Annotated in this window: 56 protein-coding genes and 7 pseudogenes (1 of these 63 cut by a window edge); 9 read left to right on the plus strand and 54 right to left on the minus strand. The window is 55.2% G+C overall.

The window, feature by feature from the left end; all coding sequences use genetic code 11:
- The 4 genes from IPM58_18705 to IPM58_18720 form a co-directional block, all read right to left on the minus strand.
- On the minus strand, window positions 1-366 hold the 5' portion of the coding sequence (locus IPM58_18705) for a PCP reductase family protein (GenBank protein MBK9309072.1). The gene continues 108 nt to the left of window position 1, outside the view; the window shows 366 of its 474 coding nt (coding positions 1-366); its start codon is at window positions 364-366; its stop codon lies off the left edge, out of view.
- 36 nt (window positions 367-402) lie between these two features.
- A complete protein-coding gene (locus IPM58_18710) occupies window positions 403-1,116 on the minus strand; it encodes a DUF420 domain-containing protein (protein ID MBK9309073.1) in 714 nt (237 codons plus the stop codon).
- A gap of 99 nt (window positions 1,117-1,215) precedes the next feature.
- On the minus strand, window positions 1,216-2,196 hold the full coding sequence (locus IPM58_18715; protein MBK9309074.1) for a methyltransferase domain-containing protein: 981 nt from the start codon (window positions 2,194-2,196) through the stop codon (window positions 1,216-1,218).
- Between the two features lie 159 nt (window positions 2,197-2,355).
- Window positions 2,356-3,150, minus strand: coding sequence for a hypothetical protein (locus tag IPM58_18720; protein ID MBK9309075.1), 795 nt, complete (start codon window positions 3,148-3,150; stop codon window positions 2,356-2,358).
- 328 nt (window positions 3,151-3,478) lie between these two features.
- Here IPM58_18720 and IPM58_18725 point away from each other — a divergent pair, with 328 nt between their 5' ends.
- Window positions 3,479-4,357: a fatty acid desaturase gene (locus IPM58_18725; GenBank protein ID MBK9309076.1), complete on the plus strand. Its 879-nt coding sequence runs from the start codon at window positions 3,479-3,481 to the stop codon at window positions 4,355-4,357.
- Between the two features lie 53 nt (window positions 4,358-4,410).
- On the opposite strand, the gene IPM58_18730 is transcribed toward IPM58_18725, so the two are convergent.
- The 13 genes and pseudogenes from IPM58_18730 to urtA all read right to left on the minus strand — a co-directional run bounded on the left by IPM58_18730 (window position 4,411) and on the right by urtA (window position 16,314).
- Window positions 4,411-5,262 (minus strand): urease accessory protein UreD, encoded by an 852-nt coding sequence (locus IPM58_18730; GenBank protein MBK9309077.1) that lies wholly within the window; start codon window positions 5,260-5,262, stop codon window positions 4,411-4,413.
- A gap of 109 nt (window positions 5,263-5,371) precedes the next feature.
- Entirely contained in the window at window positions 5,372-6,043 is a 672-nt protein-coding gene (gene ureG / locus IPM58_18735) for an urease accessory protein UreG (GenBank protein ID MBK9309078.1), read from the minus strand.
- A 93-nt stretch (window positions 6,044-6,136) separates the two neighbouring features.
- A complete protein-coding gene (locus tag IPM58_18740; GenBank protein ID MBK9309079.1) occupies window positions 6,137-6,823 on the minus strand; it encodes a hypothetical protein in 687 nt (228 codons plus the stop codon).
- Between the two features lie 99 nt (window positions 6,824-6,922).
- Entirely contained in the window at window positions 6,923-8,641 is a 1,719-nt protein-coding gene (gene ureC / locus IPM58_18745; GenBank protein ID MBK9309080.1) for an urease subunit alpha, read from the minus strand.
- Between the two features lie 2 nt (window positions 8,642-8,643).
- On the minus strand, window positions 8,644-9,009 hold the full coding sequence (locus IPM58_18750) for an urease subunit beta (protein ID MBK9309081.1): 366 nt from the start codon (window positions 9,007-9,009) through the stop codon (window positions 8,644-8,646).
- Window positions 9,010-9,177: 168 nt separating this feature from the next.
- Window positions 9,178-9,480: an urease subunit gamma gene (ureA, locus tag IPM58_18755; protein MBK9309082.1), complete on the minus strand. Its 303-nt coding sequence runs from the start codon at window positions 9,478-9,480 to the stop codon at window positions 9,178-9,180.
- Window positions 9,481-9,717: 237 nt separating this feature from the next.
- The gene (locus IPM58_18760; GenBank protein MBK9309083.1) at window positions 9,718-10,425 is read right to left on the minus strand and encodes a sulfite exporter TauE/SafE family protein; all 708 of its coding nucleotides are present in this window, start codon (window positions 10,423-10,425) and stop codon (window positions 9,718-9,720) included.
- Between the two features lie 129 nt (window positions 10,426-10,554).
- The gene (gene urtE, locus IPM58_18765) at window positions 10,555-11,298 is read right to left on the minus strand and encodes an urea ABC transporter ATP-binding subunit UrtE (GenBank protein ID MBK9309084.1); all 744 of its coding nucleotides are present in this window, start codon (window positions 11,296-11,298) and stop codon (window positions 10,555-10,557) included.
- A gap of 24 nt (window positions 11,299-11,322) precedes the next feature.
- On the minus strand, window positions 11,323-12,087 hold the full coding sequence (urtD, locus tag IPM58_18770) for an urea ABC transporter ATP-binding protein UrtD (GenBank protein MBK9309085.1): 765 nt from the start codon (window positions 12,085-12,087) through the stop codon (window positions 11,323-11,325).
- Window positions 12,084-13,216, minus strand: a pseudogene (urtC, locus tag IPM58_18775) (urea ABC transporter permease subunit UrtC). Before urtC ends, urtD begins: the two are co-directional and overlap by 4 nt.
- Window positions 13,209-14,510, minus strand: coding sequence for an urea ABC transporter permease subunit UrtB (gene urtB, locus IPM58_18780; GenBank protein ID MBK9309086.1), 1,302 nt, complete (start codon window positions 14,508-14,510; stop codon window positions 13,209-13,211). The pseudogene urtC and the gene urtB overlap by 8 nt, the downstream one beginning before the upstream one ends.
- Window positions 14,495-14,944, minus strand: a complete 450-nt coding sequence (locus tag IPM58_18785; protein ID MBK9309087.1) for a hypothetical protein — start codon at window positions 14,942-14,944, stop codon at window positions 14,495-14,497. The genes urtB and IPM58_18785 overlap by 16 nt, the downstream gene beginning before the upstream one ends.
- A gap of 9 nt (window positions 14,945-14,953) precedes the next feature.
- Window positions 14,954-16,314: pseudogene (urtA, locus tag IPM58_18790) on the minus strand (urea ABC transporter substrate-binding protein).
- A gap of 804 nt (window positions 16,315-17,118) precedes the next feature.
- Between urtA and IPM58_18795 the strand changes: the two are divergent.
- On the plus strand, window positions 17,119-18,003 hold the full coding sequence (locus tag IPM58_18795) for a hypothetical protein (GenBank protein MBK9309088.1): 885 nt from the start codon (window positions 17,119-17,121) through the stop codon (window positions 18,001-18,003).
- 144 nt (window positions 18,004-18,147) lie between these two features.
- Here the strand turns inward: IPM58_18795 and scpB are convergent, their stop codons facing one another.
- From scpB to IPM58_18815, 4 genes are all read right to left on the minus strand, one after another.
- Window positions 18,148-18,954, minus strand: a complete 807-nt coding sequence (scpB, locus tag IPM58_18800) for an SMC-Scp complex subunit ScpB (GenBank protein ID MBK9309089.1) — start codon at window positions 18,952-18,954, stop codon at window positions 18,148-18,150.
- Window positions 18,951-19,757 (minus strand): segregation/condensation protein A, encoded by an 807-nt coding sequence (locus IPM58_18805; GenBank protein ID MBK9309090.1) that lies wholly within the window; start codon window positions 19,755-19,757, stop codon window positions 18,951-18,953. Before IPM58_18805 ends, scpB begins: the two co-directional genes overlap by 4 nt.
- Window positions 19,758-19,830: 73 nt before the next feature.
- Entirely contained in the window at window positions 19,831-20,832 is a 1,002-nt protein-coding gene (locus IPM58_18810) for a pentapeptide repeat-containing protein (protein MBK9309091.1), read from the minus strand.
- 250 nt (window positions 20,833-21,082) lie between these two features.
- Complete coding sequence (locus tag IPM58_18815; protein MBK9309092.1) at window positions 21,083-21,589, minus strand: hypothetical protein; 507 nt, start codon at window positions 21,587-21,589, stop codon at window positions 21,083-21,085.
- Window positions 21,590-22,351: 762 nt separating this feature from the next.
- Here IPM58_18815 and IPM58_18820 point away from each other — a divergent pair.
- Window positions 22,352-23,839: a class I SAM-dependent methyltransferase gene (locus tag IPM58_18820; protein MBK9309093.1), complete on the plus strand. Its 1,488-nt coding sequence runs from the start codon at window positions 22,352-22,354 to the stop codon at window positions 23,837-23,839.
- Between the two features lie 30 nt (window positions 23,840-23,869).
- Here the strand turns inward: IPM58_18820 and IPM58_18825 are convergent, their stop codons facing one another.
- Both IPM58_18825 and IPM58_18830 read right to left on the minus strand, forming a co-directional pair.
- A complete protein-coding gene (locus IPM58_18825; GenBank protein MBK9309094.1) occupies window positions 23,870-24,154 on the minus strand; it encodes an XRE family transcriptional regulator in 285 nt (94 codons plus the stop codon).
- Entirely contained in the window at window positions 24,151-24,471 is a 321-nt protein-coding gene (locus IPM58_18830) for a type II toxin-antitoxin system RelE/ParE family toxin (GenBank protein ID MBK9309095.1), read from the minus strand. Before IPM58_18830 ends, IPM58_18825 begins: the two co-directional genes overlap by 4 nt.
- 417 nt (window positions 24,472-24,888) lie before the next feature.
- Between IPM58_18830 and IPM58_18835 the strand changes: the two are divergent.
- Window positions 24,889-25,305, plus strand: a pseudogene (locus IPM58_18835) (nucleic acid-binding protein).
- Between the two features lie 252 nt (window positions 25,306-25,557).
- On the opposite strand, the gene IPM58_18840 reads toward IPM58_18835, so the two are convergent.
- The 7 genes from IPM58_18840 to recG form a co-directional block, all read right to left on the minus strand.
- Complete coding sequence (locus IPM58_18840) at window positions 25,558-26,091, minus strand: DUF4238 domain-containing protein (protein MBK9309096.1); 534 nt, start codon at window positions 26,089-26,091, stop codon at window positions 25,558-25,560.
- Window positions 26,084-26,467, minus strand: coding sequence for a DUF4238 domain-containing protein (locus tag IPM58_18845; protein ID MBK9309097.1), 384 nt, complete (start codon window positions 26,465-26,467; stop codon window positions 26,084-26,086). Before IPM58_18845 ends, IPM58_18840 begins: the two co-directional genes overlap by 8 nt.
- A 52-nt stretch (window positions 26,468-26,519) precedes the next feature.
- Entirely contained in the window at window positions 26,520-27,137 is a 618-nt protein-coding gene (locus tag IPM58_18850) for an SUMF1/EgtB/PvdO family nonheme iron enzyme (protein MBK9309098.1), read from the minus strand.
- A 158-nt stretch (window positions 27,138-27,295) separates the two neighbouring features.
- On the minus strand, window positions 27,296-27,622 hold the full coding sequence (locus IPM58_18855; GenBank protein MBK9309099.1) for a hypothetical protein: 327 nt from the start codon (window positions 27,620-27,622) through the stop codon (window positions 27,296-27,298).
- A gap of 101 nt (window positions 27,623-27,723) precedes the next feature.
- Complete coding sequence (locus IPM58_18860; protein MBK9309100.1) at window positions 27,724-28,674, minus strand: Ppx/GppA family phosphatase; 951 nt, start codon at window positions 28,672-28,674, stop codon at window positions 27,724-27,726.
- Window positions 28,671-28,994: a hypothetical protein gene (locus IPM58_18865; protein MBK9309101.1), complete on the minus strand. Its 324-nt coding sequence runs from the start codon at window positions 28,992-28,994 to the stop codon at window positions 28,671-28,673. Before IPM58_18865 ends, IPM58_18860 begins: the two co-directional genes overlap by 4 nt.
- Before the next feature lie 76 nt (window positions 28,995-29,070).
- Window positions 29,071-31,611 (minus strand): ATP-dependent DNA helicase RecG, encoded by a 2,541-nt coding sequence (recG, locus tag IPM58_18870; GenBank protein ID MBK9309102.1) that lies wholly within the window; start codon window positions 31,609-31,611, stop codon window positions 29,071-29,073.
- A 134-nt stretch (window positions 31,612-31,745) separates the two neighbouring features.
- Here recG and IPM58_18875 point away from each other — a divergent pair, with 134 nt between their 5' ends.
- Window positions 31,746-33,161 carry a hypothetical protein gene (locus IPM58_18875; protein MBK9309103.1) on the plus strand — a complete coding sequence of 472 codons (1,416 nt, stop codon included), beginning with the start codon at window positions 31,746-31,748 and terminating at the stop codon, window positions 33,159-33,161.
- A 50-nt stretch (window positions 33,162-33,211) separates the two neighbouring features.
- On the opposite strand, the gene IPM58_18880 is transcribed toward IPM58_18875, so the two are convergent.
- The 24 genes and pseudogenes from IPM58_18880 to IPM58_18995 form a co-directional block, all read right to left on the minus strand.
- Complete coding sequence (locus IPM58_18880; protein ID MBK9309104.1) at window positions 33,212-34,081, minus strand: hypothetical protein; 870 nt, start codon at window positions 34,079-34,081, stop codon at window positions 33,212-33,214.
- Window positions 34,082-34,190: 109 nt separating this feature from the next.
- Window positions 34,191-34,316 carry a DUF393 domain-containing protein gene (locus IPM58_18885; GenBank protein ID MBK9309105.1) on the minus strand — a complete coding sequence of 42 codons (126 nt, stop codon included), beginning with the start codon at window positions 34,314-34,316 and terminating at the stop codon, window positions 34,191-34,193.
- A 126-nt stretch (window positions 34,317-34,442) separates the two neighbouring features.
- Window positions 34,443-34,622 (minus strand): hypothetical protein, encoded by a 180-nt coding sequence (locus tag IPM58_18890; protein MBK9309106.1) that lies wholly within the window; start codon window positions 34,620-34,622, stop codon window positions 34,443-34,445.
- Between the two features lie 333 nt (window positions 34,623-34,955).
- Window positions 34,956-36,011 carry a methyltransferase gene (locus IPM58_18895; protein ID MBK9309107.1) on the minus strand — a complete coding sequence of 352 codons (1,056 nt, stop codon included), beginning with the start codon at window positions 36,009-36,011 and terminating at the stop codon, window positions 34,956-34,958.
- Entirely contained in the window at window positions 36,008-36,445 is a 438-nt protein-coding gene (locus tag IPM58_18900; protein ID MBK9309108.1) for a hypothetical protein, read from the minus strand. The genes IPM58_18895 and IPM58_18900 overlap by 4 nt, the downstream gene beginning before the upstream one ends.
- Window positions 36,442-37,266 (minus strand): tetratricopeptide repeat protein, encoded by an 825-nt coding sequence (locus IPM58_18905; protein ID MBK9309109.1) that lies wholly within the window; start codon window positions 37,264-37,266, stop codon window positions 36,442-36,444. Before IPM58_18905 ends, IPM58_18900 begins: the two co-directional genes overlap by 4 nt.
- Window positions 37,263-37,865 (minus strand): hypothetical protein, encoded by a 603-nt coding sequence (locus tag IPM58_18910; GenBank protein ID MBK9309110.1) that lies wholly within the window; start codon window positions 37,863-37,865, stop codon window positions 37,263-37,265. The genes IPM58_18905 and IPM58_18910 overlap by 4 nt, the downstream gene beginning before the upstream one ends.
- Before the next feature lie 49 nt (window positions 37,866-37,914).
- A complete protein-coding gene (locus tag IPM58_18915) occupies window positions 37,915-38,160 on the minus strand; it encodes a hypothetical protein (protein MBK9309111.1) in 246 nt (81 codons plus the stop codon).
- 34 nt (window positions 38,161-38,194) lie between these two features.
- The gene (locus IPM58_18920; protein MBK9309112.1) at window positions 38,195-38,728 is read right to left on the minus strand and encodes a TlpA family protein disulfide reductase; all 534 of its coding nucleotides are present in this window, start codon (window positions 38,726-38,728) and stop codon (window positions 38,195-38,197) included.
- Window positions 38,729-38,846: 118 nt separating this feature from the next.
- The gene (locus tag IPM58_18925) at window positions 38,847-39,197 is read right to left on the minus strand and encodes a PilZ domain-containing protein (protein ID MBK9309113.1); all 351 of its coding nucleotides are present in this window, start codon (window positions 39,195-39,197) and stop codon (window positions 38,847-38,849) included.
- A gap of 19 nt (window positions 39,198-39,216) precedes the next feature.
- A complete protein-coding gene (locus IPM58_18930) occupies window positions 39,217-40,647 on the minus strand; it encodes an amidophosphoribosyltransferase (protein MBK9309114.1) in 1,431 nt (476 codons plus the stop codon).
- A 26-nt stretch (window positions 40,648-40,673) separates the two neighbouring features.
- The gene (purL, locus tag IPM58_18935) at window positions 40,674-42,911 is read right to left on the minus strand and encodes a phosphoribosylformylglycinamidine synthase subunit PurL (GenBank protein MBK9309115.1); all 2,238 of its coding nucleotides are present in this window, start codon (window positions 42,909-42,911) and stop codon (window positions 40,674-40,676) included.
- A 182-nt stretch (window positions 42,912-43,093) separates the two neighbouring features.
- Window positions 43,094-43,432: a hypothetical protein gene (locus tag IPM58_18940; protein MBK9309116.1), complete on the minus strand. Its 339-nt coding sequence runs from the start codon at window positions 43,430-43,432 to the stop codon at window positions 43,094-43,096.
- Window positions 43,433-43,563: 131 nt separating this feature from the next.
- Complete coding sequence (gene purQ / locus IPM58_18945) at window positions 43,564-44,277, minus strand: phosphoribosylformylglycinamidine synthase subunit PurQ (GenBank protein MBK9309117.1); 714 nt, start codon at window positions 44,275-44,277, stop codon at window positions 43,564-43,566.
- 29 nt (window positions 44,278-44,306) lie between these two features.
- A complete protein-coding gene (purS, locus tag IPM58_18950; GenBank protein ID MBK9309118.1) occupies window positions 44,307-44,549 on the minus strand; it encodes a phosphoribosylformylglycinamidine synthase subunit PurS in 243 nt (80 codons plus the stop codon).
- Complete coding sequence (locus IPM58_18955; GenBank protein MBK9309119.1) at window positions 44,546-44,761, minus strand: hypothetical protein; 216 nt, start codon at window positions 44,759-44,761, stop codon at window positions 44,546-44,548. The genes purS and IPM58_18955 overlap by 4 nt, the downstream gene beginning before the upstream one ends.
- A gap of 13 nt (window positions 44,762-44,774) precedes the next feature.
- On the minus strand, window positions 44,775-45,479 hold the full coding sequence (locus IPM58_18960; GenBank protein MBK9309120.1) for a phosphoribosylaminoimidazolesuccinocarboxamide synthase: 705 nt from the start codon (window positions 45,477-45,479) through the stop codon (window positions 44,775-44,777).
- Window positions 45,480-45,501: 22 nt separating this feature from the next.
- Entirely contained in the window at window positions 45,502-46,299 is a 798-nt protein-coding gene (locus IPM58_18965; protein MBK9309121.1) for a chlorite dismutase family protein, read from the minus strand.
- Window positions 46,296-47,623, minus strand: a pseudogene (locus tag IPM58_18970) (adenylosuccinate lyase). Before IPM58_18970 ends, IPM58_18965 begins: the two are co-directional and overlap by 4 nt.
- Complete coding sequence (gene nusB, locus IPM58_18975; GenBank protein ID MBK9309122.1) at window positions 47,616-48,077, minus strand: transcription antitermination factor NusB; 462 nt, start codon at window positions 48,075-48,077, stop codon at window positions 47,616-47,618. The pseudogene IPM58_18970 and the gene nusB overlap by 8 nt, the downstream one beginning before the upstream one ends.
- 85 nt (window positions 48,078-48,162) lie before the next feature.
- Window positions 48,163-48,587: pseudogene (ribH, locus tag IPM58_18980) on the minus strand (6,7-dimethyl-8-ribityllumazine synthase).
- 141 nt (window positions 48,588-48,728) lie between these two features.
- Window positions 48,729-49,824 (minus strand): annotated as a pseudogene (ribA, locus tag IPM58_18985) (GTP cyclohydrolase II).
- A 186-nt stretch (window positions 49,825-50,010) separates the two neighbouring features.
- On the minus strand, window positions 50,011-50,286 hold the full coding sequence (locus IPM58_18990; protein MBK9309123.1) for a hypothetical protein: 276 nt from the start codon (window positions 50,284-50,286) through the stop codon (window positions 50,011-50,013).
- Window positions 50,287-50,306: 20 nt separating this feature from the next.
- The gene (locus IPM58_18995) at window positions 50,307-51,236 is read right to left on the minus strand and encodes an MFS transporter (protein ID MBK9309124.1); all 930 of its coding nucleotides are present in this window, start codon (window positions 51,234-51,236) and stop codon (window positions 50,307-50,309) included.
- Between the two features lie 232 nt (window positions 51,237-51,468).
- Between IPM58_18995 and IPM58_19000 the strand changes: the two genes are divergently transcribed.
- The 4 genes and pseudogenes from IPM58_19000 (at window position 51,469) to groL (ending at window position 54,510) form a co-directional block, all read left to right on the plus strand.
- Window positions 51,469-52,188 carry a sigma-70 family RNA polymerase sigma factor gene (locus IPM58_19000; protein ID MBK9309125.1) on the plus strand — a complete coding sequence of 240 codons (720 nt, stop codon included), beginning with the start codon at window positions 51,469-51,471 and terminating at the stop codon, window positions 52,186-52,188.
- Entirely contained in the window at window positions 52,161-52,346 is a 186-nt protein-coding gene (locus IPM58_19005; protein MBK9309126.1) for a hypothetical protein, read from the plus strand. Before IPM58_19000 ends, IPM58_19005 begins: the two co-directional genes overlap by 28 nt.
- 256 nt (window positions 52,347-52,602) lie before the next feature.
- Window positions 52,603-52,899 (plus strand): co-chaperone GroES, encoded by a 297-nt coding sequence (locus tag IPM58_19010; GenBank protein MBK9309127.1) that lies wholly within the window; start codon window positions 52,603-52,605, stop codon window positions 52,897-52,899.
- 60 nt (window positions 52,900-52,959) lie between these two features.
- Window positions 52,960-54,510: pseudogene (gene groL, locus IPM58_19015) on the plus strand (chaperonin GroEL).
- The last annotated feature ends 71 nt before the right edge of the window (window positions 54,511-54,581 follow it).

The following is a 54,581-nucleotide window of genomic DNA, read 5'->3' on the forward strand; positions in this document are numbered from 1 at the left end:
CTCGATGCGCGCCATGGCACGAACAGGAGCCGGCACTCGCTCCAACCGCCGCTCCGCCTCTGGATCCCATTCGATACGCTCCCCGGTTCGTGGCCGTAGGAGCGCATCATAGGTCACGACACGGTCACCGTGACGACGAACATCTTGCTCGATCTCCTCCCGAACCAACAGGGCCAGATACGGCGGCATCCGCTCCAGTCGATGTAGGGCCTCATCAGTCCAGAGCAATCGATCAACGAACTGCCGTGGCTCACCTTCCGGCACATCGATACCAACTTTCAACCCACACCCTCGGCATTCCGATCGGATGAACCATTGGGCTGCACCATCGGTATTCATCCGCTCTTCGATCCCTTCTGTGTGCATCCAACGACCGCATCCACATGTCAGCATAGCAATATGCTACCCAATCTTCCCGGGGTAGAGGATATACAGCATCGTGTAGGTAAAGCTTCCGGTGACGAACAATACGCAATAGATCACCATCGTAAACCTGCCAAGTGCACGGTGTCGTTTCGCCCCATCAGGCCAAATCCGTTGAATGGTCATCTCGATCGCAAAAACAAACGCCACCAGAAGGAGAAACACCAGATACACTTCCAGCTTTCTCATCGAAAATCCAGCCATGGCGACACGCGAATAAAAGAGCCCTAATACCACCATAGCAATCGCACCGAAGATCAGACTCACCCTCTTCCACGTCGTGAGCAACCGGGATTCTCGAAGAGACCGAACGCCATGGATGAACTGCTGGGACCGAAAGCCCAACACGATCATATAGACCGCCATGATCAGACCGATGATGACGAGAATAATATGGAGTGTCAGGACGGGAATGAAGACATAATCATAGAGCGACTGGGATCCACCGAATCCTTCCTTCCCCTCAACGGCCAGGACACCAAGCTGTCGAAACAGGTAATACGCGATAAAGAAGCTGAGCATGGAAATCATGCCGCCCAGCATCAGCCAATGGTGCGCATCAGCATGTCGTCTTCGAGCTTGGAACCAGCCCACGATGAAGAGCCCAGTAAACAGCGTCGCCATCAGCTGGCTTAAATCCGCCCCGATTGTTGCATGGGTCCCTAAAAACCCTGATTCCCGTAACCAATCCATTACGACCGTTCACCCATTTTCTCAGCCATCTATCCACGCTTGTTCACCAACCGAGGTGGGAAACACGCGTTCTTTCGAATCTCCAGTGGCGACAAGAGGTCATGGTTTCACGCCTTGCACCACAGCCGTTTTTTCCAGCTCCTCAACAGAGACAAACCCCGCCTCCGTCAGCCATTGAGCAGCATCACTCGCCCGATAACAGCCGCCATGCTGAGTATTCACTAGAATATGCACCGCGAAGGCGGTCGTCCAGGCCGGACCGGCACCAGATTCCTCCAAAAACCGATCTTTGATCACAAGACGCCCACCCGACCCGAGAGAGGCGAAGACTTTGTCAACGACCTGCCGATTCATCTGAAATGTTTGATAGTGTAAAATGTCCGACATGAGGACGAGATTGTAGGGACCACCGAGCGGATCTGAATTGAAGTCTCCTGGCAACAATTGAATCCTAGACTCAAGTCCGGCTTCCTTCACCGTTTTTTCAGTCAACTCGAGCGTGGCTGGAAGATCAAACACGGCGGCAGTCAATTCTGGATACACCCTGCAAAAGGCGATGGCGTTGGTTCCAGCCCCGCCTCCCAGATCCAAGATTCGCTCCTTCCCCATCAGGTTCAAGCGCCGAGCCAAATCCGGCCCACTTTGTTGGCCGATACGGTTGAGGACGGCCAGCACATTGCTCCCCAGCTCCGGGTCGGTCTCAAAAACATGTCGATCGACCATCCGATGCCCCGTACGAATCGTCTCTTCCAATCGTCCCCAGTTGTTCCACTCGGCATCATGCAGGAGCAGGAGGTGCCCCACATATTGTGGCGAATGCCGAACAAGATGTGTCAGCGCCGTCGACGAATTACCGAACAACTCGCCGTCTTTTGTCAGCAGCTTCATCGCCACGAGCGCATTCAAGAGGATACCAAGCATCGAGGCATCCGCGCCAACCCGCTCTGCGATCTCCTGAGCAGATTTCGGCCTCGTATCGATAGCTGAAAACACATCGAGTCTTGCAGCCGTCAATAGAATCTTGGTTTCCCAGTAGTACCCAAGCTGAAACACTTCCGCGAGCGAGAGTTGTCGTGACACACCAATCCCTTTGGCCTGACGCTTCAAAAATTGGCATATTACCCACTGGGGAAACGGAAAGGCAAGACAACGAACTGGTTGGATTTACACAGAAAAGACGAAGGGCAGCGGTTTACTCCGCTGCCCTTCGTTTATGGACCATGGATTGAAAACTGCTGCTTACTTGACCTCAGCCTTGAGGTTAGCAGTTCCCCCGTCCGTCACATCGACATCGAATTCAACCCGGGCACCTTTTGCGGCAAACGGATGCCAGACCACCACCTTGTGCTTCCCGGCAGGAACATCCTTGATTTCGAATGATCCGTCCTCTTTCGCCACCGCATAGTGTGCGTTGGTGACAGGGAGGAAGAAAGATTGCATGAACTCATGCTGGTCGCACTGTAAACGGAAGTACCCGGTCTTTTCCGCACCGCCTCTGAACACAACCGGCTTCTCCAAGGTGTCACCCTTCTTCGCAAGGCCGATGTTGAACACCGTTGCCGAGGTGTTGCCCTTCACCGTAAAGCTATGCGGGTTGTGGAGCACTCCGGCCACTGACTTGGGATCATCCGGATCGGCATCCGTATTTTCAACCTTAAATGGCCGCTTGTTGACGACCACACCGCTGAACGGTTGGAAATCACAAAATTCCGCCTTGACTTCCGTACCGGCATAACCGTCCATAAAGGCCTTATCTTCGATATCCACCACCGCAACAACGGCCCCCTTCAAGCCGCCGTCTTTCCCAACTTCAATCTGCTTCAGAAACCGCTTGTCCCCATCAACCTTGCCCTTGTCAGCGATCTTGATACAGAAATTAGGGTTCGGGAACTTTGAAAAGAGAAACTCTTTCTGTTCCGCCTTACCGGAATAGGTCACCTTCCCGGCGATCGCTCCACCTGCATACGAGGTGAGGGGCGCCGCAACCAACGCGACAGCGGCCACGCCAAATACCATTGATAACGCACTCTTCATTGGTCTGCCTCCTTGTAAAAGACTACCCATCATGGCTCCGACTCACTCCATCCGCTTTCCCCTCTGCGGGGAAGCACCATTCTTATCCTCATGGATTTGGATCGAAATACCCGGTACCACTCGTGTAGACCAAGTATGTATATGAAATAATACCGTCCGCTGTCAACGTTAAACAAGAGGTCGCTGAGTCTTCTCTGCTGTAGCTATTTCCCCCTTCATCCTGGTACTGTTGGGGCAGTTCATTGCTCAGTTCTTGAACCTTGATATATTCGAGAGCCTCAGCCTAAACTTACATGAATCGATATCCCCTCCTTCATTAACACTCATTATGTCAACACCAGCAGAATCCGCGATTTACCTCAAACGGACCTATCCGGTCTATATCACAAAGGTTTTATTTGGTCTGGTGACACTCAGCGCGGTGATCGGGGTACCGGCATACGGCCTACTTGTCGGCTACACCTGGCTAGACTGGACGATGTTCGGACTGCTGTACATGATTACCGGACTAGGTATTACAGTCGGGTACCACCGCCTGATCTCGCACCGAAGTTTCGCGTGCCCGGACTGGGTCAAGGCCGCATTCCTCATCGCCGGTGGATGGGCACTGCAGAATTCCGCCCTCAAGTGGGGAGCGGACCACATTCGGCACCATGCCAACTGTGACCAAGACGCGGATCCGTACAACGCGCAACTCGGTTTCTGGCATAGCCACTGCGGATGGCTTTTCTCCGACCAGCGGTATGTGGACGAGAAATACGCAACTCGCCTCCGGCAGGATCCGGTGATCATGTGGCAGTACCGCAACTACACCACGATCGTGCTGTCAGGGCTCGCGCTGCCGTTCGTCGTGGGTTCCATACATGGCGGTCTGCTGGAAGGCATCGGCTGTTTCATGTTGGCCGGTGTTGGCCGAACGTTTGCTGTTCTGAACTCGACCTTCTGTATCAATTCAGTCTGTCACCTCTGGGGAAATCAACCGCATAGCCAATCAGATTCCAGTCGTGATAGCTGGATCGTGTCGCTCCTGACCTTCGGCGAAGGGTATCATAACTATCACCATACCTATCAGAGCGACTACCGAAATGGGCCACGCTGGTATAACTTCGACCCATCGAAATGGTTGATCTTCTCGCTTTCGCTCATCGGACTTGCCTGGTCGCTCCGCACAGCGTCTGCCGGGCAGGCAAAAGTCTCCAACCTGTAGGTTTTCACTCATAGCTGGAACGCCGGATAGGACGCGCAGCGGAACTGCCCGTCCTAATACTTTCGCAAGGAGACGGGAGGGAGATTCCACAAAGCCTCACGGACCTTTGCCCATAGCAAATCCAGCATGAGGGCAAGGTCGGGAGCGCTCCGGGCAAGCAATTTAATTGCCAGACCTGGGACCGGCGGCATCGAAACTCCACCTAGCACTTGGCCAGGCAGATTCCCCAATATAGAGGCACATTTCGATTCAAGCCCTGCCCAAATCTCAGGTGACACTGCGTCGTTCACAACATAGAAGGAGGCGACATAGTCCCACTCCTCGACAAGCCCGACACATCCGAGGTCTGATGTGGGCTCCAAGACATAGCGCTCGACAAGCACCCCACCAGCGGCCGTTGTAATTTGGATTTCGTTCTCGAGGTCACTGAAGGCCCATCGTTCATCTCGAGCCATCCGTCCCGAGGCAAGAGCATCCCACAGGACAATGGTGGCACCAGGTGCCAGTGTCGCATGAATCGACTGACGAAATCGCGATCCGGCAAAAGGAATGGTGTGTTCCGGCAACCATTCCAAAATGGCATCAGGTCCCACCGTAATGTTGATGATCTGCTCGGACAGCTTCCCTTCTGAACGATAGACACGGTTGGCAGACGGCGCGGAGACTAGGACATGGGAGTCCCGATCCAGATTCATGTCGATGGAGAGACCGTCACCCCCGACAAGACCGCCGGATGGATTGACAAGGAGTGTATACGCCGCTCCGGTATCATCAAGATAAATGGGAGGGAGAAGCTTCCACGGTGTCGTAACGTATGAATCGGCAATGATCGTTTTTCCCTCGACCTTCGCGTAATCCAGCTTGAGCTCACCGACCCGCCCGACCAACTCAGTGGCAAATTGCACCGGTGTAGTCCGTTTCTGAGAAGGTCTGCTTCTCCGAAACGGTTTGGTTTTCACAGAGTCGCGACGACTCCGAGCCACCCGGTTGCGTGCCCCCCCCCGAGCCGGCACGTTATGAGTGCCCCGCTCGCTGGGGAAGGCGCTGTTCCACCCAGGCTACGACGGAGTCCAGTCCTTCCCCGCTGAGAATATTGGTAAAGGCAAACGGAAGGTCGCCCCGCATCCGACGGGTATCCTGATCCATGACGGACAAATCGGCTCGAACGTGCGGCGCCAGATCCATCTTGTTGATGACAAGGAAATCAGATCGGGTAATCCCTGGCCCGCCCTTTCGTGGAATCTTGTCCCCTCCGGATACATCGATCACATAGATGACATGGTCCACCAATTCCGGGCTGAATGTCGCGGCAAGGTTGTCTCCCCCACTTTCCAAAAAGATCAATTCCACATCCGGATGGCGCCGAAGTAGGTCGTCGATCGCTTCTTGGTTATGCGAGGCATCCTCGCGAATCGCTGTGTGCGGACATCCCCCGGTCTCAACACCCACAATCCGGTCGACCGGCAAGGCTGCTCGTTTGGTGAGGATTTCTGCATCGATCTTGGTGAAAATGTCGTTGGTCACTGCAGCTAAACTGTAGCGCTCGCGCAGCCGCTGACACAGCGCTTCGACAAGCGCGGTCTTACCGGATCCAACAGGTCCTCCAATGCCAATGACCGGAATGCCTTTTTTTCTCGCCTGTGTCGGAGTCCAATTGTGATTGTGTTCACGATTTAGGTCGTGCATGTTCGTTTAAAGAATCGGCAGCCTCAAGCCGAGCGCTACGAACCGCCGTCCTTTTCCTTTCCATTGTAGAAATGTTGTGCCTAGACCTCCGAGTTAGGACCGAAAGAGCCTCCACTCGAGGGAACCATGGCGCATCGAATAAATGTCTTGAATGGGCGACCATGAACTCATCCGGGCGCTCGAATCCACTTCCCTACTGATCCGCTCGATCAAAGGAAGCCATTCGCCCAAGATGCGCTGCCCCTCATGTTGGCCGATCGGACTCAATCGCATGGCCGCCGAAACAAAACCGACGGCAGTTTGGTACAGGAAGGCCGCTGCTGTTTCTTCGGGATTCCAGCCGCATACCCCCAGCGTAAGGCCGAACGTCACCGCAAGATGGCCGGGAGCGCGGTCCGCCTCTATCTCATCACGATATTCACTTAAGATCGGCTGAGCTTTGACTTGATCAGCCGCAACTCGAATTACCTGACGCCCCATCTGACGACTGGCCATCCGCGACTCACGACCCAGTTTTGTTGCATCCAACCGTCGATCAATCTCAAGAGCGGCCGAAATCATTCCGTCAGCCCCAGCCGCGTTGGCGATCTTCGTAGCGAGAGCTTCTCGGCGGCTCATGCCGCCTCGCAGTAGATCTTCAATATATCGCGCAAATTGATCAGAATTCTTCACTGCGCCGTCTTGTACGGCCGCTTCCAATCCTGAAGAAAATGCGTAGCCGCCGGAAGGGAAAAACGTATCGACAAATCGGAGTCCTTCAAGTAATGCGGGCGTATTCATGGGAACATGCTGACACGTGATAGGCTGGCCTATGCTGACAGAGCGGAACGACTTTCCTTACCTACCCTGTCAACAATCCCCCTGACCCTTGTCAGCCCTTCAGAACAGGAAGTACCGCTGTGCCATCGGGAGCACCACCGCCGGCTCGCAGGTGAGCCGCACACCGTCTGCCGTCACGACGTACGTTTCGGGATCGACTTCAATTTTCGGAAGATAGTCATTCAGCTTAAGATCGCGCTTGTTGATGCTCCGGCAATTCGTAACTGCGGCTATTCGTTTCTGTAGTCCTAGTTTTTTCGGAATTTCGCGATCCAGACTCACCTGCGATACGAACGTCAAGCTGGTGCTGGTCAACGCTCTTCCGAACGCCCCAAACATCGGACGGCTGATGATCGGCTCCGGGGTCGGGATGGAGGCGTTGGGATCACCCATCTGAGCCTGAGCGATGAACCCGCCTTTCAGCACCATCTCCGGCTTGACGCCGAAAAATGCAGGCTTCCAAATGACCAGATCAGCAAACTTCCCGACCTCCACGGAACCAACCTCGTGTGCGATACCGTGGGTGATTGCTGGATTGATCGTGTACTTGGCCACATAGCGCTTCGCCCGGAAATTATCGTTCTGTATCGAATCCTGCACGCCGGCCGGTGACAAGTGACCTCGCTGAACCTTCATCTTATGCGCATTCTGCCACGTTCGAATGATCACTTCACCGATTCGCCCCATGGCCTGAGAATCGGAGGCCATAATACTAATTGCCCCAAGATCATGAAGAATATCTTCTGCTGCAATGGTTTCACGACGGATACGAGACTCCGCGAACGCCACATCTTCGGGAATCCTCGGGTTCAGATGGTGACACACCATCAACATGTCGAGATGTTCATCCATCGTATTGGCCGTAAACGGCATGGTCGGATTCGTGGACGATGGGAGCACGTTCGGTTCTCCACAGACCTTGATGATGTCCGGTGCATGTCCGCCTCCAGCGCCTTCCGTATGGAAGGTGTGAATCGCCCTTCCCTTGAACGCCCTGATCGTGTCTTCGACGAAACCGGCTTCGTTCAAGGTATCGGTATGGATCGCGACCTGTACGTCATAGCGTTCTGCAACGCTCAAACAGGTGTCGATCGCAGCCGGTGTCGTCCCCCAATCTTCATGCAGTTTGAGACCGATGGCACCTGCCTCCACCTGCTCGTTCAACCCATCGGGATGGGAGGAATTCCCTTTACCAAGAAACCCAAGATTGATAGGAATGCCGTCCGAGGCTTCCAACATCCGGTAGATATGCCATGGCCCTGGTGTGCAGGTCGTGGCATTAGTGCCGGTTGCGGGGCCAGTTCCACCTCCTATCATGGTCGTAATACCGGACGAGAGCGCGTCCCAATACTGTTGCGGGCAGATAAAGTGGATGTGGCTATCAATGCCGCCGGCTGTCACGATATGTCCTTCTCCGGCGATCACTTCCGTTCCCGCACCGATCTCCATCCCCTGCGTGACATTCGGCATGAGATCGGGGTTTCCCGCCTTGCCGATTCCGACAATCCGGCCGTCCTTAATCCCGATATCCGCCTTCACGATCCCGCTGTAATCTAGGATGAGTGCATTCGTGATAACGGTATCGAGCGCGCCGTTTGCACTGGTGGCCCGGGTCGATTGCCCCATGCCGTCACGAATGACTTTGCCGCCACCAAAGACGGCCTCATCGCCGTAGGCCGTAAAATCCTTCTCCACTTCAATGATCAATTCGGTGTCGGCAAGCCGAACACGATCCCCCGTTGTAGGACCGTAGAGGGATGCATATTGTTTTCGTTGAATCTTCACTTGACCCCTCCTTTCACGGAAAATCCACGTTCAGCTGCAAGTGCGAGGGCCTTACCCTTGACTTGAGAGTCATCGAGCGATCCCTCCGTCAACCCATTGATACCGTATGCGATTCGGCTCCCTGCCACGGCCACAATCGTGACGCGCTTTTCCTCTCCTGGCTCAAAGCGTACGGCCGTACCGGCAGGGATACAGAGCCGAAACCCGAACGCCGCTTCGCGATCGAACATGAGCGCATGATTGGCCTCAAAAAAATGGCAGTGGGAGCCGACCTGGATAGGGCGATCAGCCGCATTCTTAACCAGAACTTCTTTCGTTTCACGTCCCTTGAACGCTTCCACATCTCCAGACGCAACGAACATCTCACCCGGTATGACCGGTTTAGCCAACTCGCTCTTGATGGCTGCCGCTAAAGAACCTTTTGTTCGTTGGAGGGATTTCTTTCTCTGCGCCGGAGCTCGCTTGGTCTTCTTCGGCATACGTTTCCTCCTGCAGGGAAATGAGATGAGTGATCAGGCTTACGCCCCTGCCTATCGAATTGGATTATGAACAGTTACCAGCTTGGTCCCATCAGGGAAGGTCCCCTCGACCTGAAATTCGTGAATCATTTCCGGTACGCCTGGCATGACGTCCTTACGTGCCAGGAGCGTGGTACCGTAGGTCATGAGTTCGGCCACAGATTTCCCGTCACGAATTCCTTCGAGCACTGCGGCCGTCAGATACGCCACGGCCTCAGGATGATTCAGCTTTAGACCTCGTTTTTTTCGGTCTGCAGCCAGCTGCCCTGCAACGTAAATCAAGAGTTTTTCCTGCTCTCTCGGGGTCAAATGCATGAGTCCTCCTCCCTAAAGCAGCAACCCTGCCCTACTTCCTAAGAACAATAAAACTCGTGAGGATAACGGATTTGCATATCAGCTAAGGCCTTCTACTGCAGAATGGAGATGCATGTCTACCTGATCGATCAGCAACAGGAGAATCCATCCCAGAAGTCTGAATAGGCCAGGAAACAGGAGCCGACCACAGACCTCGCCTATCCGTTGTGCGGATCCGATATCGAGGAGACTTGCTTTTCAATGTTCTCCGATCGACACCATTAACTTGGCCAACATCCATACACCCACCGAAACGCTAGCGAGGCTGGCCAAGCCCTGCACACCGATAAACAGTCGTTGATTACACGAACGCGAGAAGATAACCGGAACACTGATTGTCAAACCAATCAGCATCATGCCGATGATCGACCCGACGCCGAAGATCAGAATCGACAAGAGGCCTGAACTGACATCGCTCGTCGTTGCCAGAATCATCAGGATCAATGCTGCCGATCCGGCCAATCCATGCGCCATGCCGATACAGAGCGGACGGATCGAGTCCGCCACCCAATGGCGATGATGATGGGTTTCCTGTCGTTGATGGCTATGGAAGTGAACATGGTGTTCACCGTCATGACGATGGCTGTGCACATGCCACCGTTCGCGGTACAACTTTCTCGCGAGCATCCCGCCAAGGACGATGAGTAACAAGGCTACCCCTGATTCAGCAATCATTTCAAATTCCGCAGGAATATGCAGTCCCAAAGCAAGAACAACCGCTCCCACGAGGAACAACGTCAAGGTATGTCCGATCCCCCACCAGAATCCGACGGCTCCCGATGCGAAGAGTGAAGGCCTCTCAGCAAGCACAGTCGAAACCGCCGCGAGATGATCGGCATCCAAGGCATGTCGTAGCCCAAGGAGGAAACCGACTCCGAGCAATGTCAACAATTCGGCTTCATGCATATCGCACTAATGCGGCTCGCATTATGATGATCTTCTTCTCCACCACCGCATGGATCACTACACGAATGGAGCCGTTCAAAAAACAGATCGTGGAGTCGTCGCTTAGAAACCTCTCCCGTGTCACTCCTCTTACACCGTCAGGTGTTGGCGGACCATGTCGGCATTGAGGTCGGAGCTTTTGCCCTGGGCCATGACGGCGCCCTTGGCCATCACCACATACTTTTCCGCGAGGCGGGCGGCGAAGTGGAGCCCCTGCTCGACCAAGAGAATGGCAAAACGGCGCGACTGTTTGAACCCGATGATGACATCCTCGATCTGATCGACGATGGAGGGCTGAATCCCCTCGGTGGGCTCATCGAGCAAGAGCAGCGTGGGGCTCGAGAGAATCGCGCGGCCGATGGCTAACTGCTGCTGCTCGCCGCCGCTGAGCACCCCGCCGGGGCGATGCAGAATCTGCGTGAGTTTGGGGAACAGCTGATAGACCTCCTCAAAGGCCGCCGACTCGGACACATCGCCCGGGATCGCCGGCCGGTTCCAGTAGCCCAGTAACAGGTTTTGATGGACCGTCAAATGGGGGATAATCTCGCGCCCTTGCGGCACATACGCCAGCCCCTGGCGCGCCCGGCGATCCGTCGACTCCCGTGTGATCTCCACGCCATTGAACCGAATGGTCCCCGACCGCGCCGGCAGCAACCCGGTCAAGGTCTTGAGCGTGGTGGTCTTGCCCATCCCGTTGCGCCCCATGAGACAGACCACCTCGCCCGGCTCGATGGTAAACGAGACGTTCCGCAGAATATGGCTCTCGCCGTAATAGGCGTTGATCTGGTCGACGACTAACGTCAGCGGCGGAGCGGGTGCGGTGGTCTGGGGCATCGGTCCTCTCGGGTCGGGGGCGCTTTACTGCGCGACTTTCGCGCGCCCTAAATAAATCTCACGCACATGCTCATCGGCTTGCACCTGCTCGACGGTGCCTTCACAAATGACGGTGCCCTCGGCCAACACCGTGACGATGGTGGCAATCTGCCGCACAAAGTCCATGTCATGCTCGATCACGACGATGGCTTGCTTTTGGGACAGCGTCATCAACAAGTGCCCGGTCTGCTCGGTTTCCTTGTCACTCATGCCCGCCACGGGTTCGTCGACCAAGAGCAAGGCGGGCTCTTGCACGATCACCATGCCGATCTCGAGCCACTGTTTTTGGCCGTGCGAGAGGGCCCCGGCGCGCGCATGGGCCTGCTCGGTCAACCCGATGGTCTCCAACACCTCACTGATCCGGGCCCGTTCCGCCGACGTCGTCTTGCCGACCAAGGTGGGCACCACGCCCTTGCTGGCGCGCTTGACCGAGAGGTCCAGGTTTTGCCACACCGAGAGATTGCCGTAGATCGACGGCGCTTGGAATTTCCGCCCAACGCCGAGCTTGGTGATGTCCTCCGCGTTCTTGCCGACCAGACTGATCCCGTCGCCGAACCGAATGGTCCCGGAGGTCGGCGGGGTCTTGCCGCAAATGACATCGAGCAAGGTCGTCTTGCCCGCGCCGTTCGGCCCGATCACCACGCGCAGCTCGTTGTACTGCACACTGAAATTGCAGTTGTTCAACGCCTTGAAGCCGTCGTAATCGACCACGACGTGTTCGCAGGAGAGAATCCGGTCGCCGGGCGTCACGTCACCGTCCCCCCTTCCGCCTTGACCCGCAGCGCAGGGGGCTCCTTGCGCGCGGTCAGTTTCCGAATCATCCCGATGAGGCCGTCGGGGAACAGCGTCACGACAATCACAAAGAGGCCCCCCAAAATAAATGGCCACGCTTCGGGGAAATAATTGGTCAAGACACTCCGGCCATAGTTGACGGCGACGGCACCGATGATGGCGCCGATCAAGGTGCCGCGCCCCCCGACGGCCACCCAGATGACCACCTCCAAGGACGGCAACACGCCGATCTGCGCCGGGGTGATGATGCCGACCTGAGGCACGTAGAGCATGCCGGCCAATCCGGCCAACCCGGCCGCCACGACAAACACAAAGAGCTTGTACCGCCACGGGGTGTAGCCGGAAAAGGTGACGCGGGATTCGCTGTCGCGGATCGCGATCAGCACGTTGCCCGCCCGCGAGGCGACGATCCACCGGCACAGCAGATAGGCGGCCCCAGGGCCAGGACGGTGAGGACGTAGAGCCCCCGCTGGGTGCTGGGGTCGGAGAGCCGAAAGTCGAGCAGCTGCTTAAAATCGGTCAAGCCGTTGGTGCCGCCTAAGCGCGTCTCGTTCCGATTGAAGACCAGCCAGGCGGCAAAGGCTAAGGCCTGGGTGATGATGGCGAAATAGACGCCCTTGATGCGGCTGCGAAACGCCAGCACGCCGAAGAGGGTGGCGAAGAGGACGGGCACGAGGATCGCGCCGACGAAGCCGCCCCAAAAACTTTTGAAGGGATACCAGAACAGGGGGAGTTCTTGGACTTGGGTCCAGACCATGAAGTCCGGCAGCTCGCTCCCGTAGACGCTCTCGGACCCGATTTGCAGCGCGAGATACATGCCCATGCAATAGGCGCCCAAGCCGAAAAAGACGCCCTGCCCGAGACTCAAGACGCCGCAGTAGCCCCAGATCAGATCCAGGCCGAGTGCCAAAATCGCAAACGCGAGAAACTTGCCGAATTGATTGAGGCGAAAGTCGGAGACATGGAACCACGCGTCCTCGGCCGGCAACAGGTTCAGGGCCGGCAGGACGACGAGAAAGAAGAGCCCGGCGACCGCAAACGCCAGGGTCTCCCGCGACGACTGAGGGGCGGCACCGGGCTCAGGCATCGGCACTCCGTCCTTTCGCCGCAAACAAGCCCTGCGGCCGCCATTGCAGGAAGAGAATCACGCCCACGAGGATAAAGACTTTGCCGTAGACGGCCCCGCTGAACGGTTCAATGAGCTTGTTCAACCCGCCGATCCCCAGGGCGGCCCAGATGGTGCCGGCCAGTTTGCCCACGCCCCCGGTGACCACGACCATGAAGGAATCGACGATGTAGTTCTGGCCCAGGCCCGGATCGACGTTGCCCACCATGGTGAGGGCCCAGCCCGCAATGCCCGCCAGCCCCGAGGCAAAGGCGAAGGTATACGCATCGACTTTGCGCGTGGGGATCCCCAGGCACGCGCTCATGTTGCGATTTTGGGTGACGGCGCGCACGCGAATGCCCAGGGTGGAGCGGAAGAGCAAGAAATAAATCCCCAGGACGCACACGATCGAGAGGAGGATGATGAAGATCCGGTTGTACGGCAGGTAGACGCCGACCATGACTTGGGCGCCCCCGCGCAGGGCCTCGGGCGCAATCACGGCGGTCAAATCGCCGAAGTAGACGCGCGCCGCTTGCATCAAGATCAGGCTCACGCCCCAGGTGGCGAGCAGGGTCTCGAGCAGCCGCCCGTAGAGAAACCGAATGACGGTGGCTTCGAGGAGCCACCCAAAGGCCGCCGCCGAGACAAACGCCACGGGCAGGGCCACGGGGAAGTACCAGTCGAAGGCCTCGGGGGCCACCCAGGCTTGAAAGGCTTGTTGGGTCATGAAGGTGGCATAGGCCCCCACCATCATCAGCTCGCCGTGCGCCATGTTGATGACGCCCATCAACCCGAAGACGATGGCGAGCCCTAAGGACATGATGAGGAGAATGGAACTCAGGCTGATCCCCCGGAACAGGGTCTCGATCGCGGTGGCCCACGAGGACCAGGATTCGATTTGCGCGATGGACGTGGCCGCCGCCGTCGCCAGGGTCTGCTGCGCGGCGCTCGCCGCCGGGGCTTGCGCCGCCTCCACGATCGCCTGGAGCGCACTCACGCTATTCAGGCTCCGCAGGTCTCCCAGCTGGGTGACGGCCGCCAGCTGAACGGCCGGGTCCGCCGCCTGCACCTCCAGCAGGGCTTGCGCCTCTTGCATGGTGTACCGCACCCACCAGACGTCCTCCGTCGCGGCCGCAGCCTTCAGAAACGGAATGGCCTCGGCGCGTCCCCCCATCGCAAGGTCCGCCGCCGCCGATCGCCGCGTATCCGGCGAGGCGCTCGCCAGGTTGGCCCGATTCTTCAGCAGGTCGACCACCGGTTTCATCGCAATCCGCACGGCCCGGCTCCCCACCTCCCGAATCTCGTCGAGCCGCGGGAGCAGGCTGGCATCCCCTGCTCAATCAGCACCTCGGCCGCCTTGGTCCGGACTGCTGCGTCCTCGCTCTGCAGGTCGAGGAGCGCGGACTCGATCGGACCGGCCGCGGACGCACTCATAGTCACTTGTGCTCCAGTCTCGTCAGCGGCCAACGCGGACTGGACAGTGAGGCCACAGAGCAGCACGAACGCAACACTCAACACGCGCAGCATAGTCGGGATGCCAGTCCGGCACATCACCACGTACACCCTTTCCACATGCTTCTTTCCAACAGATACCAATAACCAATCGATGAGAGGGCTGGAACCTCTATTTGAAAGAGGTTCCAGCTCATCACCTAACCGAGAACCACTCACCGTCAGAACCGTCCGTGAAACCACGAGACGGCTCTGCATCCAGAATCCCTACTTCTTATAGGTCCCCTGATGTTGAATCCAGTCGCACCCCTTGTCGGGGTTCGTGTACTCGCTCCAGGGTTCCGGTTTCACCAAGCCCTTGGACCGGTGAATGACTTTGAACTGCCCAGTCTTGAGAATTTCCCCGATCAACACGGGCTTATGCGTATGCTGATTACAGCAATCCATCATGATTTCCCCGCCCGGGGCCAGAAACTTCTGGTTATAGACCGCCGCACGCACGTTGTCGACGTCGGTGGAGCCGGCCTTCTCGACGGCCTGCTTCCCACGTAGACGCCGAAGTACGCGGCTTCGATCGGATCGTCGGTGACCCGATTGTCGCCGTCCGGGAGGTTGTTCTTCTTGCAATAGGCTTTGAAATTCGCCACGAATTTCTTGTTCTGCGGCGTGTCCACGCTCTGATAATAATTCCAGGCGGCTAATTGCCCCACCAAGGCGCTGGTGTCCATGCCCCGGAGCTCGTCTTCGGCGACGCTGAAGGCCATGATCGGCGCATCTTCGGCCCGCAGCCCCTGGTTGCCGAATTCTTTATAGAACGGCACGTTGCTGTCCCCGTTGATGGTACTGATGACGGCCGCGCCACCGCCGGCGGCAAATTTCTTAATCTTCCCGCAGATGGTTTGATAATCCTGGTGATGGAATGGGGTATATTCTTCGGCAATGTTCGCCGCCGGCACCTTCTTCGCCAGCAGCATGGCCCGCAGGATCTTGTTCGTGGTCCGCGGATAGACGTAGTCGGTCCCCAGCAAATAGAATTTCTTGTAGCCGCCCCCTTCGGCGCTCATGAGGTATTCGACGGCCGGTGCGGCCTGTTGGTTGACGGCGGCCCCGGTGTAGAACACGTTGCGCGAGCACTCCTCCCCCTCGTACTGGACGGGATAGAAGAGTAACCCGTTGTTTTTCTCAAAGACCGGCAGGACGGACTTCCGGCTCACCGAGGTCCAGCAGCCGAACACCACCGACACTTTGTCTTCCAAGAGCAGCTGCTTGGCCTTCTCGGCAAACAGGTCCCAGTTCGACGCCGGATCGACGATCTTCGCTTCGACGGGCCGCCCCAGCACTCCGCCCGCTTTGTTGATCTCCTCGACGGCCATCAGCACGACGTCCCGGAGCGAGACTTCACTGATCGCCATGGTGCCGCTCAACGAATGCAGCACCCCGATTTTAATCGGCGGCCCGCTCGCCGCATACGACAGCGCGTACTGCCCCAGATTCCCCAACAGCGCGGCGACACCCACGCCCGCGGCCACTCGCCCCGTCTGCCCTAAAAATTCGCGCCGCGACGCCCCCGCGGTCGGAGGCTCGGTGGCCGGCTCGGTCTGCGTCTGCTTCGTGTCCTGCGTCTTCATGATGCATCACTCCTTTGCTGTGCGGTGAGGTGCTCACTCCGGTTGATGCGACAAGACTGATAAACTTCTCTGGAACGTATCAGCCCGTACAAACTTTCTCTTTAATTCGATCAGACTAATACTGGGGTATCACCGAATCACACGACTTTCGAGCAGGCCTATCCCCCCTCCTTTCTCCAAAAAATTCAGAAAGAGCCTGGATATATTGCTGTCTGACGAGAGAGAGCTGAAAAGAGCTGCTATCGTGGGGCGTATACTCTGGGAGAAGACCGGATCCGAATAATGACTTGCGTGCTACTGAGGTTGTACTTATTCTCAGGCCGATCATTCCCCCCCCTGAAAGGCGATGTATTTATATACTGCCTTCCACATAGTGTCAACCGACTTGAAGGCAGCTCACTCAATTGGCGTGGATCCCTCAATATCCCTGTGCTGGAACCATTGCTCGGCATCTGTTTCGATCTGGGCCTTCCTTGTTGGCCCTCGTTTTCAGAAGATGAAAGCAGGACTTGATTGGATTCACTCTACCTTTCTCATGCTTGTGAACATGCAATCAAGAACTTTTAAGCTTTCGTCGACGCGGATGTTCTGAAACCTACCTCTCTCTCACTATGACCTCACTATAACGATGGTCACAAAACGGTTAAAAACTTACAGCCTTCTCAAGACTCTCGGCAGGGAGAGTTTTTGTGTTTGCGTCACGTTCCTGCTACACTGCCAGTCTCATCTAATCATCCAAGGCGACGAGTCACCGCTATGCATGAACCAGCTTTGTCAGTCGTTAGGCGCCTAGTGCACTGCTTCATGATGAGTTGTTTGACCGTCATCGCCGTCGGGTGTGCCGGATCTCGCCCCTCCACCCCCATTCACGAGGCTGCTGTTGGCAAGGTGTTCCTTGAGCAGGTCCCGGACAAATCCTTTCAAGCCGCACACCCCATCAAGCTATCGGAGACGACGGTCGTCGATATCTTGCGTGGCGTCCATACGAAAGAAAAATCAGGACTCTTGTTGCTGCTCGGCAAGGCGTTGAAATCCACGAACCTTAACGATATCCGGACGTTCTCTGAGGATGACATTGTATACCTCGCTCCTCATATTACGACCGCCCTCGCACAAGCGACACCCGATCAACGAGTGGGTTTTCATGTGTATTCCGGACCAGCGATTTCTCAACAACCGAAAGCCAAACAACAGAGAGAAACCACGGCAGGCTATTTCTTCGCAGACGGCCTCTCCTTGCACTTTACACTGACTCAATACCGATACTACCCTGGGAAAAAGTCGACCAGCAGCCAGAAGGAGCCTCGTTCTCTCCCGGATACCGATGGGTTACGTGACAGAGAAGTGACGTTCATCCCCGAGGCTGCTGTGCGACCTGACGTGTACGATCGGTCAAGTTGGATTGGAAAATCTGAAGATCATTCGCTTGCGATTGACTACCAACTCTTGACGAAGGTTCTCACCGCTCCTCAACCAGCCCCAACGGCGCAGCAGCGTCCTGCAGCTTCGCCGGCTGCGGTATCGTCCCAATCAACAAGCGCGGTTCAATCGCCGCCTACTGGAAAGAGCGATGCAGACATCCAAGCATTTAAGGAAGAACTCAAGGCACTTCAAAAGAAAGTCGATGAGCAAAGCGCCGAACTCCAACGACTGAAAAGCGACCAGTCAAAGAACACACCGACCCCCTAATCATCATCGACGCGACTCGACGATCAGGTCGCCGCACAAAGCGGTCGACGTCACGACTCCATCTTGATACAACCTCTCATGACGCGTTGTATCCTATGAAATTGAACAATACGGCACTGTCGCTGTTTGTGAAATTCTGGGCGGCTAGTGACTGGCCGGTTGGGGATCAAACATCTCCTCCAACTGAGGAGAAGACCCGACCTCGACACTGACTGAGGTCTCTTCATCTGTTTCGATCGTCTCCATATTCGCCTTTTCCGAATCTTCCTCCGGCATCCTGTCTCCATCGATGGGAAGGAGTGCCTGTTCCCCTTCACCAAGCTCCTTGAACTCTCGGAGTGGAGGCAAGTGCGAGAGATCGCTCAGACCGAAGTGCTCTAAGAAATACTTCGTGGTCCCATACATGATCGGACGCCCAGGAACTTCCTTGCGCCCGACGATCCGAACCAGCTTCCGTTCCAAGAGGGTGCGCAACACGCCGGAAGCTTCTACGCCACGAATTTCTTCGATTTCCGCACGTACGAGCGGCTGCTTGTAGGCAATAATCGCCAGGGACTCCAGTGCAGATCTGGACAGCTTCGCCGTTGCCTTGCTTTTGTCCAACCGCTTGATCCAGGAGACATATTCCTGCTTGGTCACAATGCGATACCCGCCCGCGATTTCGGCCAGGCGCACCCCACGTCCTTCTTGCTCCAGTGCTTGGCCAAGGTTCTGCAACCCCTCTTCCACCTCAACCTTTGTCACTGTCCCAATCACCGAGGTGAGTCGAACAACCGACATCGGTTCGGAAGACACAAAGAGAAGCGATTCCAGGATTGCCTGAAGCTCGGCCCCGCTCTGCACGGGGTCAAGACCAACGGCTCCTTCCGCGGAATGTCCATTGTTCGCCGCAATATCCATCGCGCTGAGTTCGGTCGTCTCCTGAACCAAATCTGCCTCTCCTGACGTCATATCCCCTTCCATTCTTCCCCGACGGTGTGAAGCTCCGCCGGATCCGGCACTAGAGAAAATGTCCGTGACACCAGAATCGGTCCGAATGTCTCGGCTTGAAACACCCGGGCTACCCGAAGTCGCATCAGTTCAAGCAACGCCAAAAACGTGACGACGATCATCACCCGATGAATCGGCCCTTCAAACAACGCTGCAAAGGAAACCGAATCTTTCCCTTCGAGCGTTTCGAGGATGAGGTTCATCCGCTCACGCACCGTGAGATTGTCAGGTACGATTTCGAGCAACCGGCTGCTTGGATTTCGATCGAGCACTTCCTGAAGCGCATCAACCAGCTCAAACAGAGAGACATTTTCTAACGGGAGATCGTCTTCAACCTGCTCGACCGGTGGTACGTGTTCACGCCAGAAGATCTCGCGCCACATTCGTTCCTGGCTATCAAGCTGACTCGCCGCTTCTTTGAAGGCCTTATATTCGAGCAACCGCCGAACGAGCTCTTCTCGTGGATCCGGCCCGTCCTCTTCATCGTCCGCCCGCTCATCTGCAGGCAACAGCATTTTGGACTTGATCTGCAGTAACGTCGCGGCCATGACCAAGAAATCGCCTGCCACATTGAGATTCAGTTCCTCCATCGCCTCCAGATACTCCAGGTACTGCTGCGCAATCATCGCGATTGGAATATCGTAGATGTTGATCTCATTTTTCTTGATGAGATGGAGTAGGAGATCGAGCGGCCCCTCGAAATTCTCGATGCGAACCTGGTACGGGAGTTCGGTCTGTTTAGAATCTTCTGGATGAGAGTCCACAGGAGGTGTTTATATCAACTTATAGAGAGACGGGCAAGCCCGAATCTATATATTGTGGATAACCAGGCTCCATTCATTTGACCTTGATGAGGTACGCGATCAGCAGCGCCGCCACCACAAGAAAGACCAAGGTCAGGACATACTGCCCTTCCCGAGTGTGGAACAAGCCATCTGATTGCTCGGAAGCGAGGCGCTTTGTGTGGTCCAAGATCGGTGGCTGGTCGAAGCGCGCCGTTCCCAGGTCGTCGGGACGCTTGAATTCCGCGCTGGAAAAATCGACTGACCCGAGAAACTGGGCACCGGCAAACAGGACCTCGTTCTCAAAAATCGTAAACCCAAAGAAGGTCTCACGGCTGAAGATCGCCTCGCCAAAATCGATTCGACTCTTGAAGTGGCTTCCAGAAAATCCTGTTCCTTGGCCAAACCTCGACCGCTCAAACGTTGCCGGTTGCTCGAATGTTACTTCAAGGAACTCCGCCATACCGTCAAAGAGTGCGCCCGTACAGTCCAGCGGACCCTGAAACGTCGACTGATGAAATCTGGTGCTGGGTCCAAATTTCGTTTCCCGGCAGACCGTTTCCCCCATGAAGCGCCCCCGAACAAAGTGGGCTTCCTTTTCAAAAATGGCGCCGGAGAGATCGACCTTCTGCTGGAAAACCGAACGTGAAAGATCTACACCCTCTCGGAAACGAGATCCTTGAAAATCCACCGGCCCCTCAAACCGAAGGACATTCTCAGAAAACCGATGCCGGAGCACTCCCCGCACATCGGATTCTCGAATCGACAATGCCGCACGCACAGCCCGCTTCCGATCTTCAACCTCATTCGAACCGGCAGCAGGTTCCACGGGAAGGCGATCAAACACAAGGTCTCCGCGGATGACGACTCCGACTAGATCGACTCGACGCCCCTGTGCGATCGCATCGATCACCGCTTCACCGGCCACGGCATGGGCGTCACGTTCGTCTGGAGAGCACGTGGAGGGAAGATGGGTGACTAGTTCGGCTGAAGGGTCACTCGTCCGTGGCGCCACCACGCAGGTTGCACTGGACTCATATGACGCGACGGCGATCATGCTACTGATCACCAGAACGCTACAGCAACAGCGTCCTACTCGCATCAGACATAGACTCTTCACAGGGATTGGGTGGAATCAGCTCGCGAGTTACATTCGTATGACACGGCGAGAGCAACTACCCGTTGCTGAGTTGATCAGGCACCCGCCGGCGGACATCACGGGCTCCAGCGGCGGGCGAGTGGATGAGCCGCGTCCGATGAGACCTATTTCTCCCCCTGGCTCTGACGAGCCAGCGATAAGAATGTAATTAGTTATTTCGGTAATCGTCGTCCAACAAATCTTCCGACTTCCCGATCAGCTCGTCTCCGTCATCATCGGCGTCAAGTCCTAATTCTTCTTGTACTTCGTCCTCATCGATCTCATCTTCCATTTCCAACTCATCACCGATCATCTCATCTTCATCGAGATCGACGTCCTCAGGCTCGACTGCCATAGCCGGCTTGGTCACCACCGGCTTGCGTGGAGCAACATCCTCCTCTTGAGGAACCAGATTGTTAGCAGGCACGCTGGTTCGAGGAGATGAGGGGGTAGTCTTCTTCCTGGAAGATTTCGAGGCTGCTCTAGCCGGTTTTTTGACAGGTTTTTTCTTTGCTACCGGCTTGGACTTCTTGACGGCCACGCGCTTTTTCACGGTCTTCTTTGCCGCCGTTTTTTTTGCCACGGTCTTCTTTGGCGCTCTCTTCTTCGGTGCTGATGCGGCTTTCTTCTTACCAGACGGCTTCTTCGTGACGGCCTTTTTGTTCTTCTTCGCCATTCCGATCCCTCCTCTTCGTTTCAGCGCGGCGCAACGGCCTCCATCTAGCATGAACGAATAGCCTCTTGCAACCACCCCGATCCAATTTTTGAGCGACCAGCTGCGTTCTCATTGCTTCGGATCCAACAATACCCCGAGTCATCACCGACCCGGTTGGTTTCATGCGCACAGACCATGGAAGGCATCACACCTCCCAGGCTTCGCCACGTGCTAAAATGACGATACAAGGATGGACAGAATCCTTTACCCGTTTGTTGCGTCTCACGACGAGAACGTCTTATTTTACTGAGTGATTCCTTTCGTGAATCGGATACTTATCATCCTATTCGTTGGATGGGCAGGCCTCGGCTCAACCAACATGGCACTAGATACATCCCTGCCAGTACGGATCATGATGGAGGACGGCTCTCCCTACTATATCCCGATCGCCCCAACGATTGAGAGCCACACCCCTATTCAGTGGGACAATCCGACACCGACTCACCACACAGTTACCCATAGCGGCTGCCAAAACGATGGTAGCTCGTGCTTGTTCGATTCCGGAGCAGTATCTCCCGGGTCGTCTTTCAGCGTTCCAGGCTTGCCGGCCGGTCGTTACACCTACCACTGCCGGATCCATCCCATCATGCGAGGTCAGCTGATCGTCACCGACAGTCCATCAACCCCTTCTCAACTATAAGTTGCATGCACTTTGCTCTCTTGCAGGACCGGTGATGGCTCCTGTAGTCTGCCGATGTCTGACACAGACGGTTCCCCGCCATCATGAAACCTGCTGCCATCCACAAACCCCATGACTTAACGGGTGAGACCCGAGGCCTTCTGGCCTGGCACATCCCTGATCTGGTGGTCTACCAACACAGCTTCGACGAATGGTGGTTGGCACCCCTCGATGACAACCTGCCGCTGATCCGGCTGAACCGTACCGGGCTTGGCCTGCTCCAGGCGATGAACGGCCATACGACGGTCGGGGCACTTGTTGAACAGTATGGCGCCAAGATTTGCGGGCCCGAGGGACAACCTGGCGAATGGCACCTTGCGCGATGGGCAACTCCCAACTACTCACTCTGTTATTACGGGACCGCACCACCCGGCGGTCATCGGCATAAAGCCAAATGGGATACCCTCTTACAACAAGTCCGCGAAGGCTGGTCTGGGCGAGAAGAATTTGAGGGAGAGCACCATCTGGAAACGTTCCATGTGCATGAGTTGGCCCAGAGCGACGGAGATGATCGTCACTTTGACCTGATTGAAACCACCGTCTCTCACCTGTTCCGTGAGCCAAGCGAAGCTCTCGCTGGCTTGACCTACGGGCAGCTTCTCATGCGGCAACTCCGGCGGTTAGGCTGGTTCAATCCCAAACCAAAGGTTCTACTGGAAATCGGCGGGGGCTTGGGGTACGTCGCACAGGAACTGGGCAAGGGCCTACTCCCCTTCGAGAAACAGGGGATCACCTATTTGTCGCTCGATATCACCGAACCGTTTCTCAAGCTCCAAGTCTCTCGAGCCAAGGCCGGTGGATGGAAGGTCTCCGGCACCAGGGCAAACGCCGAATCGCTTCCTTTCGCCGATCATTCCGTTGATCTGGTGATCGATAATGAAAACATGGCAGACATGACACCGGTGCAATTGAGCAAAAACGAGCTCACATCCGGAGTTGGAGACACACCGCAACATCAAGAGGCCCTGGATTGGATCAGACGGCTCCGTTTGCCGATCGAGACGGATCTCCCGGAATCCGTCATCTTTAACTTGGGGCCGATTCGCTTTGTTGCCGAATTGTGGCGAGTCCTCAAGCCAGGCGGTCGCGCCTTTCTCACCGAATTCGGGATCGAGCAAGGGTGGCCGGCACCCGTGAAGCTACCGGGACATACCGAGTACGAAGTTCAATATAGCCATATGCGGCAAGCGGTGCGCTGGCTCGGGTTTCAAGAACGGTATCTGTCCCTTCCGCAGTTTCTGGGACTCAAGCCGGACACAAAGGTCCTCTGCACCGGCGCGACGTACACCCTCCAGCGATTCTGCGAGGCCGTCAACCGACCTTTTTCCGTGCGTGCCTACACGGAAAAGGAGTTACAGGAGGCTTTAGGAGACACGCTCCCAAAAGTCCAGGGCCTTCACTACCACGACCTGGCTGATCCAGCCTGGTTCGGCCTTCAAGATTTCAAAGTGCTGCTGTTGGAAAAACCGGGCGGCACGCCGAAAGCGCAATTCACCGAGCAAAAAGGCTATCGGTGGTATTCGCAGAAGTAAGATCGTTCAGACAAGGGTACCGGTACTGCCTCAGGCTGCGAATTCGACTCGAATCGTACGTCCAAGGCGCGCCTCAAGGGTGATGAGCATTTCGAGGCTGAATTTGTCCCATTTCCCACGAACGAGATCGGAGACACGCGATTGTGCAATACCAAGTCGCTTGGCCGCTTCGGCTTGAGTCAGCTTCTGTTTTTCGATGTAGAGACGAAGATCGCTCATCAAGTTGGAACGCATTTGGAGCACAGCCGCTTCAGCCGGATCGAACCCAAGGTCGGCAAACACATTGCCGCTCGATTTCGTCGTGTTCTTTTTCATGATCGACCTCCAATCTGACGATACCGTTTCCGCGCCAACTCAATGTCTTCTCTTCTGGTCTTCCGTGTCTTCTTCTGGAACACATGCAGCACATACACAGTCGTGGCGGATTGGGCCACATAGAACACGCGCCATTCTCCCAAGACATGGATGCGAATCTCCCGCACCCCGGCGCCCACCTCGCTCATGGGCCTCCAGTCAGAAGGGTCCAGCCCTCGCTGAATAAAGCCCAACTCAAGACCAGCCGCCCGCCGGGCCTCCGCAGGAAAACTCCTGGGATCATCACGACTCGACCCAACGAACTCCAGGGCTTTCATCGAAAGCTCTATATAAGTTTATTGATAACAGGATCAACGGATATGGATGATCACATTCTGGCTTGTCCAGACTCCTCGGCTTCAAGAGACTGTTATTCAAAAGCCCGGCGGAGCCTCGAAGGCCCAGCTCACCGAGCAAAAGGCTATCGGTGGTATTCGCAGAAATGACCGTCAGCCTTAGACAACGAAGCCATTCCCCGCTATAATTGCCGCCATCATGAGCACGCGATCTACTGTGCGTACGAGACCCCCTAAACGTGGTCGAAAAAGTGCCTCCTCCCTCAAGGCAAGGAAGCCTCGCCCGGTGTGGGAAGAAATCTTGCGCATCGCCCGAGCTATTCCTGAGCCTGACCTCCACAAACTGCCCACAGATCTCGCCGCTCACCATGACCACTACCTCTACGGCAGCAACGGAACGTGAAACGGCTTTTTGCGGACACAGCGTACTGGATCGCCCTCACCAATTCGTTCGACCAATACCACACCAAAGCCGTTGACGTGTCCTCGACCTTGGGAAATTGCCATATGTTCACAACGGAGGAAGTTCTTACTGAGTTCCTCAATGCCTTAGCCGACAAAGGACCTCGTGTTCGCTCCGCCGCAGTCGAAATGGTCGAAACCATCATTAACAACTCGGGCGTCACTGTGATTCCATAAAGCCGCCGCACATTCAGCCGCAGCCTCGCCTTCTACAAATCCAGACCGGATAAAGGATACAGCCTGACCGACTGCGGCTCGATGCTGCTCATGCGTGAGCGCCATCTATCAGCGGCTCTGACAACCGACCGGCATTTCGAACAGGAAGGGTTTACTGCGTTACTGCGCACTCGATAGGGGCCGACTGCTACCCTACTCCCATCGCAATCTCTCCAATCCCCTCTCGGCTCCGCCTCCTCAACTTCAAAGTACTGTTACTGGAAAAACCCGGCGGGGCGCCGAAAGCGCAATTCACGGAGAGCAACGGCTATCGGTGGTATTCGCAGAAGTAGACAACTGCTATCGACATTCAGCTATAAGCTCTATTTAAACGAGACAACAGAGCTGATGGCTCCCTGCAGAGGCAATGTGTAATTCCAAGTCAGGCATTCAACCATATATGCATTCTTCCAACACCTGCCTGCTCTGGGCTACTAAAAGCCGATCAGAAAGAACACGCATCACCTTGTTGTGATTGGCAACTGTCCTTCGAGTCCAGACTCTTCCAGTGGTAACAGGCACCAGCCGGTCTTCGAGTGTCGGCTCAGCTAAGACAATCAGAGAATGGGTCCTTGTATTTTTCTTATATTCAGGATGTCGCATAATTAAAAGATATTGCGAACTCAGCGGAAACAACACAACTGTTCCAAGAAGCCCAATACCCGCTTCTGCAGGGGGAAAACATGCCGCATTCCAGAGAGACACAGGACTGTCAGTTGTAATAAACGCCGCACCATCCTCCGCTTTTATTACTTCCCATTTCATCCGAGCAAACCAGGGATTGAGTTGCCCCATCATTGCCTTCAAATAGATAAATCCGGCAGACTTTTTCATCTCTAACCGAAATTTTCCCCCAAGAACATCTCTTGTTACATCAGTTGGGCCAAGAAGCAGAATTCGGTCCCTCATCAACCTTTTACCCATCTCGATCTGCCGAGGGGCTCTGATTCGCTGAAACTCCAAATACAGAAAAATTAGCAAAGACCTGGTCGTCAAGCTCCAAGGGTTGGTTTATTAATCGATCTATGACTTTCGCTGCTGCATTCTCCAGTGACTCGCCAACATATTTTTCAAGAAGATCTTGATCTATACCAGGCGGTGCCCATTCCTGGCGGTAATAATGCCTTTGATGCATCACTTCTTTTGGTCGCTGTCTACGCCATTGGCTGGACTTTCGATCAAAGACATTTAGAAATCCATCAGGATCGACGAATCGACCCAAATAAGAGACTGGCACGAAATGATTCTTCTTCCGAATATCGGCTTTGCACTTCAAATTATTCAATCTACCTCGGTTCATACTTGAGCGGCTCACCTAAAGGCGAGATTTCAGCGATATTCGGCTTGCATGACTAACGAACATCCTGAGCACAACGAAATCCAAGAAGATATCGTTTCCCATAAGTTCTGGTGGCGTCTCCCAAGTGGGACGCGGAGGGCAAACCAAGCCCTGGTGTATGTGTATTACTAATCCATGATCCCCCTCGAAGTCTCTTTTCCTCAACCCACTCCCATGCATTACCAGCCATATCGTAAAGGCCGTAGGGGCTTCGACCCGCAGCATAACTCGCAACTGGTTTAAGCTTCTCAGCATAGACATTACAAAACGCAAGACAAAACTGACCACCATAGTTTGCAAGACTCTTACTGGGCTCCGAATTCCCCCAAGGATATATTCGGCCATCGGTACCGCGTGCTGCTTTTTCCCATTCCTTCTCGGTTGGGAGGCGCTTCCCGTAGTAATGACAATACTCATTAGCATCTGACCACTCGACACCAATGACGGGCTTGTCCCCATCAAACTCTGGCCTTACATCCCCCCAATGCTCTGGTTTGCTATGATTAGTCGCCTGCATGAATGAAGCATAGAGCTGGGTCGTTACCTCATTTTTGTCTATGTAGAAGGCGGGCAACGAGATTGTGACGTTGTCGGTTCCAAAAAGGAATTCCCCTTCTGGTATGAAAACCATGGGCACATCCTCTTCGGTGTACCCAGGCAGATACACGTAACTTTTCGGGTCCCCTTGAGGCTTGTGAACTTTCTCCTCATCGACACGCCGCTTCTCAACCAATCTTTCCTGCCGTATTGCCTCCTCCCGCAACTGTCTCTCGCGTTCCCGCTCTCGTCCTAAACGCTCTCGCTTTGCACGCTCTTCTGCTTCCAGAATCCGTTCTCGCTCTTCTTCGCTCTGCACGTGTATCCTTTAGCCCTGAAACAGGCAAAATAAATATCCTTGTTTGTGGCCATTCCTCCAGCCGGCATTCCAGGAGTGGGAGTGATAAGCACGGGCTGTTGGGCTGCCTGTAGGCATTCAAAGTTATCTCGATCATATTGCTGCTGTGAAAAGTCTAGCTTAGAGAAATAGTACTGATTACTTCCGCAGCCACCGAGCGTCAACAACAGAGCAACTAGCAGGCTTCCAAAGCGCTTAATGTTTATAGTGTCCATCATCATAACTCACCAAGCTCATTTTTATGCCATTTGATTTAGGCGAACGCACCGTTAGCGTTTCATGAATTTTAAGTCCTCTGCCATACTGCGCCCAACTTATCAGCTTAGCGAATACGTCTTGCAAGATCGATCAGCACGCCTTCTCTCAGCCCCAAATCACTCACCAGGCACTCCTGCTGACCCAGCGTCTCCATGATCGTACGGATGATAATTGAGCCAGCGGCGATGACTTCTTCGCGGTTTTTCTCCAGGCCCGGAAGGCCGACCCGTTCGGCTTTGGTTCTGTTGAGCAACGTCCGCTCCAAGTCGCAAATCATTTCCAGGTTCAGCTGGTAGTTATGGATGCGTGCGGGTTCGTAGGCCTGAAGCTTCTGAGCCATGGCGGCAAGGGATGTAATCGTACCTGCTGTGCCAACAAATGTCGCCCGTCGATAATTACCCAGTTCAGCAACAGCCGCTTTTGTTTCTCGCGTTACCCATTCCCGCGCCTGACAGACCTCCTCATCAGTCGGTGGGTCGTGATGCAGCATCCGCTCGCAGAGGCGGACGACTCCAATATCAATTGACTGCACGATCGGCTTCCAACCTGGCCTGTCCAGAATAAATTCCGTGCTCCCGCCCCCGATGTCCAATGCCAGGATGTCCGTTACCCCAGTCGGCAGGCCTGAACGAATCCCGAGCAAGGTCCGCCGGGCTTCTTCGTCACCCGTAATGACTTCGACGTGAAACCCAGCCTCCCGCTTCACCCGTTCAAGAAACTCCTGGCGATTGCCCGCATCACGAACCGCGCTCGTCGCCACGACGGCAATAGCCTCAACATGATAGCCATTGATGACGTTGTGCCATTCTTGTAGGCAGGTAATGGTCCGATCCATGGCGGCTGAACTCAATCGTTTGGTCTGATCAACCCCCTCGCCCAGCCGGAGAATGCGCCGTTCCGATTGAAGTTCTTTGAGAGGCTGGCCGGAGGTGAGGTCTGCGATTAGCAAGCGACAGGTGAGGGTGCCTATATCAATACCGGCAAATCGGCGCGTTAGCCGAGGCGGTTCGGTCATTGCTCAATCCGAATCTGGTTCATTTCCGTTTCTAGCTTTTTCTGCGACTCCTTGAGTCCATCAACCTGTTTGACGAGACGGACAATCTCGGCGTCGTACACCACCCGCTCCGCTGTTTCGCCCCGCTCCTTCATGTCGACGGCCCGCTCGCCGATATCTTTGTACAGATCGGAAAGTTGCTGTTCCAGTTTGCGAAGTTCCAACCGCATGCGGAGCAATTCTGTCTCCTCCAGCGCACGCCCTGCCGCATGGACGGTCCCCAGGCGCAACGTCGCGATCCCAGCGCGCAAGTCATCTTTCAACCGCTGCAGGAAACCCATACGAACTCCTGACCAACAAGGTGACAGGTCTCAAGCTGACAAGCCGAAATTCCATCATGTCAGCCTGCCGGCGATTTTAACTGATTGCCCCCAGCTCCAGCTTTTTCTCCCACTTTCGGAGCATCGCCTCGCGCAACCCCTGATGAGCCTGATCTTTCAAGCCTGGATCAGATTTTAGGAGCGAAAAGGCTTCCTGCCTGGCCTGCTGCAACAGATCTCCGTCTCGCACCAGATTCGCCACACGAAACTCCGGCATGCCCCATTGGCGTAAGCCAAAAAATTCCCCTGGTCCTCTGATACGCAGATCCTCCTCAGCAATGACAAATCCATCATTCGATCGGACGAGTGCCTCCAACCGTTCTTTCGCTGAAGACATGGGCTCCTGATCTTCCTGAAAGCGTTCTCCCCGCTGCGTCTTTCCCTGCCTCATATTCGCCGCCATCAGCAGGCAATACGATTGATGGGTGCTCCGCCCCACACGGCCACGTAATTGGTGGAGCTGCGCGAGACCGAATCGCTCAGCATGCTCGATCATGATGATGGTCGCATTCGGTACATCAACTCCAACCTCGACGACGGTCGTGGCCACCAAGAGCTGGGTGGTTCCGGCCTTGAAGTCGGCCATCACGGCTTCCTTTTCCGCTGCCTTCATGCGTCCATGCAGGAGGCCGACACGGAATTCTGAAAATTCTCCATTCTGTAACTGTTCGGCACCCTGGATCGCGGCTTGGAGGTCGGTCTTTTCCGATTCCTCCACGAGCGGATAAATGACATAGGCCTGCTTCTTGTTGCGCAGTTCATCACGGACGATTTGATAGGCCCGGCGCCGTTGTCCTTCATTGAAGAGAAAGGTGCGCACTGGCTTTCGGCCAGGCGGTAGCACATCGATGACTGATACATCCAGGTCACCATACACCGTCATCGCCAGCGTTCGTGGAATTGGCGTGGCCGTCAATACGAGAACGTCCGGCTTATAGCCCTTGTCAATCAGCGTCTTCCGCTGTAAAACCCCGAACTTGTGCTGCTCATCAACGACCGCCAAGCCTAAGCTCTTAAATTGAACATTGCGCTGAATAAGCGCGTGCGTACCAATCGCCACCTGAATGTGACCGGTCGCCAGTTGTTCCATCTGTATTTTCTTCACCGACGCCTTGTCTCCACCGCGTACGAGGATTGCCTGCAACCCCAGGGCCTGGATTGTTCCAGAAAGGTTTCGGTAATGTTGTTCGGCAAGAATCTCTGTCGGTGCCATCAGCGCCGCCTGATAGCCTGATCCGCAGGCCATCACGATGGCATGGAGCGCGACCGCCGTTTTTCCTGACCCCACGTCTCCTTGCACGAGGCGATTCATGGGCCGTGGCGAGATCATGTCTCGAAATATTTCACGAAGGACCACCTCCTGCGCCGTCGTCAGGCGAAATGGTAAGAGTTGACCAAGTTTTCCCAAGAGCGGGGTCCTGGGATTGAACCGCAACACCTTCGGTTCATCGTGCACTGAGCGATATCTCGTTGCCAAGGCCAACTGCAGCAGCAGCAGTTCTTCAAATGCCAGCCGCCGATGCGCTGGAGTCTTCCCTCGCTCCAGAAGTTGAAGGTCGGTACCTGCCTTGGGGAAATGGGCATCTTGCAGCGCTTCATGAATCGGGATCAATCGTTGCCGCGCCCGAAGGGGAACCGGCAAATGATCGTGGAGATCGAGCCCATGCTCCATCAAGAGATTCCTCACCAATACCCGCATCTGACGAGACGTCCACCCTTTGGTCTCATGATAAATAGGCACAATACGCCCGACATGGAGCGTCGATTCGTGACCTTCTCCAAGAATCTCATACTGCGCCACATCCATCCTTGGCACCATCCACCCCTGACGACCGGCGATCACGCGCCCGCTCAACATGATACGAGTCCCTACCGACAGCACCTCCTCTAAATATGGTTGGTTAAAAAAGACGACCTGCATCCGCCCAGATTGATCTTCGACACCAAGTTCCAGCACACTCAATCGACGATTCTTGGCCCGTTTGACCTCAGACTTCCCAATCGTCCCACAGATTGACGCAACCATGCCTGGCACGAGATTCCCGATCGGTGTCATCACGGACCGATCTTCATAGCGCCAGGGCATGGTCAAGAGCGCATCTTCCACGGTTTCGATACGCAATCGTTGCAGGATGGTGGTGCGCTTTGGCCCAACCCCTTTGACGAACCGTACCAAACAATTCCAGAGAGGCGGTCGCCCCACGGTCTTCACGTCGGAATCGCGGAGAGACGGTGCAGACGCCCCCTGGGGATGGAGGGGCTGTTGCTGAGCAACCGTTCGAAGCGCGTCGATGTGCGCCACAGCCGCCTGTAATCGTCGACGTTGCTCCTCAACTGAAAGCGTCGGCTCGAAATCCACGAAGAGGTCACGTAGCGAAAGCAGGCGAGCCTCTATGGCTTTTGGATAGGTTGTTTGTTGGAGAGCAGACAAGACTTGCGCGGAGATAAACGCGTTGAGATTCGTGACGGCCTTCAGATGAGCACACCCATCTCGGCTCGCAAACTCAATGGGACGGGCGATACGGTCCACCCACTCCTGAAGCGACAGATGCATATTCGATTCAACGGGAGCCGACATACGATGGAAGATCGTAGCACAGCCTCCAAGAGCGCTCAATGAGCCCTATGAATCCTAGGCCATGATCTCCTGGCGGATTTTGTACGTTTACTTGGTCACCGTTTCTTCGGATGCTACACTCAGCACTACTACGCATGTACCGCCGCAATATCACCCATATCTTGATCCCCCTCGGACTTGGACTAGCGGTGTTAGTCAGCTACAACCTCTTTTTGAGATCGCCCTCGCCTCCATCGTCCGCTCAACTCACGGATACCATCGAACCTGTCGCGCCACCTCCGTCGCCACCTCCGCATAGATCACCTGAGATCGATTCGAAACATGCTCGTTCACTCGACCAAAGCACAATCCCGTCCACCCCGCATGAGGCGCTGCTGGAAGCCATTCGTGATGAGATTGAAAAGCATGATCTGGCGTCGGCTGAGAGCAAGCTGAAAGAGCTTCCTCCTGAAGTTTTATCGAGCAGCACCACTCGCCCTTTCGTGGCAATTCTGTGGAACAACCTCGGCTTGCAACAGGAACGGCTCCACGGGACGCGGGCATCTCTCAATGCGTTCAAGAAAGCGGCTGAACTCGACGACTCGAACCCCGTCATCCTCATGAACCTCGCCCACACCTACTGGGAACAGCGGGATCGTGCGCTCAATGCCGAGTTCCTCTCGAAACTGATACGGATCGCCCCGCAAGAACCCTTTCCACACTTGGCCATGGCTGACTTAATGCAAGAACAGGACAACTTGACGGAAGCCGCGAAGCACTTGGCTCAAGCCACCGATCGAGCCAGGCAAGATCCGGCGCTTCAGTCCTATCTAGCCGCTGTGACGGCCAAGATTCAGCGCACGCACTCAGTCGAATCCCAAATGACTGCGCGAAGCAGTACCCATTTCGTGGTCAAGTTTGATGGCGAGGAAGACCAGGGTATTTGGACTTCAGTGCTTGAAATTCTTGAAGAAGCCTATCGAGACATCGGACAGAAGTTCGGACATTTCCCCTCAAAGTCCATCATAGTTGTCCTCCACACCAACAATTCATTTCAAGGGGCGACCGGAAGCCCCGCGTGGGCTGATGGCCTCTATGACCCTTCGCTTGGTCGCATTCAAATCCCTACTCAAGGAGCAACGACGGATAGTAAGTGGCTCACCAGCGTACTACGCCATGAGTATGTCCATGCGCTCCTTCACGATCGTTTAGGAACAAACATTGGGGCCCTACCGACTTGGCTCAACGAGGGTCTCGCCATGCAATGGGCCGGAGATACGTGGCCGGAGCTTGACCAAGCCATGCAAGACGAGATCAGCGTGATTCCTTTGACCTCCCTGGAAGGCTCCTGGGGGTCATTACCGGCCGGCACGTCGACCGTGGCGTATTTGGAGGCTAATTCAGCGACCCATTACATGATCGAGCGATGGGGGTTGGCCCGCGTCGATGAATTGCTGAGTGCATTCGAAGCAAAATCATCTGTGGCCGCAGCCTTTCAAAACGTGCTGCTTATCTCCTACGAGGAGTTCCAACGCCAGTGGATCGAAAGCTTCGAACAGAATCGTTCATAACGTCGCGGCCCTTCATTTCAAGCTCCTTGAGGATGGATACCGATTAAGAATTAGATCAACTCCGCAGGAGTCTCATCGTCAGGAGATTGTCTTGGCCAGGCAGGAAGTATCGCGGCACGATCACCCGACGACTCCGTTGCTCCTTCATCCGATTCTACTTGAGATAATAGATCCTCCCAGAGAACTCTCTCTCCATTGGGATCAAACATACGAATTCGGAATTCAAAAGTATGGGAACTTCCCGTTGAAATTTCAGCCGGTTGAATGGACTGTCCCATGATCGGCTGGACCTTCGGCATTTTCGCATGCATGGTTGTAAACTCATCTTCCCAGACGGACAAGCCAGAAGCTGCATCAACTGCGCGGAGCAGGAAAACGGGTTGATCGGCAATTGATTGTACCGCCTGTGTCTTCACCGCAATAGCACGCCCAGGCATGCTAACTGACACCTGCAATTCTTTCTTACTGTCTGGCTGCACGAGATTAAGTCGCCCCTCCCATTGAAATGCTCCGGTCTTTGCATCATAGACTCGCAGCATGAAATTGGACAGATCGGTGGCACCCGAACCCACACCACCGGCAAAAATCCGAGGACCGGGAGTTGTTTCCCCACTACCATTTTCTTTTACGGCTAGTTCATAGACTTCGTCGGACAAGGTGGCTCCTGATTCTGCGTCATATACTTTTACAGAGATTATAGAAGCCGAACCAATTTGGTACCCGAACCCTGCCGCCACGATCCTCCGATCTTCGGTAGGTTCTTCGCCCCATGCGAGACTACTGAAACACAAAAGACAGAATCCGACTACCATGGACCACGCCATGATGGCCAAACGGGCTTGGCACGACCAATCCCACGTTCGATCCCTATCCTGCCCTGGAACGAGACAACTCGGTGGTACACGCAAGGTATTCAACATGTATCCTCCTTCTAAAGTGAGGGCATTCTGGAGGAGGGCACGTTGCCGGTAAATTCCTCGCTGTAGGAATGGTCCCCTCCAAAGAGGGGCCTCTGACTGAAACTGAGGATTACACTGGTGGGCTTTGTCTCACTGCCTTGGTTTTACCAAACCATCGATACCGATGACGGGCAATGATCCTATAACCGCGTTCCGCTAGATCCCCTGCGAATGGCCACCGTAATATCCACCGCACAACTTTCCCCCACTGAGGTGTGGAAGAGATGGGGGAAAAGCTTGCGACCTTCCAAGACTTCCCCTGAAGGACCGACCAGGAATGCTGTTTCAGCGCGATCTGGACGATAATCCCGTTCCAAGGCCTTTAGGCCTCTTCGCTCTGATACACAACAACCTGCAGCCTCTCACCGGCCAGTCCAGGTCCCGCCCGCTCGAACTTCGATTTGATGGACACGCAAAGCTGGCACTCCGCGTCATAGACCAAACGGTAGGGTTGTTGAGCGAATTGATTCTGACTCTGCCTGTCTTTTGTCCAGTCAGCCATTGCCGACGTTCTGATTGTCAGGCTATAGTCCTGGGATGAACCGATCCGCACTACTGGCTTCGTTACTCGGCATATGTGTCATTGAGGCCGGGGTACTTTTTAATGTGGGCAACGCCTCCCCAATGCCGGGCTTGACATGGAGAATCGGCTTTTTCATCCTCCTGCCTCTTGCACTCGCTGTCTTGATCTGGCTTCAATTTCGGTGGGCCGCACTTGTGTGCGTCATCTATGCGACGGTTGGATTGGCGATGGATCTTGCAACTATCGTTCAGTTACCGACGCAAGATCTCAATACGATTCATTCCTTGATCACCAGCGTGATCAGCGGGCTCTTCAACTTCCTTTTGATTGCGTTCGGCGGACGATGGCTTTTGGACGTTGGACAGGAGTCGATGCCTCCAAAATCCCATTCTCCCAGTCCTCCGTCCCCTTCTTGAGCGGCCATGTCCTAGTCCCAACAAATCCCGCCTCCTTCAGCCACTTCACCGTCTCAGAGACGTGATAAGTATTTCCGCCTGTCGTAAACAACAGCATCGACACGGCAAATAAACTTGCCTCTGTCGGATGTAACCCTTCGCGATCGTGCAGAAACGCATCTTGGATGATCAATCGTCCACCCGGAGCCAACGCAGCAAAGGCTCGACGAAAGATAGCCTGATTATCTTCGGGAGAGTAGATGTGCAGCACATTTGAATACCAGATCACATCGTAGGTTCCGGAGATCGGCTCCTTTGAAAAATCGAGTGAGAGATAGGAAAGTCGCCGTCCTGCTCCGTGAGTACCGGCGATCTCTTTCGCCACCGCAAGGGCTGCCGCTCGGTCGCAGACGGTGGCGTGAAGCCTCGGATTCCGATCCAGAAACGCCATGGCATAGGTTCCAGGTCCTCCGCCAAGATCGAGCAGCCTCCGAGCTCGGCCAAGGCGAATTTGAGCTGCAATCGCCGGGGCAATCTCTAACGTCCGGTGATGCATGGCCCAGGTGAATTGCCCGCGGTAGTTCGGGGGATCAGGAATATGATGGTCTATCGGCAATCCGCTCCGAACAGACTCCAATAGTCGGCCCCAATCTTGCCAGTGAGTCTGCATGAGCGATAAGTAACCGCCCCGATAGGCACGATGGTTCCGATTCAGCGCAGTCGCGCTCAGTCGACTGTTCTTAAAGAGGGGTCCTTTTTTCTGGAGTATCCCGACCGCCGCAAGATTCCGACAGAGAACGCTCAACCCCCGTTCGCTGACCTTGAGCTTCCGAGACAGATCGGAGATCGTCCATGATCGGTCCCCGATAACCGTAAACAGATTAAGCTCCAAACCGGCTAACAACACACGAGGCAACCGATAGGCAGAGATGGCATCACGGAACTCCTCGAATGTCGTGATCCGCAGACTCACGATGTCCTTCCGATTTCTCGGCAGCACCAACGGAGGAGATCTTCAAGTTTTGTACGATTCTGAAGATCGACTGCCCTGGAAAATGTGACGGCCACGAATTCATCGGTCGTCTCGTTCTCCTCGACAAACCCAGATTGGAGCAGAAGTGCCCGATACTTGTTGACTGCCGGTTGGAGGAAATACTTGACCTGCTTCGCAACCTCATCGGTTCCTAAATCTTCAGGCGTCCCATCCGACATCAACGCCATGACATCTTCCATCGCCACACCATACTGGCACACAACCGTACCTTCCGGTCTGACCTCTAGGAGCCAGCCCTCCTTTCCTAAATCCATAATGAGCGGTCCGTTGGGTTCCAATTCATAGAAACCCGGCAAAGACCGACGTAGGTCGTGACGAAGTTGTGTCCAAGCTGAATGGACTGTCTCGGTCATGCGGACCTTGGTTGGTGAGCTTGGAGTGGAAATTGCTGCAGGAGGCGGGTACGCAGTACTCTCAGACGCTGAGTATTTTCTTCAAGTTTGGGTAAGCTATACTTCCGATCCATGTCGACAACCAGCTCAAGCAGGTTTGATGCCTCCTGCAAGCGGCCCATCTCCTCATAACATTGAGCCAACACATATCGAGCGCCACCTGCACGGAGTTCATCACGCAGTCGTTCGGCGATAGATTGGCTGGTCTGACAACAGGCGATGGTTTCCTCATAGCGTTGTTGCATCAAGAAGGTGCGGCCTATCATGCGCCACGCGTCCGCAACACCGCCGAGGTTAGCCAATCGCTGCATCAACGCCAACGATCGTTCATAAAACTGGATGGCCTCGTCAAACTGTCCGGTTTCCCGGGCTACTAACCCAAGGTCAGAAAACAACACAGCTTGAGCAGCGTCATCTTGGGTCTTCATCATGAGGTCGAGGGCTTCCAGATAATAGGCTCGCGCCAAAGTCCATTCACCGGCGTCGGCTCGGAGATTCCCTAAATTAGCCAACGTTGTTCCAATCCCCTTTTCGTCTCCAAGAATCTTCTGCAGTTCCAGGACTTCTTGATAATGCACCTGAGCGGAATCTCGACGCCCACTGACCGCACAGATGTTCCCAAGATTCCCAAGCGTTGCAACCAACGCCCGCTGGTCGCCGGTAATCCGGTCGCACTCCAACGCCTTGCTGTAACAGACGTAGGCCTCAGTGTAGTACCCTCGAGAAAAATGTTCGTTCCCTTGACGGTTTAATTCACCGGAGAGTCCGTTCCGCAGCGTCATGAGGACCCCACTAACAGATGCGCCACTTGCTGCTTCGCACCAGTAAAAATCGAATCGCCGTCTCCGACCAAAAGGCTGTCAAAGTTGTACTTCAGGAGGCGCCCAAGACCTTCCTTCGCTTTTTCAACGTCGGCATACTTTTCAGCAGGCAGTAATCCTACGGCACCTGGGGGTTTGCCGATCAGTGCATCTCCCACAATCATAATCCCCCGCCCTCTATCAATGAACAAAGCGGACTCTCCAGGAGACTTCTGATCCTTCAGCTGCAGGGCCCAAATCCCGCCCGGAAGGAGCTCGCCATCTTTGTAGGTCTTTGTCGGCTTCATCTCGGTCAGACCGGCATCAGCGTCCGGCAGATACAATTGACAACCGAACTCACGTTGATACGTTGATGCTTCTCGGAGATGATCACGGTTTGTGATGAGAATGTAATCGATCGGCGCGTGACGCCGAACAGTCGCGCTGGCCTCACCGGACATCGGAGGTGGGTCGACCAGAATCTTGTGCTCACCGATCGTCAAAAAGAGGCCGTTGAAATTAAGCTGCTTCTCGTCTGAAAACCACGACCACTGCCAGATACCGGGCAAGATTTGTTTCATGTCAACACACAGCGTCTTACCGAATGAAATTCATGACACGACACAGGACTTATAGAGCTGCAAGCGCGTCTTGAATCGTCTTCGTGACTTTGGTCTGGATGCTTGCCTCATTAGGTAAATCAATCATGTCGTCTTCAGGTACCGTGATAAATCTTCGGTTAGCCGCCTTCGTCAAGGAGATCAGGAACATGCTATTGGATGGAGTGGTCGGGATCACGACTTGCACGGACCCGTCAATGCTCTGCACCACTTCCATAAATTTTCGTTTTCCGGCCTCTAATTCATCTTCGTCCATGTTCCCCTCTTGTTCCAGACCACAGCCTGACTCGCTACATTTTATCTGTCCTGCTCTCAACTAGCTTGTCCACCTCCGCGATAATCACCTCGGCTGCAGCCAGCTCCATGTTCCCGACCCGTTGCCAGCGGATAATACCCTGCTGGTCGATCACGTACACATTGGGAATAAACTTGCCCCCGCCGTAGAGCTTGTCCGTGATCTTATCGGGGTCCAGAAGATACGGATAGGTCACCTTGACTGGGAAGCCGGACAAGAACTCACCGACTTCTCGTTTCCCATTACCCGATGAATTGACCCCAAGCACTGCCACATTCTTACCTTGCGTAGACTCATGAACCCTTTGCAATGCGCTCCCTTGCACCATACATGGGTCACAGATGTGAAAGAGTCCAAGCACGATGACTTTGCCTTTATAGGAATCGAGCGACATCGCTTCTCCCGTAACAGCGGTAAGGCCGAATACCGGTGCCTTCTCTCCTATCTGGAAGAGACCTTCGGCATAAACGGCTGGGCCGCTCAGGGCCGAGACTACCAGCCATCCCAGCGCGAATACCATCGGTATCATGTTCACCTCCCTTTCGAGAGAATCCCATACCATCGACACCAAGAAACCCTGATCATGCCGACGAACGGCATCCTACCATGACAATTTTTGAGGCAGCAACCACGCTGAAAGATCGCCACTAGTCCGTAGAAGAGCTCTCTCGCTGATTCAACATGTCTTCAAGTTGTTCTTTCGCATGGCCCTCAAATCGAACAAACTCGAGTCCAAATCGATCCTCTTCTTGCCAACGAACGATGGCAAGAGCAATGGTGATGGGAGGCCTGGCACTGGGGGGATTCAGACGAAGGGATACATGTACTCCAATGGGGAATTGGCCGGGACTCTCGACTTCACATCCGGTAATCGTCAGATTCATCACGATTCCTTGGGCGATCCTTCCCTCACTCGTGACCACAGCAGGATAGTCGACCGATATGCGAGGTCGCCCTCTTGGCTGCGGCGCATTTGGATTGTTTTCGGAAGAGGTCATATATCCGTACAGAACTCTCTCAGCGCGCTGCCTCAAAGAGCCCAAGCTGAAGTTCTTCTGCGCGGGTGAAGGGGATTGGATAGCGCTCTGTGAAACAGGCGGTGCAGTATTCAGCGGGCGTCCGTGGAGTGGACTTCAGCATTCCGTCAAGGCTGAGATAGGCCAGGCTATCAGCGGTGATGTATTTTCGAATCTCCTCGATGGAATGCTCTGAGGCGATGAGTTCCTTCTTCGTCGGCGTGTCGATCCCGTAAAAGCAAGGCGACAGAATCGGCGGTGAGCTGATCCGCATATGGACTTCTTTGGCTCCAGCTTGCCGAATCATCTTGACGATCTTACGACTCGTTGTGCCACGAACCAACGAATCATCGATGACGACGACCCGTTTCCCATCCAGCACTTCCGGCACGGCATTCAACTTCACCTTGACACCAAAATGGCGAATCGATTGCTCCGGCTCGATGAACGTCCGCCCGACATAGTGGTTGCGAATCAATCCGGTTTCAAACCTGACTCCTGCACCTTCGGAATAACCGAGTGCCGCCGGCACGCCGGAGTCCGGAACAGGGATCACCACATCAGCCGGCACCCAGGACTCGCTCGCCAACTGTCGCCCCAACGCTTTACGGATGGCATAGACGGCATTAGCCCCGAAGATTCGGCTGTCCGGCCTCGCAAAGTACACATATTCAAAGACACACATAGCCGGATCTTTCTTCGGAAACGGATGGTGGCTATCGAGTCCTTGATCGCTGATCACGATCAGTTCACCCGGTTCAACCTCACGGACATACTCGGCATCCAACAAATCGAACGCACAGGTTTCGGACGCGACAATCCAACTGCTCCGCAGACGGCCGATACACAAGGGGCGAAGCCCGTAGGGGTCACGTGCGGCGATGAGACCGTTGTCGGTCATCAACACGACCGAAAATGCCCCTCGGACCTGGTTCAACGCATCAATGATTCGTGCAAGGAAGGAACCAGCACGCGAATGCGCGATGAGGTGAATAATGACCTCGCTGTCCGATGTCGATTGAAAGATCGCCCCGTAGGCCTCCAACTCGTGTCGAAGCATCTGAGCGTTGATGAGGTTTCCGTTGTGAGCTAACGCGAGGTTGCCTAATGCGAAGTTGACGGTGAGCGGTTGCACATTCTTCAAATCGTTCCCACCAGCGGTTGAGTAGCGATTATGCCCGATCGCCATGTGCCCAGGCAGCTTCTCCAACACTGATTTATGAAAGATATCGGCAACCAGCCCCATACCCTTCTGTATGGAGAATTGCTCCCCATCGCCCGCCGCGATTCCGGATGCCTCTTGCCCACGATGCTGGAGGGCATACAGGCCCAAATAGGTGAGATTGGCAGCCTCCTCATGGCCAAAAACCCCAAAGACGGCACATTCGTCGTGAAACTTATCGGGCGATATCATCGGGAGTTCGCGGTTCATAACCCCTCGCCATCTGATCCACTCAACTACGCTTCATGGACCGTTCGTTCTAGGGAGAAGGCCCACCGGTCATGCAGCGTCGCAACCGGCTGATCAATTACTTTTTCCGTGGAATGTTCATCCCCCACATACATGATCAAACGGTTTCCTGAAATCGACCCAATCACTTCAACAGGCACCCCATGCTGAGTCGCCCGGTCAAGAATGGATTGACGGTTGACCGGCTTGGCAGATATCACGACTCTTGACTGACTTTCGCCGAAAAGAACGGCGTCTTTCCTCAGCCGGCCTCTCGTCAATTTTACCACAGCGCCTAGATGCTGCTCGGCTCCGGACATGCAACATTCAGCCAAGGTAACGGCAAGACCGCCTTCCGAGCAGTCGTGTGCGGACTGAATCAACCCCTCATGAATCAGTGAAAGGACACAGTCGTGCAACGCCTTTTCCTTCTCGAGACTCAGGTATGGCGGTGATCCCTGTTCGCGTGCGTGAACGACTTTGAGATATTCAGTCCCGCCCAAGTCCTCCCGCGAGGTACCAAGCAAGAGGACATCGTCCCCTTCCTCCTTGAACCACTGAGTCATCGTTCGTTCTGAATTCTCGATCAGCCCCACCATGCCCAACATCGGGGTGGGATAGATCGAAAGCCCGTTGGTCTCGTTATAAAAACTCACGTTCCCACTTACAATCGGGATCTGGAAATGCTCACAGGCGTCTTTCATCCCTTCGATCGCCATCACGAACTGCCACATGATATCGGGACGTTCCGGATTCCCGAAATTCAAGCAATCGGTCAGACCGATTGGAATTGCGCCGGAACAGGCCAGATTGCGCGCTGCCTCAGCCACAGCAAGCCGAGCTCCTTCGTAGGGGTGCAGGAGACAATAGCGACTGTTGCAATCGACCGTCATAGCCACGGCCTTATTCGTCCCCTTGATCCTTAACACCGCTGCGTCCGAGCCTGGGCGAACCAGGGTGTTTGTACGCACCATATGATCATACTGCTCATACACCCACCGTTTACTGGCGATGGTCGGCGATTCCAATAAGGCCAGCAACGCCGCGTTCGCATCTTTTACATCGGGGATGGCATCGTAATTCAGGTTCGTCAACATATCCTGGTAAGAGGGTGGCTGGTAGGGCCGTTCATACCGCGGACCATCATCAGCCAGCGCTTTGGCCGGGATTTCGGCGACAACCTTCCCTTGGTCCTTCACACGCAAGATTCCATCTTCCGTTACCTTCCCGACCACCGCTACATCCAAGTCCCATTTTCGGCAAATGGCGACACATTCATCTTCCTTGCCCGCTTTCGCAACCATCAACATCCGTTCTTGGGACTCGGACAGCATGATCTCGTAAGGCGTCATTCCCGGCTCACGTCGAGGCACCTCGGTCAGATCCAGTTCGATCCCATTTCCCGCCCGCGAAGCCATTTCGCAAGAAGAGCTGGTCAGACCTGCAGCACCCATGTCCTGAATCCCAACCAGCACATCGCCTTCCATCAATTCGAGACAAGCTTCCAAGAGCAATTTCTCAGTAAAGGGATCGCCGACCTGCACCGTGGGACGCTTCTGCTCGGATTCATCATCGAATGAATCCGACGCCATCGTCGCCCCATGAATTCCATCTCGGCCCGTCTTCGAGCCGAAATAGATAACGGGATTACCGACCCCCGCCGCGGTGCCGCGGAAGATCTTGTCTTTGTGGGCCACCCCCAGACAGAACACATTGACCAACGGATTGAGCGCATAGATGTCGTTGAACACGATCTCCCCGCCCACCGTCGGAACTCCCATGCAATTCCCGTAACCGGCAATGCCGGAGACGACTCCTCTCATGAGGTGACGACTTTTCGGCGTGTGCAATTCTCCGAACCGCAATGAGTCAAGCAACGCAATCGGCCGCGCCCCCATCGTAAAGATGTCGCGCAAGATACCGCCTACCCCCGTAGCCGCCCCTTGATAGGGCTCGATAAACGATGGGTGGTTGTGTGATTCCATCTTGAACACTACGCACAACCCATCACCGATATCGATGGCTCCGGCGTTCTCGCCCGGCCCCTGCACCACACGAGGTCCGGTCGTGGGCAGTTTCTTCAGGTGCACACGGGAACTTTTATAGGAACAATGCTCGGACCACATGACGGAAAACAAGCCGAGTTCTGTCAGGTTTGGCTCACGCCCGAGTATCTGAACGATTTTTTGGAATTCATCGCCCGTCAGATTATGCTGAGCGATGAGATCTTTGGTGATAGGCGGCATGCTGGCCTACATCATGCCTTAGCACGCAGGATGGCAAAACATGTTATCGAATGGCCTGGGCTGTCGAGACGACACGTTGCGATATGCATGTCACAGATGAGAACAGTTTACGGCACCGCTGGCGAGGCACCACAGGTGCCCCGCCAGCCCGTTGCACTCAATTAGGAAGATTGCACGCCTGATCAATGCACTTCGACTGTCACGGAGGCTTCCGCGGCTAACGTCTCGTGATCCTTATCGGCTGCCACGACCTTAATTTCATGAGTTCCAGGGGACATCCCCTTGACGGTCTTCTTATCCCATCCCTTTTGATATTCCCCGTCCACAAAGCAATGGGCGTGGGTTGCCTTGCTCCCCTTCGTCAGTTCATAGACCAGTTCAATATCTTTCCCCACCGTGGACCCAGCCGCAGGACTCGTGATCGTGATCTTGCTGCCGTCATCCACCGCTGCAAACCCATTGATCCCCATCCCCAATGTCAACACCCCAACTGCCGCCAATGCTACTGCTACACGCTTCATCTCTACCCTCCTGATTTATGATGAAAGAACTATGGGACGATCCACTCCAACTGACATAATACTTTACCGTGGCCACTTCCCATTCTTCAATCCTCCGGACAACATTCATAGGGGCAGGGTGAAAGAAACGTTCACCGGACCGCAGACAACGTTTTCCCTTCCCACGATGCCATCATCGACTGAAAGATCGCACGCCCGTCCTCGTTGCCCAACATCGCCTCTGCGCAACGTTCTGGATGCGGCATCAGGCCCAGGACGTTGCCTTCTGTATTGCGAATGCCTGCGATATTGTCAAGGGAGCCGTTTGGGCACGCCTCAGGTATCACGTTCCCATCAGGCGTGCAATAACGAAACACCACTTGCGCGTTGGCCTGAAGGCCGGCTAACGTCACCGGATCGGTGTAGTAGTTTCCGTCCGCATGAGCGATGGGGACCTTAAGCACCTGACCGGATTTGCAGCGATTGGTAAAAGAAGTGGCCGCATTTTCAACCTTGATATAGGTTTCCCGACAGATGAAGTGTAGGGACCGATTGCGCAACATGGCACCGGGCAACAAACCCGCTTCCAGCAGAATTTGGAAGCCATTGCAAATCCCAAGCACCAATCCGCCTTCCAAGGCAAATTGCTTCACCGCTTGCATGACCGGAGAAAACCGCGCGATCGCCCCTGTACGAAGATAGTCTCCGTACGAAAACCCGCCTGGCAGGATCACCGCATCCAGTCCGGCCAGGGAGGACTCCTTATGCCACACCATACTCACATGTTGTCCAAGCACATCTCGAAAAACATGCTGACAGTCGTGATCGCAATTACTACCTGGGAAAACAACAACGCCGATGTTCATCATCGTCTCGACTTGGCTTCTCTGAACGCTCATGCGCTCAGTTCATACTGATATTCCTCAATGATCGTGTTCGCGAGCAGCTTCTCGCACATCGATTTCACCTGAGTTTCGGCCTTTGCCCTGTCCTTCTCATCCAGATCCAGTTCCATGTACTTGCCGACACGGACATTCGTCGCATTCTTAAATTCCAGGGAGTCCAGCGCATGTTCAATCGCCTTGCCCTGCGGGTCGAGAATCCCCTGCTTGAGTGTGACATGAATTTTAGCTTTCACTCTTGACTCCTCTGATCAATCGCGTTGGTCTGGCGATCGACATACTTCTTGATCCACAAAATCGCCGCCACGGTCAGCCCCCCGGCAAATACCAAACCGATGAACGCCCAACGCCAGGGCGATTCGTTCAACCGATACGCCATGACCCCGATGATCGCCGCCCAGACCACCACCGACGCAATCAGGCCATAATTCAAGTACGCCCGTAGCATCCTTCTTCTTCCCTCATCCGCACACGCGTCTCAATACTTCCTGATAGGCCTCTTCGATCCTTCCCAGATCCTTCCGAAACCGATCCTTGTCCATCGACTCACCGGTCGTCATGTCCCAGAATCGGCAGGTGTCCGGAGAAATTTCATCAGCCAGGATCAGCTTATTGTGAAAAACCCCAAACTCGAGCTTGAAATCGACGAGCTGCATCTTCCGCTCGGCAAAAAACGGTCTAAGAACCTTATTCACTGCGTGACCCAGCTCACGGAGCTCGCGCAAGACGCCTGGTGTGGCGATATTCAGCAGCCGGAGATGATCATCATTCACAAGCGGATCTCCGAGCGCGTCGTCCTTATAATAGAACTCCACAAGCGCCGGGTCTATGCGATTCCCTTCTTTCAGACCAAGCCGCTTAGCCAAACTCCCAGCGACCACGTTTCGTACGACCACTTCGATCGGTACAATTCTGACCTTCTTTGTGAGCATCTCTCGATCATTCAACCGCTCGAGGAAATGCGTACGAATACCGTTTTGCTCTAGCAGATGGAACAGCCGTTCAGACACCCGATTGTTGACCACCCCTTTATCGACGATATTCCCGCGTTTCTGTGCGTTGAATGCGGTCGCATCGTCCTTAAAATACTGTATAACCTGGTCAGGGTTTTCCGCTAAAAAGATCTTCTTTGCCTTCCCCTCGTACAGCAGCGTACCGGTCGTCATGGTCGAACCTCGCTGATTCCTTTCACTGTGCCAACACTTCGATAACCTGGTCCACTGATTGGACCGTCCCGAGCAGTAGCGGGTTTCCGAATTGGCGCGTATAGCTGAACTCCTTCACTTTCTGAAGCGACAACACAAGACCATGAAAGTCTTCCAGACTGGATGTCTCAAAGTAGGTGATGAAATCTATATCGTCAAGACCGCCGGAGTGATAGAGCTTTCGTTTGACCGTTTTGAGAAATGGCAGCGCCACGGCCGTATGTTCCTGCATCAGCGCCGTCCGTTGCTCCTGATCCAGCTCCCACCATTCAGCTGACTTTTTGATTGGGATGACAATGGCATAAGGCTTCTCACCGGTCTCGCTCGACGCTTTCAAATCCCCCCTCAATTGATCCGAGAATCCGGGAACATAATTCGGTTTCTTCGTCAGTCCGTGCATCACCCTGATGCCTGTCAAATGTTTCCCGAACGGGCTACTCTGGAGATCGAGAAGAAACTCCTGCGTATCGCGCAACTCTTTCGCATGAATCCGAAATAACAGATCGGCCTGGCCGGAAAGCCCTCGAAGGAGATACACATCGATCGCCACATTCTCCCGGTGCTGCTCAACCACCCCCTTCAGGGTCGCTAATCGAGCGATGCGCGTCGAAGGTTCTAATCTGCCCCATTCATCAGCGAGCCCAAACGCGGCAAACGTCCCGTAGACCCCTGCCTCGGCAAGGAGCCTCTCACGATCGACCTCTGCGTGGAGAGGAGCTATCCCAATGCCAAGCACCCCCCAGAGCAAGACCAGAGTGATGATATGACGTCGAGCGATCACCGGCTGTTGCCCTTCTTTGCACCGCGCGCCCGTCGTTGTGTTCGTCCGAATACCCGCTGATAGATCCGATCCAGGTGGCGAAGATAATACTTGGGGTTGAAACAGGTTGAAATCTCTTGCTTGGTGAGATGGCGTGAAATGAAAGGATCGTTGTTCACAAGGTCCTGCAGCCCGCCGCCGCCTCTCCAAGACGTCATCGCATGACGCTGAACCGCCTCATAGGACTCTTTTCGCTGAGCCCCCTTCTCGACCAACGCCAACAGCAGTCGCTGGGAGTAGACAAGTCCCCCTGTCAATTCCAGATTTCGCCTCATTCGATCCGGATAGACGACCAAGTGGTCGATAAGGTCCGTGACCTTGGCCAGCATGTAATCGACCAGAATGGTGCTGTCCGGCATGATGATCCGCTCAACGGATGAATGGCTGATATCGCGTTCATGCCAGAGCGCAACGTTTTCCATCGCGGCTAAGCTGTTCGCGCGAACCACTCGAGCCAGACCGCAGAGATTTTCGGAGATGATCGGGTTTCGTTTATGCGGCATCGCCGAGGATCCCTTTTGACCTTCGGAGAAAAACTCTTCGGCTTCGAGCACTTCCGTCCGTTGGAGATGACGAATCTCCGTGGCAATTTTCTCAATACTTGCGGCAAGCAGCGCGAGCCCCGTCGCGTAGGATGCATGACGATCCCGCTGAACAACCTGATTCGACACCGGATCTGCCTGTAGGCCGAGTTTCTTACAGACATACTCTTCGATCTCAGGCCCCTGATGCGCGAACGTCCCCATCGCACCGAGAGTTTTCCGACGGCGATGTCCCTCGCACCTGCCGCAACCGCTCTTGATGGCGACGTACCTCCTCGTACCAGAGCGCCAGCTTCAGACCGAACGAGATTGGTTCGCCATGAATGCCGTGCGACCGCCCCACCATCACTTGGTTTCTTGTAGCGAAGGTTTCAACACGCCAAGCAACCCCTCAACGCCAGCCAAGATCAGATCCATCGCCTCGGTCATCTGGACGGCGAGGGAGGTGTCGACGATATCGGAGGACGTGAGTCCCATGTGAAGATATCGATGTTCCGGCCCGACCGTGTCCATGAGCGATTCAAGAAACGCGATCACGTCATGCTTCGTCACCTGTTCAATTTCGGCGATACGCTCGACGTTAATCTTAGCCTTCTTCCTGATTTTGTCCGCCGTGCCACGCGGAGCCTGTTTGGCTCGTTCAAAGGCCGCACACGCGTGCAGCTCAACGTCCAACCAGATCTCATACTTATGGTTGAGGTCCCAGATGGCCTTCATCCGGGGCGTGTATAACGCTCAATCATGATCAGCTCTCCTCCAAATTGCGCGATCCGGCGACGCTCGCTTCTCAGCGAGTCGAGAATCCGTTGCCAATACCTTGTCCAGCACGGCGTTCACGAACTTTGAGGCGTCTTCGTCACCAAACCGCTTGGCGAGCTCGATGGCTTCATCCATCGCCACTTTCGCAGGCACGTCATCCAACCACAGCAACTCATACAGCCCGGCTCGTAGAATATTGCGGTCAACGACCGGCATGCGACTCACTTTCCAATTCGTCGCATACTTGCCGATCAAGGTGTCGAGTTCGCGCTGATGCTCAACCACACCACGGACTAACTGCTCAGCGAAGGCTCTGGACTCATCTGATACAGAGTATTCACGCCAAAACTCATCGAGAGGGAGATCAACCTTCCCATGAATGTCATGTTGAAAGAGAATCTGCAAAGCTCGCTCGCGGGCTTGATGACGGGCTCCCATGGCTACAAGGGTAACAGGCTGACAAGGCTACAAGTTGACAAGGTAAGGTAAGAGGTCAGCGGATGGCCACGATATCACAGCTCCGCTACGCTTGCTCGTCCCGCTTGCCAGCTCGGGCTTGCAGCCCGTGCCTTCTCAACATCCTCATCACCCTTACCATCTCGATCGCGGACTTTGCAGCCTCACCGCCACGGTTGAGTTTTTTGGGATCCGCCCGCTCTTCGGCCTGCGCAACGGTTTCGGTGGTCAATACGCCGAAGATCATGGGGACGGCACTATCCAATGCCGCTTGACCAATGCCCCGGCTGACCTCTGAGCACTGATGTACTCAAAGTGGGGCGTATCTCCACGAATCACAGCGCCCAAACAGATTACGGCATCAACACCACCAGCTGTGGCCATGGTCTGTGCGACCAGCGGAATCTCGAACGCCCCCGGACACGCACGACTTGGATGGCATCCTTCCGACACCATGGTTCCCAAGGCCTCCACGCAGGCACGAAGTAACATACCGGTAAGCGTTGGTTGAATTTCGCCGCGACAATACCGAACCTCAATCCCGCTGCTGACCGGCCCACCTGTCGATGTGTCCTCATTGAATAATAATTCTGTCCTCTGTTATGGACGAGGGGTTGATCCGATGGACGCCCTTCAGACCTTTTTAAGCAAGTGCCCTAACTTCGCTTTTTTCGTCCGGAGATACCGCACATTCGCAGCTCGCGGGAGGATCTCGATGGGAACCCGCTCGACAACCTTGAGACCATATCCTTCGATCCCGACGATCTTTCGTGGGTTGTTCGTGATCAATTTAATCTGGCGGAGGCGCAGGCTCGCGAGTATTTGAGCGCCCACTCCATAGTCGCGGAGATCCGCCTTAAACCCGAGTCGGAGATTGGCTTCCACCGTATCGCTGCCCTGATCTTGTAAGCGGTACGCCTTGATCTTATTCAGCAACCCGATTCCCCGGCCTTCTTGATTCAAGTAGAGCAGCACCCCTCGCCCTTCTTTCTGAATGATCTCCATCGCGGCATGCAATTGATCCCGGCAGTCACAACGGAGCGACCCCAACGCATCAGCGGTCAGACATCCAGAATGGACACGGACAAGGGTCGGCGTTCCACCATCGACGTCCCTTGACCAAAGCAATATGGGTCACTCCATCGATCTGATTCTCGAATGCGACCGCTTCAAATTCGCCGAAAGTCGTCGGCAACCGTGCGCTCGTCACGCGCTTGACGAAGGTTTCTCGCTTCATGCGGTATTCAATCAACGCCTTCACGGTCACGATCTTCAGTTTATGGAGTTTGGCAAACCTCGTTAGCTCGGGAACCGGGCCATGGTCCCGTCGGCGTTCATGATCTCGCAGATCACCCGGCGGGCCGCAGGCCGGCCAACCGAGCCAGATCGACCGATCCTTCCGTTTGTCCGGCGCGTCGGAGCACCCCACCTTTTTGCGCTTTGAGCGGGAAAACATCCCCGGGCCGCGCGAGATCACTCGGCTTCGATTTTGGGTCGATCGCCACGTGAACCGTCGTCGCCCGATCCGCGGCTGATATCCCCGTCGTAATGTCTTTTCGCGCATCGATCGACACGGTGAAGGCCGTCCCGAACGTGGCCGTGTTTTCCGAAGCCTGCTGGGGCAGCTGCAGTTCTTCGACACGCTCCGGTGTCAGGGCCAGGCAAATCAGCCCGCGCGCATGTTTGGCCATGAAGTTGATGGCCCGTGGGTGACCTTTTCAGCGGCCATGACGAGATCACCTTCATTTTCCCGGTCTTCGTCATCGACCAAGATAATGAACTTTCCCCTTTTTTAATATCTCGAATGGCGTCTTCGATGTGATTGAATGGCGTCGGCATAAGGGAACAATTTAGCATTTCAGACTGAACCTTGAATATGGCTTTTTGAGAGGGGTGCTCACGCGTCGGGAGAGCCTCAGGAGGAGAGCTCGGCCGGCGACGACCTGTCGCTCCGCAACGCGACCATCACCGTCCCCCAGGCACACACTGTAAACCCTGCGAAGAGCCAGAGTCCAAGTTCGTAGCTGCCCGAGAATCCCTTCACGGTGCTGATGAGGATCGGCAACAGAAAACCGCCGACGGCACCGGCAGCACCAACCACACCGGACGCCAATCCGATGTCCGCGGGAAACCACCCGGCGACGAGTTGAAACACCACACCGTTACCGAATCCCATCGCTGCTGTTGCCACGACCATCATCGCGATAGCCATCAGATGCGAAGGGCTGACCACCGCCACCACTGCCCCGCAATGACCGGCAGCACATAATAAAGCGTCCGTAGCCCCCTTGCCCGATCCGCCACATAACCGCCGACCGGACGAATCATGCTGCCCATCAGCCCGCAGAGTGCGGCAAGCACCCCAGCCTGAATGGCATCGACACGATACACCTCATGCAGCAACAGCGGCAGAAGGCTGCACAGACCCACGAAACCACCGAACGTGACCGCATAGAGAAAGCAGAGCCAATAGGCTGAACGCTGGCGAACTAATCGCGCCGCACTGTGCCACCATGTCACTGTCTGGAGTCCTGAAACCGGCGCTGTTGGCGGCACGGCCATGCCAAACACCACCAATGTCGCTGCAACCACCCCGGCCATGATGCCACAGACCTGGTGCCAATCCGTCGCCGCAGCCCAGCGCGGCGCCAAGAAGAAAATGAGCACGGTGCCGATATTTCCCGATGCGACAAGACCGAGCACGAATCCTTGCGCCGGCGGCGGGTACGCACGGCTCGCAATAGGGAGCGTCACAGAAAAACTCGCGCCCGCCACGCCGAGGCACACTGAAAAGACCAGTGCGTCTCCATACCCGGTCACACCAAGCCAGCCCCAGCACAACACCAGCAACTCCGCCACGAGAATGGCGAGCGCAGTGGACCGCGCACCAAGCCGATCCGCACTCCACCCGGCTACCATCCGCAACACAGCCCCGCCGAGCAACGGCAAGGACACCAACCAGGCGAGCTCTTGCTCACTGAGCTGCAAGGCCTGAGCGAGCGAAAGACTCATTGCCGCAGCAAGCAGCCACACCATGAAGCTGACCGTCAGATGCAGCCAGGCCCCCACCAGAGGGGCCAATGACCGCTCCTGAGAATGTGCCAGATCTCGGACACGCCCGGCCTCCAGATTGTCCAGCACTATAGGGAGCCCTGTTCACGGGTGCAACAGATGCCAGCCCTTAATCCACATCCACACAATCGATTCGAAGCAGTTTTCAGCATTGTTGCTGCCTAGGATTCTGGTGTAGTCTGCCTTTTCATGCCCATCGGTGACGAGACCAACACCGTCCCGGACGAGCCTGAAGACGTGGAGCCCTCTCCGGCTGAGCTACAGGACATCCAAGCCAGCGCCGAACTGAGTCCCCTTCCCGATCAGGAAGCGAGCCCGCGACTCGATACCACGGCCGTCGTCCCGGTCACAGCCCTCCAGCAATACCTCGCCGAAGTACGCCGATACCCCTACCTCACAAAGGAAGAGCGTCAACTCCTTCAGGAGTACCAGGCGCACGGCAGCCGCGAAGCAGCGGTCAAGCTCATCACCGGCTAACCTGCGGGTCTCCGTCTCAATCGCAGCCGAATATCTTCATACCGGTGCCGATCATATGGATCTGATTCAAGAAGGCAACGTCGGCCTGATGCATGCCATCAAGAAATTTGACCCATCGAAAAACGTCCGGTTCTACGCCTATGCCGCCTGGTGGTCCCGTGCCTATATCCTCCGGTTATCTGCTGCACACCTTCCGACTCGTCAGGTCGGGACGACCCAGGATCAGAGAAAACTCTTCTACAATTTGAAGAAGGAAAAGGCCAAACTTGAACGGGAAGGCTTCGCCCCGGATACGAAGCTGCTCGCCGATCGTCTGAATGTGCGTGAACGCGACGTCGTCGAAATGGATCAACGTCTCGGCAACTGGGAGCTCTCGCTCGATCAGCCGATCGGTGAGGGTTCAGGAAAGCACCCTGCTGGATCTTGCCGTCCCATCAAGAGCCGGCCGATGAACAACTTGCCGATCATCAGCTCAAAACGCTCTTTCGTGCCAAGCTGGCTGAATTTATCAAAACATTGGAAGAGCGGGACGAGGATATTCTGAGAAATCGTATCCTGTCCGCTTCCCCTAACCTGGACGATCTTGGGAATAAATACGGAATTACCAAGGAGCGGACCCGCCAGCTAGAGGCACGCATCATCAAACGCCTCCGCGATTACGTCAAAAAAGACATCAAGGATTTCGACCGACTCCGAACATGACTCTCCCCTTCCCGCTCACCCCCTAAGCACATAGAAAACCACTGGAAGTTCGTCTTCACAATGAGTTACGATACCGAACGTTTTCAAACAGCAAAAATGGCGGGTCGATAAAAATCCCTCGCATCCCCTCTTGACTTGGATAAAGTAAGGACTATCTCTCATACAGTCACAGGCTTCTGGGGTCTCAAGCGAGTTCAACCCAACTACAACCGTCAACACGTCACAAGTTAACTTTCACGAGGAGGGAGGTTCTGTTATGAGCAATGCCACGAAGGAGAAAAACGTCGCGAAGGGGTTCCAGCCCTTGGGTGAACGTGTATTCGTCACGTATACCGAGGAATTAGAGAAGACCGCCGGTGGGATTTATGTACCTGATTCGGCGAAGGAAAAGCCTCAACGAGGCGTGGTCCAAGCGATCGGGAAGAAGGTGGAAAACGTCAAGGTCGGTGATCACGTCCTGTTCGACAAGTATTCGGGCAGCAAGCTTCGCATTGAAGATGAAGAGTGCCTGATCCTCAAGGAAGAAGATATCCTCGGGATCTTCACAGCGTAAGACGCGGTTGTCACAAGCTAGTTCGGTTCTAATACATAAGACAAAAACGGAGGAACGATAATGGCAAAGCAACTCATGTACGGCGATGCGGCACGAGCCGCGATCCTAAAAGGGGTGAACCAGCTCGCAGACGCCGTGAAGGCAACACTCGGTCCGAAGGGTCGAAATGCGATTTTGGATAAGAAGTTCGGCGCACCCACTATCACCAAGGACGGTGTGACCGTCGCCAAGGAAGTCGAACTGAAGAACCCGTATGAAAACATGGGCGCTCAGCTGGTTCGCGAAGTGGCCAGCAAGACCAGCGACATCGCGGGGGACGGCACCACCACCGCCACCGTGCTGGCTCAGGCGATCTTCCGCGAGGGTGCGAAGAACATCACCGCGGGCGCCAATCCGATGGAAATCAAGCGGGGCATCGACAAGGCCGTCGAAGCCATCACCGCCGAGCTCAAGAAGCTCAGCAAGCCCTGCCAAAATAAGACCGAGATCTCTCAGGTCGGCACCATTTCCGCCAACAACGACAAGACCATCGGCGATCTGATCGCGGAAGCCATGGAAAGGTCGCCCAGGACGGTGTCATCGCGGTGGAAGAAGCCAAGGTCGATGACCACCTCGCTGGACGTCGTCGAGGGCATGCAGTTCGATCGCGGATACATCTCCCCTATTTCGTCACCAACGCCGAGCGGATGGAATGTTCGGTGGAAGAGCCGCTTATTTTGATCAACGAAAAGAAGATCAGCAGCATGAAAGACCTGCTTCCGCTGCTCGAACAAGTGGCCAAGATGGGCAAGCCGCTCATCATTCTCGCGGAAGAAGTCGGGTGAAGCCCTGGCCACCCTCGTCGTCAACAAGCTGCGCCCGGCCCTGAACGTCGCCGCGGGTAAAGGCACCGGGCTTCGGCGATCGCCGCAAGGCCATGCTGGAGGATATCGCCATCCTCACGGGCGGCCAGGTGATTTCCGAAGACATCGGCATCAAGCTTGAGAACGTCAAGCTGACCGACCTCGGCCGCGAAAGCGCGTCACGATCGATAAAACAACACCACGATCGTCGAAAGGCTACAGTGACGCAAAAATCGAAAACCGCGTGTAAGCAGATCAAGGCTCAGATCGACGAGACGACTTCCGACTACGATCGTGAAAAGCTGCAAGAGCGGCTGGCGAAGATCGTGGGCGGCGTGGCAGTCATCAATGTCGGCGCTGCGACCGAAACTGAGATGAAGGAGAAGAAGGCCCGCGTCGAGGACGCGCTGCACGCCACCAAGGCGGCAGTGGAAGAAGGGATCGTTCCTGGCGGCGGTACCGCCTATCTCCGCTGCATCAAGGCCCTCGATGGGATCAAGGATGTCCCGTCAGAGCAAAATTTTGAACTCGATATTGTCCGACGTTCGCTCGACCCCGCTCCGACAGATCGCCTCGAATGCCGGTGCGGAAAGCATCGGTGGTCGTTGGCAAGGTTCGGGAAGACAAAAACGCCAGCAGTGGCTGGGCGTTTCACTTCGAGGACGAGGTATGTCGACATGATCAAATCCGGCATCATCGACCCGACCGAGGTGTCGCCTGCGCGTTGCGGAACGCGGCCAGCGTGGCGGGTCTGATGCTCACGACCTGAGTCATGATCGCGAACTCTCCCCGAGAGAAAGAACCGGCCATGCCGGTGGCGGACACAGCCCCGGCATGGAG

This window comes from Nitrospira sp., from assembly GCA_016715825.1.
Lineage (GTDB): Bacteria > Nitrospirota > Nitrospiria > Nitrospirales > Nitrospiraceae > Nitrospira_D.

Excerpts from the sequence above, each read along its gene's own strand:
- IPM58_18710 (MBK9309073.1), bottom strand. The coding sequence starts at position 1,116 with ATGGATTGGTTACGGGAATCAGGGTTTTTAGGGACCCATGCAACAATC.
- IPM58_18720 (MBK9309075.1), bottom strand. The coding sequence starts at position 3,150 with ATGAAGAGTGCGTTATCAATGGTATTTGGCGTGGCCGCTGTCGCGTTG.
- IPM58_18725 (MBK9309076.1), top strand. The coding sequence starts at position 3,479 with ATGTCAACACCAGCAGAATCCGCGATTTACCTCAAACGGACCTATCCG.
- ureG (MBK9309078.1), bottom strand. The coding sequence starts at position 6,043 with ATGCACGACCTAAATCGTGAACACAATCACAATTGGACTCCGACACAG.
- IPM58_18740 (MBK9309079.1), bottom strand. The coding sequence starts at position 6,823 with ATGAATACGCCCGCATTACTTGAAGGACTCCGATTTGTCGATACGTTT.
- IPM58_18750 (MBK9309081.1), bottom strand. The coding sequence starts at position 9,009 with ATGTTCGTTGCGTCTGGAGATGTGGAAGCGTTCAAGGGACGTGAAACG.
- ureA (MBK9309082.1), bottom strand. The coding sequence starts at position 9,480 with ATGCATTTGACCCCGAGAGAGCAGGAAAAACTCTTGATTTACGTTGCA.
- IPM58_18760 (MBK9309083.1), bottom strand. The coding sequence starts at position 10,425 with ATGCATGAAGCCGAATTGTTGACATTGCTCGGAGTCGGTTTCCTCCTT.
- urtE (MBK9309084.1), bottom strand. The coding sequence starts at position 11,298 with ATGCCCCAGACCACCGCACCCGCTCCGCCGCTGACGTTAGTCGTCGAC.
- IPM58_18785 (MBK9309087.1), bottom strand. The coding sequence starts at position 14,944 with ATGCAGAGCCGTCTCGTGGTTTCACGGACGGTTCTGACGGTGAGTGGT.
- IPM58_18795 (MBK9309088.1), top strand. The coding sequence starts at position 17,119 with ATGATGAGTTGTTTGACCGTCATCGCCGTCGGGTGTGCCGGATCTCGC.
- scpB (MBK9309089.1), bottom strand. The coding sequence starts at position 18,954 with ATGACGTCAGGAGAGGCAGATTTGGTTCAGGAGACGACCGAACTCAGC.
- IPM58_18810 (MBK9309091.1), bottom strand. The coding sequence starts at position 20,832 with ATGATCGCCGTCGCGTCATATGAGTCCAGTGCAACCTGCGTGGTGGCG.
- IPM58_18815 (MBK9309092.1), bottom strand. The coding sequence starts at position 21,589 with ATGGCGAAGAAGAACAAAAAGGCCGTCACGAAGAAGCCGTCTGGTAAG.
- IPM58_18820 (MBK9309093.1), top strand. The coding sequence starts at position 22,352 with ATGAAACCTGCTGCCATCCACAAACCCCATGACTTAACGGGTGAGACC.
- IPM58_18825 (MBK9309094.1), bottom strand. The coding sequence starts at position 24,154 with ATGAAAAAGAACACGACGAAATCGAGCGGCAATGTGTTTGCCGACCTT.
- IPM58_18830 (MBK9309095.1), bottom strand. The coding sequence starts at position 24,471 with ATGAAAGCCCTGGAGTTCGTTGGGTCGAGTCGTGATGATCCCAGGAGT.
- IPM58_18840 (MBK9309096.1), bottom strand. The coding sequence starts at position 26,091 with ATGGGTAAAAGGTTGATGAGGGACCGAATTCTGCTTCTTGGCCCAACT.
- IPM58_18845 (MBK9309097.1), bottom strand. The coding sequence starts at position 26,467 with ATGAACCGAGGTAGATTGAATAATTTGAAGTGCAAAGCCGATATTCGG.
- IPM58_18850 (MBK9309098.1), bottom strand. The coding sequence starts at position 27,137 with ATGGTTTTCATACCAGAAGGGGAATTCCTTTTTGGAACCGACAACGTC.
- IPM58_18855 (MBK9309099.1), bottom strand. The coding sequence starts at position 27,622 with ATGATGATGGACACTATAAACATTAAGCGCTTTGGAAGCCTGCTAGTT.
- IPM58_18860 (MBK9309100.1), bottom strand. The coding sequence starts at position 28,674 with ATGACCGAACCGCCTCGGCTAACGCGCCGATTTGCCGGTATTGATATA.
- IPM58_18865 (MBK9309101.1), bottom strand. The coding sequence starts at position 28,994 with ATGGGTTTCCTGCAGCGGTTGAAAGATGACTTGCGCGCTGGGATCGCG.
- recG (MBK9309102.1), bottom strand. The coding sequence starts at position 31,611 with ATGTCGGCTCCCGTTGAATCGAATATGCATCTGTCGCTTCAGGAGTGG.
- IPM58_18875 (MBK9309103.1), top strand. The coding sequence starts at position 31,746 with ATGTACCGCCGCAATATCACCCATATCTTGATCCCCCTCGGACTTGGA.
- IPM58_18880 (MBK9309104.1), bottom strand. The coding sequence starts at position 34,081 with ATGTTGAATACCTTGCGTGTACCACCGAGTTGTCTCGTTCCAGGGCAG.
- IPM58_18890 (MBK9309106.1), bottom strand. The coding sequence starts at position 34,622 with ATGGCTGACTGGACAAAAGACAGGCAGAGTCAGAATCAATTCGCTCAA.
- IPM58_18900 (MBK9309108.1), bottom strand. The coding sequence starts at position 36,445 with ATGACCGAGACAGTCCATTCAGCTTGGACACAACTTCGTCACGACCTA.
- IPM58_18905 (MBK9309109.1), bottom strand. The coding sequence starts at position 37,266 with ATGACGCTGCGGAACGGACTCTCCGGTGAATTAAACCGTCAAGGGAAC.
- IPM58_18910 (MBK9309110.1), bottom strand. The coding sequence starts at position 37,865 with ATGAAACAAATCTTGCCCGGTATCTGGCAGTGGTCGTGGTTTTCAGAC.
- IPM58_18915 (MBK9309111.1), bottom strand. The coding sequence starts at position 38,160 with ATGGACGAAGATGAATTAGAGGCCGGAAAACGAAAATTTATGGAAGTG.
- IPM58_18920 (MBK9309112.1), bottom strand. The coding sequence starts at position 38,728 with ATGATACCGATGGTATTCGCGCTGGGATGGCTGGTAGTCTCGGCCCTG.
- IPM58_18925 (MBK9309113.1), bottom strand. The coding sequence starts at position 39,197 with ATGACCTCTTCCGAAAACAATCCAAATGCGCCGCAGCCAAGAGGGCGA.
- IPM58_18930 (MBK9309114.1), bottom strand. The coding sequence starts at position 40,647 with ATGAACCGCGAACTCCCGATGATATCGCCCGATAAGTTTCACGACGAA.
- purL (MBK9309115.1), bottom strand. The coding sequence starts at position 42,911 with ATGCCGCCTATCACCAAAGATCTCATCGCTCAGCATAATCTGACGGGC.
- IPM58_18940 (MBK9309116.1), bottom strand. The coding sequence starts at position 43,432 with ATGAAGCGTGTAGCAGTAGCATTGGCGGCAGTTGGGGTGTTGACATTG.
- purQ (MBK9309117.1), bottom strand. The coding sequence starts at position 44,277 with ATGAACATCGGCGTTGTTGTTTTCCCAGGTAGTAATTGCGATCACGAC.
- IPM58_18955 (MBK9309119.1), bottom strand. The coding sequence starts at position 44,761 with ATGCTACGGGCGTACTTGAATTATGGCCTGATTGCGTCGGTGGTGGTC.
- IPM58_18960 (MBK9309120.1), bottom strand. The coding sequence starts at position 45,479 with ATGACGACCGGTACGCTGCTGTACGAGGGGAAGGCAAAGAAGATCTTT.
- nusB (MBK9309122.1), bottom strand. The coding sequence starts at position 48,077 with ATGGGAGCCCGTCATCAAGCCCGCGAGCGAGCTTTGCAGATTCTCTTT.
- IPM58_19010 (MBK9309127.1), top strand. The coding sequence starts at position 52,603 with ATGAGCAATGCCACGAAGGAGAAAAACGTCGCGAAGGGGTTCCAGCCC.